The 56,858-nt window shown below is 39.1% G+C and carries 68 protein-coding genes (1 of these 68 running past the window's edge); 16 read left to right on the top strand and 52 right to left on the bottom strand.

Annotation, left to right across the window (positions count from 1 at the left end; translation table 11 throughout):
* Nucleotides 1-284: the end of a TonB-dependent receptor plug domain-containing protein gene (locus ISP07_RS17285; protein WP_138599852.1), read on the top strand. Its footprint begins 2,302 nt before the window's first position; only the last 284 of its 2,586 coding nucleotides appear in the window; the start codon falls outside the window, past its left edge; it ends in the stop codon at nt 282-284.
* A gap of 145 nt (nt 285-429) precedes the next feature.
* Nucleotides 430-1,914, top strand: a complete 1,485-nt coding sequence (locus ISP07_RS17280; RefSeq protein WP_209328364.1) for a tetratricopeptide repeat-containing sulfotransferase family protein — start codon at nt 430-432, stop codon at nt 1,912-1,914.
* Here the strand turns inward: ISP07_RS17280 and ISP07_RS17275 are convergent.
* From ISP07_RS17275 to ISP07_RS17155, 25 genes are all read right to left on the bottom strand, one after another.
* On the bottom strand, nt 1,847-2,749 hold the full coding sequence (locus ISP07_RS17275) for an alpha/beta fold hydrolase (protein ID WP_209328363.1): 903 nt from the start codon (nt 2,747-2,749) through the stop codon (nt 1,847-1,849). The genes ISP07_RS17280 and ISP07_RS17275 overlap by 68 nt on opposite strands.
* A gap of 502 nt (nt 2,750-3,251) precedes the next feature.
* Nucleotides 3,252-3,845, bottom strand: a complete 594-nt coding sequence (locus tag ISP07_RS17270; RefSeq protein WP_209328362.1) for a hypothetical protein — start codon at nt 3,843-3,845, stop codon at nt 3,252-3,254.
* A 113-nt stretch (nt 3,846-3,958) separates the two neighbouring features.
* A complete protein-coding gene (locus ISP07_RS17265; protein ID WP_209328361.1) occupies nt 3,959-4,285 on the bottom strand; it encodes a hypothetical protein in 327 nt (108 codons plus the stop codon).
* Between the two features lie 1,159 nt (nt 4,286-5,444).
* Nucleotides 5,445-5,894 (bottom strand): hypothetical protein, encoded by a 450-nt coding sequence (locus ISP07_RS17260; RefSeq protein WP_209328360.1) that lies wholly within the window; start codon nt 5,892-5,894, stop codon nt 5,445-5,447.
* A 120-nt stretch (nt 5,895-6,014) separates the two neighbouring features.
* Nucleotides 6,015-6,392, bottom strand: a complete 378-nt coding sequence (locus ISP07_RS17255; protein WP_187490867.1) for a DUF6896 domain-containing protein — start codon at nt 6,390-6,392, stop codon at nt 6,015-6,017.
* Nucleotides 6,393-6,490: 98 nt separating this feature from the next.
* Complete coding sequence (locus tag ISP07_RS17250; RefSeq protein WP_209328359.1) at nt 6,491-6,943, bottom strand: hypothetical protein; 453 nt, start codon at nt 6,941-6,943, stop codon at nt 6,491-6,493.
* Nucleotides 6,944-7,894: 951 nt separating this feature from the next.
* Nucleotides 7,895-8,086, bottom strand: coding sequence for a hypothetical protein (locus tag ISP07_RS17245; RefSeq protein ID WP_062565556.1), 192 nt, complete (start codon nt 8,084-8,086; stop codon nt 7,895-7,897).
* 158 nt (nt 8,087-8,244) lie between these two features.
* The gene (locus tag ISP07_RS17240; RefSeq protein ID WP_209328358.1) at nt 8,245-8,664 is read right to left on the bottom strand and encodes a GNAT family N-acetyltransferase; all 420 of its coding nucleotides are present in this window, start codon (nt 8,662-8,664) and stop codon (nt 8,245-8,247) included.
* A 38-nt stretch (nt 8,665-8,702) separates the two neighbouring features.
* Nucleotides 8,703-8,966: a hypothetical protein gene (locus ISP07_RS17235; RefSeq protein WP_187490864.1), complete on the bottom strand. Its 264-nt coding sequence runs from the start codon at nt 8,964-8,966 to the stop codon at nt 8,703-8,705.
* A gap of 84 nt (nt 8,967-9,050) precedes the next feature.
* Entirely contained in the window at nt 9,051-9,500 is a 450-nt protein-coding gene (locus ISP07_RS17230) for a hypothetical protein (RefSeq protein ID WP_209328357.1), read from the bottom strand.
* Between the two features lie 110 nt (nt 9,501-9,610).
* Entirely contained in the window at nt 9,611-10,087 is a 477-nt protein-coding gene (locus ISP07_RS17225; RefSeq protein ID WP_209328356.1) for a DUF4265 domain-containing protein, read from the bottom strand.
* A gap of 544 nt (nt 10,088-10,631) precedes the next feature.
* Complete coding sequence (locus ISP07_RS17220; protein WP_209328355.1) at nt 10,632-10,928, bottom strand: YrhB domain-containing protein; 297 nt, start codon at nt 10,926-10,928, stop codon at nt 10,632-10,634.
* A 102-nt stretch (nt 10,929-11,030) separates the two neighbouring features.
* Complete coding sequence (locus ISP07_RS17215; protein WP_209328354.1) at nt 11,031-11,321, bottom strand: helix-hairpin-helix domain-containing protein; 291 nt, start codon at nt 11,319-11,321, stop codon at nt 11,031-11,033.
* A gap of 109 nt (nt 11,322-11,430) precedes the next feature.
* Nucleotides 11,431-11,568, bottom strand: coding sequence for a hypothetical protein (locus ISP07_RS17210; protein ID WP_209328353.1), 138 nt, complete (start codon nt 11,566-11,568; stop codon nt 11,431-11,433).
* Nucleotides 11,569-11,979: 411 nt separating this feature from the next.
* Nucleotides 11,980-12,258 carry a hypothetical protein gene (locus ISP07_RS17205; protein ID WP_209328352.1) on the bottom strand — a complete coding sequence of 93 codons (279 nt, stop codon included), beginning with the start codon at nt 12,256-12,258 and terminating at the stop codon, nt 11,980-11,982.
* Nucleotides 12,259-12,371: 113 nt separating this feature from the next.
* On the bottom strand, nt 12,372-12,776 hold the full coding sequence (locus tag ISP07_RS17200; protein WP_209328351.1) for a DUF5412 family protein: 405 nt from the start codon (nt 12,774-12,776) through the stop codon (nt 12,372-12,374).
* A gap of 114 nt (nt 12,777-12,890) precedes the next feature.
* Nucleotides 12,891-13,238: a hypothetical protein gene (locus ISP07_RS17195; protein ID WP_187491288.1), complete on the bottom strand. Its 348-nt coding sequence runs from the start codon at nt 13,236-13,238 to the stop codon at nt 12,891-12,893.
* A gap of 284 nt (nt 13,239-13,522) precedes the next feature.
* On the bottom strand, nt 13,523-13,702 hold the full coding sequence (locus ISP07_RS17190) for a hypothetical protein (protein ID WP_209328350.1): 180 nt from the start codon (nt 13,700-13,702) through the stop codon (nt 13,523-13,525).
* A gap of 120 nt (nt 13,703-13,822) precedes the next feature.
* Nucleotides 13,823-14,224: a DUF4259 domain-containing protein gene (locus ISP07_RS17185; protein ID WP_187491190.1), complete on the bottom strand. Its 402-nt coding sequence runs from the start codon at nt 14,222-14,224 to the stop codon at nt 13,823-13,825.
* 124 nt (nt 14,225-14,348) lie between these two features.
* Entirely contained in the window at nt 14,349-14,675 is a 327-nt protein-coding gene (locus ISP07_RS17180; RefSeq protein WP_209328349.1) for a hypothetical protein, read from the bottom strand.
* 118 nt (nt 14,676-14,793) lie between these two features.
* Nucleotides 14,794-15,042: a hypothetical protein gene (locus tag ISP07_RS17175; RefSeq protein WP_209328348.1), complete on the bottom strand. Its 249-nt coding sequence runs from the start codon at nt 15,040-15,042 to the stop codon at nt 14,794-14,796.
* 336 nt (nt 15,043-15,378) lie between these two features.
* Nucleotides 15,379-15,825, bottom strand: coding sequence for a hypothetical protein (locus tag ISP07_RS17170; RefSeq protein ID WP_209328347.1), 447 nt, complete (start codon nt 15,823-15,825; stop codon nt 15,379-15,381).
* A gap of 117 nt (nt 15,826-15,942) precedes the next feature.
* Entirely contained in the window at nt 15,943-16,110 is a 168-nt protein-coding gene (locus ISP07_RS17165; protein WP_188729789.1) for a hypothetical protein, read from the bottom strand.
* A 64-nt stretch (nt 16,111-16,174) separates the two neighbouring features.
* Entirely contained in the window at nt 16,175-16,633 is a 459-nt protein-coding gene (locus tag ISP07_RS17160) for a hypothetical protein (protein WP_209328346.1), read from the bottom strand.
* Between the two features lie 276 nt (nt 16,634-16,909).
* Complete coding sequence (locus ISP07_RS17155; RefSeq protein ID WP_054552110.1) at nt 16,910-18,109, bottom strand: DUF642 domain-containing protein; 1,200 nt, start codon at nt 18,107-18,109, stop codon at nt 16,910-16,912.
* 333 nt (nt 18,110-18,442) lie between these two features.
* Here ISP07_RS17155 and rlmF point away from each other — a divergent pair, with 333 nt between their 5' ends.
* A complete protein-coding gene (gene rlmF / locus ISP07_RS17150) occupies nt 18,443-19,348 on the top strand; it encodes a 23S rRNA (adenine(1618)-N(6))-methyltransferase RlmF (protein ID WP_209328345.1) in 906 nt (301 codons plus the stop codon).
* A 10-nt stretch (nt 19,349-19,358) separates the two neighbouring features.
* The gene (ltaE, locus tag ISP07_RS17145; RefSeq protein ID WP_209328344.1) at nt 19,359-20,366 is read left to right on the top strand and encodes a low-specificity L-threonine aldolase; all 1,008 of its coding nucleotides are present in this window, start codon (nt 19,359-19,361) and stop codon (nt 20,364-20,366) included.
* On the opposite strand, the gene ISP07_RS17140 is transcribed toward ltaE, so the two are convergent.
* From ISP07_RS17140 to ISP07_RS17095, 10 genes are all read right to left on the bottom strand, one after another.
* The gene (locus ISP07_RS17140) at nt 20,349-20,933 is read right to left on the bottom strand and encodes a thymidine kinase (protein WP_209328343.1); all 585 of its coding nucleotides are present in this window, start codon (nt 20,931-20,933) and stop codon (nt 20,349-20,351) included. The two genes, ltaE and ISP07_RS17140, sit on opposite strands and share 18 nt — an antisense overlap.
* A gap of 65 nt (nt 20,934-20,998) precedes the next feature.
* Nucleotides 20,999-21,736 (bottom strand): hypothetical protein, encoded by a 738-nt coding sequence (locus ISP07_RS17135; RefSeq protein ID WP_054552106.1) that lies wholly within the window; start codon nt 21,734-21,736, stop codon nt 20,999-21,001.
* 159 nt (nt 21,737-21,895) lie between these two features.
* On the bottom strand, nt 21,896-22,363 hold the full coding sequence (locus ISP07_RS17130; protein WP_209328393.1) for a methylated-DNA--[protein]-cysteine S-methyltransferase: 468 nt from the start codon (nt 22,361-22,363) through the stop codon (nt 21,896-21,898).
* A 2-nt stretch (nt 22,364-22,365) separates the two neighbouring features.
* Complete coding sequence (locus ISP07_RS17125; RefSeq protein WP_209328342.1) at nt 22,366-23,715, bottom strand: DNA-3-methyladenine glycosylase 2 family protein; 1,350 nt, start codon at nt 23,713-23,715, stop codon at nt 22,366-22,368.
* An 87-nt stretch (nt 23,716-23,802) separates the two neighbouring features.
* Nucleotides 23,803-24,414, bottom strand: coding sequence for a superoxide dismutase (locus ISP07_RS17120; protein ID WP_209328341.1), 612 nt, complete (start codon nt 24,412-24,414; stop codon nt 23,803-23,805).
* Nucleotides 24,415-24,429: 15 nt separating this feature from the next.
* On the bottom strand, nt 24,430-24,936 hold the full coding sequence (locus ISP07_RS17115; protein ID WP_138599957.1) for a hypothetical protein: 507 nt from the start codon (nt 24,934-24,936) through the stop codon (nt 24,430-24,432).
* 122 nt (nt 24,937-25,058) lie between these two features.
* Nucleotides 25,059-25,544 carry a GNAT family N-acetyltransferase gene (locus ISP07_RS17110; RefSeq protein ID WP_054552102.1) on the bottom strand — a complete coding sequence of 162 codons (486 nt, stop codon included), beginning with the start codon at nt 25,542-25,544 and terminating at the stop codon, nt 25,059-25,061.
* Between the two features lie 125 nt (nt 25,545-25,669).
* A complete protein-coding gene (locus ISP07_RS17105; RefSeq protein WP_209328340.1) occupies nt 25,670-28,780 on the bottom strand; it encodes an efflux RND transporter permease subunit in 3,111 nt (1,036 codons plus the stop codon).
* Between the two features lie 9 nt (nt 28,781-28,789).
* On the bottom strand, nt 28,790-29,869 hold the full coding sequence (locus tag ISP07_RS17100) for an efflux RND transporter periplasmic adaptor subunit (RefSeq protein WP_228290665.1): 1,080 nt from the start codon (nt 29,867-29,869) through the stop codon (nt 28,790-28,792).
* 105 nt (nt 29,870-29,974) lie between these two features.
* The gene (locus ISP07_RS17095) at nt 29,975-30,352 is read right to left on the bottom strand and encodes a hypothetical protein (protein ID WP_054552100.1); all 378 of its coding nucleotides are present in this window, start codon (nt 30,350-30,352) and stop codon (nt 29,975-29,977) included.
* 170 nt (nt 30,353-30,522) lie between these two features.
* Here ISP07_RS17095 and ISP07_RS17090 point away from each other — a divergent pair, with 170 nt between their 5' ends.
* From ISP07_RS17090 to bfr (ISP07_RS17065), 6 genes are all read left to right on the top strand, one after another.
* Nucleotides 30,523-31,386, top strand: a complete 864-nt coding sequence (locus tag ISP07_RS17090; protein WP_209328338.1) for a cation diffusion facilitator family transporter — start codon at nt 30,523-30,525, stop codon at nt 31,384-31,386.
* 64 nt (nt 31,387-31,450) lie between these two features.
* The gene (locus ISP07_RS17085) at nt 31,451-32,521 is read left to right on the top strand and encodes a PepSY-associated TM helix domain-containing protein (protein ID WP_209328392.1); all 1,071 of its coding nucleotides are present in this window, start codon (nt 31,451-31,453) and stop codon (nt 32,519-32,521) included.
* Between the two features lie 28 nt (nt 32,522-32,549).
* The gene (locus ISP07_RS17080; RefSeq protein ID WP_209328337.1) at nt 32,550-32,885 is read left to right on the top strand and encodes a DUF3703 domain-containing protein; all 336 of its coding nucleotides are present in this window, start codon (nt 32,550-32,552) and stop codon (nt 32,883-32,885) included.
* Nucleotides 32,886-33,237: 352 nt separating this feature from the next.
* Nucleotides 33,238-35,373, top strand: a complete 2,136-nt coding sequence (locus ISP07_RS17075; protein ID WP_209328336.1) for a TonB-dependent receptor — start codon at nt 33,238-33,240, stop codon at nt 35,371-35,373.
* A gap of 210 nt (nt 35,374-35,583) precedes the next feature.
* Nucleotides 35,584-36,057 (top strand): bacterioferritin, encoded by a 474-nt coding sequence (gene bfr / locus ISP07_RS17070; protein WP_054552096.1) that lies wholly within the window; start codon nt 35,584-35,586, stop codon nt 36,055-36,057.
* Between the two features lie 11 nt (nt 36,058-36,068).
* The gene (bfr, locus tag ISP07_RS17065) at nt 36,069-36,533 is read left to right on the top strand and encodes a bacterioferritin (protein WP_054552095.1); all 465 of its coding nucleotides are present in this window, start codon (nt 36,069-36,071) and stop codon (nt 36,531-36,533) included.
* Between the two features lie 57 nt (nt 36,534-36,590).
* Here the strand turns inward: bfr (ISP07_RS17065) and ISP07_RS17060 are convergent, their stop codons facing one another.
* Together ISP07_RS17060 and ISP07_RS17055 are read right to left on the bottom strand one after the other, a co-directional pair.
* On the bottom strand, nt 36,591-37,064 hold the full coding sequence (locus ISP07_RS17060; RefSeq protein WP_209328335.1) for a mechanosensitive ion channel family protein: 474 nt from the start codon (nt 37,062-37,064) through the stop codon (nt 36,591-36,593).
* Between the two features lie 58 nt (nt 37,065-37,122).
* On the bottom strand, nt 37,123-37,578 hold the full coding sequence (locus ISP07_RS17055) for a hypothetical protein (RefSeq protein ID WP_209328334.1): 456 nt from the start codon (nt 37,576-37,578) through the stop codon (nt 37,123-37,125).
* 181 nt (nt 37,579-37,759) lie between these two features.
* On the opposite strand from ISP07_RS17055, the gene ISP07_RS17050 reads away from it, so the two are divergent.
* Entirely contained in the window at nt 37,760-38,191 is a 432-nt protein-coding gene (locus ISP07_RS17050) for a hypothetical protein (protein WP_138599963.1), read from the top strand.
* A gap of 202 nt (nt 38,192-38,393) precedes the next feature.
* On the opposite strand, the gene ISP07_RS17045 is transcribed toward ISP07_RS17050, so the two are convergent.
* The 3 genes from ISP07_RS17045 to ISP07_RS17035 all read right to left on the bottom strand — a co-directional run bounded on the left by ISP07_RS17045 (nt 38,394) and on the right by ISP07_RS17035 (nt 40,117).
* Complete coding sequence (locus ISP07_RS17045) at nt 38,394-38,864, bottom strand: DUF4262 domain-containing protein (RefSeq protein ID WP_209328333.1); 471 nt, start codon at nt 38,862-38,864, stop codon at nt 38,394-38,396.
* Between the two features lie 58 nt (nt 38,865-38,922).
* Nucleotides 38,923-39,288, bottom strand: a complete 366-nt coding sequence (locus tag ISP07_RS17040) for a hypothetical protein (protein WP_209328332.1) — start codon at nt 39,286-39,288, stop codon at nt 38,923-38,925.
* Between the two features lie 346 nt (nt 39,289-39,634).
* Nucleotides 39,635-40,117: a GAF domain-containing protein gene (locus tag ISP07_RS17035; protein WP_209328331.1), complete on the bottom strand. Its 483-nt coding sequence runs from the start codon at nt 40,115-40,117 to the stop codon at nt 39,635-39,637.
* Between the two features lie 80 nt (nt 40,118-40,197).
* Here ISP07_RS17035 and ISP07_RS17030 point away from each other — a divergent pair, with 80 nt between their 5' ends.
* From ISP07_RS17030 to ISP07_RS17020, 3 genes are read left to right on the top strand one after another with little or no spacing between them, the layout of a single operon-like run.
* Nucleotides 40,198-44,823 (top strand): ATP-binding protein, encoded by a 4,626-nt coding sequence (locus tag ISP07_RS17030; protein ID WP_209328330.1) that lies wholly within the window; start codon nt 40,198-40,200, stop codon nt 44,821-44,823.
* Between the two features lie 20 nt (nt 44,824-44,843).
* Nucleotides 44,844-46,049 (top strand): EAL domain-containing protein, encoded by a 1,206-nt coding sequence (locus tag ISP07_RS17025; RefSeq protein WP_209328329.1) that lies wholly within the window; start codon nt 44,844-44,846, stop codon nt 46,047-46,049.
* 26 nt (nt 46,050-46,075) lie between these two features.
* A complete protein-coding gene (locus tag ISP07_RS17020; RefSeq protein ID WP_209328328.1) occupies nt 46,076-47,299 on the top strand; it encodes a response regulator in 1,224 nt (407 codons plus the stop codon).
* A gap of 49 nt (nt 47,300-47,348) precedes the next feature.
* On the opposite strand, the gene ISP07_RS17015 is transcribed toward ISP07_RS17020, so the two are convergent.
* Both ISP07_RS17015 and hutH read right to left on the bottom strand, forming a co-directional pair.
* The gene (locus ISP07_RS17015; protein ID WP_209328327.1) at nt 47,349-49,349 is read right to left on the bottom strand and encodes a urocanate hydratase; all 2,001 of its coding nucleotides are present in this window, start codon (nt 49,347-49,349) and stop codon (nt 47,349-47,351) included.
* Nucleotides 49,350-49,359: 10 nt separating this feature from the next.
* On the bottom strand, nt 49,360-50,853 hold the full coding sequence (gene hutH, locus ISP07_RS17010) for a histidine ammonia-lyase (RefSeq protein WP_209328326.1): 1,494 nt from the start codon (nt 50,851-50,853) through the stop codon (nt 49,360-49,362).
* A gap of 120 nt (nt 50,854-50,973) precedes the next feature.
* Here hutH and ISP07_RS17005 point away from each other — a divergent pair, with 120 nt between their 5' ends.
* Nucleotides 50,974-51,870 carry a LysR family transcriptional regulator gene (locus ISP07_RS17005; RefSeq protein ID WP_209328325.1) on the top strand — a complete coding sequence of 299 codons (897 nt, stop codon included), beginning with the start codon at nt 50,974-50,976 and terminating at the stop codon, nt 51,868-51,870.
* On the opposite strand, the gene ISP07_RS17000 is transcribed toward ISP07_RS17005, so the two are convergent.
* The 7 genes from ISP07_RS17000 to ISP07_RS16970 all read right to left on the bottom strand — a co-directional run bounded on the left by ISP07_RS17000 (nt 51,848) and on the right by ISP07_RS16970 (nt 54,609).
* The gene (locus ISP07_RS17000) at nt 51,848-52,255 is read right to left on the bottom strand and encodes a DoxX-like family protein (protein WP_209328324.1); all 408 of its coding nucleotides are present in this window, start codon (nt 52,253-52,255) and stop codon (nt 51,848-51,850) included. The two genes, ISP07_RS17005 and ISP07_RS17000, sit on opposite strands and share 23 nt — an antisense overlap.
* Nucleotides 52,256-52,304: 49 nt before the next feature.
* Complete coding sequence (locus ISP07_RS16995; protein ID WP_138599969.1) at nt 52,305-52,721, bottom strand: DUF805 domain-containing protein; 417 nt, start codon at nt 52,719-52,721, stop codon at nt 52,305-52,307.
* A 186-nt stretch (nt 52,722-52,907) separates the two neighbouring features.
* Nucleotides 52,908-53,435 (bottom strand): DUF4240 domain-containing protein, encoded by a 528-nt coding sequence (locus ISP07_RS16990; protein ID WP_054552086.1) that lies wholly within the window; start codon nt 53,433-53,435, stop codon nt 52,908-52,910.
* The gene (locus tag ISP07_RS16985) at nt 53,432-53,626 is read right to left on the bottom strand and encodes a YwbE family protein (RefSeq protein ID WP_036971837.1); all 195 of its coding nucleotides are present in this window, start codon (nt 53,624-53,626) and stop codon (nt 53,432-53,434) included. The genes ISP07_RS16990 and ISP07_RS16985 overlap by 4 nt, the downstream gene beginning before the upstream one ends.
* A 59-nt stretch (nt 53,627-53,685) precedes the next feature.
* A complete protein-coding gene (locus tag ISP07_RS16980) occupies nt 53,686-54,135 on the bottom strand; it encodes a hypothetical protein (RefSeq protein ID WP_209328323.1) in 450 nt (149 codons plus the stop codon).
* Between the two features lie 2 nt (nt 54,136-54,137).
* Nucleotides 54,138-54,410, bottom strand: coding sequence for a hypothetical protein (locus ISP07_RS16975; protein WP_209328322.1), 273 nt, complete (start codon nt 54,408-54,410; stop codon nt 54,138-54,140).
* The gene (locus ISP07_RS16970) at nt 54,403-54,609 is read right to left on the bottom strand and encodes a hypothetical protein (protein ID WP_209328321.1); all 207 of its coding nucleotides are present in this window, start codon (nt 54,607-54,609) and stop codon (nt 54,403-54,405) included. Before ISP07_RS16970 ends, ISP07_RS16975 begins: the two co-directional genes overlap by 8 nt.
* Before the next feature lie 88 nt (nt 54,610-54,697).
* Here ISP07_RS16970 and ISP07_RS16965 point away from each other — a divergent pair, with 88 nt between their 5' ends.
* Complete coding sequence (locus ISP07_RS16965) at nt 54,698-55,504, top strand: ion transporter (protein WP_209328391.1); 807 nt, start codon at nt 54,698-54,700, stop codon at nt 55,502-55,504.
* A gap of 263 nt (nt 55,505-55,767) precedes the next feature.
* Here ISP07_RS16965 and ISP07_RS16960 read toward each other — a convergent pair whose 3' ends face one another.
* The 3 genes from ISP07_RS16960 to ISP07_RS20785 form a co-directional block, all read right to left on the bottom strand.
* Complete coding sequence (locus ISP07_RS16960) at nt 55,768-56,055, bottom strand: hypothetical protein (RefSeq protein WP_187491129.1); 288 nt, start codon at nt 56,053-56,055, stop codon at nt 55,768-55,770.
* Nucleotides 56,056-56,061: 6 nt separating this feature from the next.
* Nucleotides 56,062-56,442, bottom strand: coding sequence for a VOC family protein (locus tag ISP07_RS16955; protein ID WP_209328320.1), 381 nt, complete (start codon nt 56,440-56,442; stop codon nt 56,062-56,064).
* Between the two features lie 330 nt (nt 56,443-56,772).
* A complete protein-coding gene (locus ISP07_RS20785) occupies nt 56,773-56,853 on the bottom strand; it encodes an IS3 family transposase (protein ID WP_420706869.1) in 81 nt (26 codons plus the stop codon).
* Nucleotides 56,854-56,858: the final 5 nt, after the last annotated feature.

The raw sequence follows: 56,858 nt of genomic DNA, 5'->3' as shown, positions 1-56,858 counted from the left end.
TTAACTACTATGGCGAATACCAAGGTGTTCACGTAGATTACGATGCAACAGCGAAAACAGCTGATGCTGCAGTAACGATTGATGCAGAAGTGACTTACTTCCTAACTGAAGAGCTTAGCTTCTCTGTTGGTGCGACAAACTTATTCGACCAAGAAGCAGAGAAACTTGATTTCTTCGATAGTACTGGCATCCCTAACAATAACTGGGGTGGTAAATACTACGAAACGTCGCCATATGGTATCAACGGCGGCTTCTATTACGTGAAAGCTACCTATACTTTCTAAATAGAACAGCTTTCTAGGTTGAGCAATCAACCTAGAAAGTCGATACCCCGGATTTTTTCTGGATATTTATAGTTAACCAAGGCGAAAGACATTTCGCCTTTTTCGTTTTATAGTAAATAAAAATAACAAATAACCCGCCATTCCTATGCTGTTAGAAAAAGCGAATCAACTACTGAATGAAAACAAGCTTAAAGAGGCCGAATTTCATTTTAAAACCCTTCTCGATTCAGATCCTGAAAATGGCGAAGCGTTATTTGGATTGGGCCGCATTGCACTGCGTTTAGAACGTTATGATGCAGCGGTTTACCTTCTACAAAGAGCCTGTGAACGACTACCGCACATGCTTGAACCACTCCATGCCCTTGCCGATGCTTTTAATGGCGTGCATTCACCGCAAGATGCCTTAACTGTACTCGAATATGCTAAATCAATTGCCAGCCATAACCCTGAGCCACATTACTACCTTGCCCAGCATTATTTAACTTATGGTGAGTTAGACAAAGCGTACAGTATTTTAAAGCATGCACTCGGTATGGGAAATTACCCAGTGACGGCGTACATTTTATTTGAACTAGTACAGTTTGGGCGCTTTAACAACGAACAAAATTACATAAATGAGCTACACCAGTTTTTAACTTTGACCAATAACCTGCGCTTAAAAATGGTGTGTTATTATGCCCTTGGTAAAAGCTATGATCAGTTAAATGATACAGAACAAGCTTTTAACTACTTCAGCCTAGCTAATAAGCTACAAACAAAACTCACGCAGTTTAGAACCCGTGATTTAGTGCCATTTTATCAGCGCATCATAGAGCAAAATACAGCTGAGCTAATTGATGCCAGAGACAAAACATTCACAGGCACAATTACCCCCATTTTTATAATTGGCATGCCAAGAAGTGGCTCAACGCTGGTAGAGCAAATGCTGGCAAGCCACGTTGACTTTGCCAGCCTTGGCGAAGATGCCAGTATCAGTAATCAGGTTGTTGCATACCTTGAACAACAAACGCAACTCCCCTACCCAGATTGCTTAGCAGAGCTAAATCAAGGGCTGATTAACAATGCCCGCAATATTTATATTGAACGAATAAAACAAGCGCCAGTTGTGCGCCCTTTTATGATCAACAAGCTACCTGCTAACTATCAGTCACTTGGATTGATTTACTTACTCTTTCCTAACGCCAAGTTTATTAATATGCAGCGCGAATATGATGCAATTGCGTGGTCGGTGTTTAGCAACTATTTTGCTGAAAACGAACCTTATTTTTGTTCACTCCCAGAGTTTAAACAGTACTTTGATTTGTATCAGCAGTTAATGGAGCATTGGCAAAATGTGATGCCAGAGGCGGTTTTTGATTTAAGCTATGAAGCACTTATCAGTGACAGCGAACAAACACTAACAGCCCTGTGTAAGTTCTTAAACATCGAGTACAGCACACAGTTCTTAGATTTTTATAAATCAAAAAAACCGGTGGCAACGCTCAGCAAAACGGCTGTAAGACAGCCGTTAACTGATAAAGCATTAGAGAAATACAAACGCTACGAGAGCGCAATGCACACACTTATGCGTGAGTCTCAAACCAGTTCAACAAGTCAACAAACTGATCAAAACGCGCCTGTGGGTGAGTAAGCATATTAATGTGATCATAATCGACCTTATGGCCAAACTTACGGCCATAAATGATCATCGTTTGCTTACCGATGCCCGACTCTTCCATAAATTTTTCAATATCAATCGGCTGGCATAGAGCTTTATCTTTAACACCCGCCACATGCATAATGGGCGGCAGTGCCTTATCAGCTAATGCGTTTGCGTAATCAAAGCCATCGTCTGTATCGACCCAAGGTTTACGCTTAGCCCACTGCATACTTTGATAATGTGACTTACGGGTTTCATCATCACTGCCCCATTTCAGCTTTTTAGCCGGCACAAAGCCATGCTTACGGGCAACTAAGGGCGCCAACCCATACCAAATCAAATTACCTTGAATATACTTGCTTGGGTGATGGTTATACAAAGACCGTTTAGAACCAAAATAGCCGCAGGCTTTCACATCATCAATCAACTCAGGAAAACGGGCAAACACACTGTTCATTAGCACCCCGCCCCATGAGTGTGCCACCCAATAACGAGCAGGCTCACCTTCAAGCTGTTTAATTTTATCTAAAAATGCGGGGATATCTTCTAAAATAGCCTCGGTTTGACCATACTTTGCATACTTTGAAATCGCAGGTTTACTCTCACCACGACCACGTAAATCTGCCACATAGCAAACATAGCCATGCTCAGCTAAAAATGGCGCCAAGCCTTTATTGCTGTGGGTGTAAAAGATTTTGCCATTTTCAACGGCGCCATGCATAAAAAACACCGCAGGGCCTTTCGCATCAGTCTTACTGATACGGCGTAAATGTAAAGTTTGGCTTTCGGCGAGTTTAATAAACACCGATTCTTGTTTAATCGTCACGTTTGACCTTTTTATTTTTATAGACTCATCGTACCAGTGTTAAGTTACGCCAGTCTATTCAGCAAAGCAAGTTTTGGCGTGGCGATTGCCACTCAAAATGAGAATCTCAGGCACGATGAGATTTTGATTAAATAGTAACACCAATGCAGAGCCATTATTCATTGATGTTAGAAGTTCGACTTGAAGGAGCCTCTAACTAAATGTTTGATGATTCATATGTTACGTAATTAAAATATTCGAGAGAAATGGCCTTTGCTATGAGCGTTCTAAAGGCCATCATTGAGAGCGAGCATACGTTGAGGATAACGCATATTTGGACATAAATATGTTTGGCCGCCAGCTGCATTAGGCGAGTTTCGCATAAAAGTTTCTATGGGCAAACGCCCCAGCTAATCAGCCGGAGAGTTTTAAATATAATAAGCACAGCTAAACCACAAAAAGTTCATATGCTAGAGTGTCTGCGTAAAGCCGTTTGTTATATCACAACCCCATTTTCTGCACTCTATTTTCGCCAGAGCATCATAGGGGCTGAATTCGGTGATAGTTTCGTTAACACCACCCAATCGGTTCCTTTACCAAACGCATCTTTCACATACCAATCCATAAGAACAAAAATATCTTGAACGCCGTCTCTATTAAAATCTGCGCGGGCCAACTGAACGTAATAAACATCCATATCGTCTACATCAACATGAATCTGATTGTCATTCTTTTTTTCTATAAACTTAAGATTAGCATCATAGGCTGAAAGTGTACCGGTTCGACCTTCGAGCGTTTGGCCGCCTACATAGGGGAGCGTAGTTGCCGGAAATTGTTTAATTAGCTCATAGTCAAATGACTCAGGCCAATAGCTTACAGCGTTTTCGGAGCTAAGATAATATCTTTCTACTACTTCACAGTCGATTTTTATTGATTGCCAGTAAATATATTCTGGCGGGCTAACTCGGTCCTCACCAAACAAAGCTAATTCTAGGCAGTTTGTAACGGTTACATTTTCGCCATTCACTGCACTGAATGTCATGTCAAATTCAAAACTGTATAAGCTACCTCGGGTATGTTTTGATGCATCAAACACATCAGGGTTTATCCAGCGCATTTGCTTTACCTGCTCATTTACCGTAGGCGCATGCTGACAAGCTAACAAACAGAGCGCGCACAAAGCTAATATTGAGGATGTTGTAAAATGTTTAAAGTTCATCAATATAATCCTTATGGTTTTTTTGCGCTAGCTTGCGCTTTTAGAAAGAGGTTTTTTACGTAGAGATTTCGCTGAGTCTGAATGCCAATGCGATTGCTTTGCAATGCTGCATCAGCCCATTTCTCTTTCTTTATGTGAGCATTCATATTGATATATTGGCTTTTTAAGCGCGTGAAACCAAGATTAAAAGACATATTCAATAGCGCTTGCTGCACCTCAAGCGGCATCGCATCAAAATGTGTTGAAAAACCATTTTTGGTATTGTAATAGCCGACTAACTCTCGATAAAAGGCTGCGATAAGTTTCTCTTTTTGGATGACTATATCGTGATCCTTCATCACTTATGTGGTGTAAGGCTTACAGTAACTCGCTAAGTACCTTCCATAATGTTGCTTTTTTATTGTGTCATATTCTGCATCTTTCTCCGCTAAGGAGGCTAATACAAGCACATTATTTGCTCATTTCTTGTATAAAGGAATAGATGCCATGGCCGATTTATTAGGAATTAGATGTCCTATACCTACAGTTACTAAGCCCCTAGTATCAAGATATAAGTGAGGAACACGACCTTCATAATTCTCGGTGTTTTTAATAACTTCCGTTTTTACTTTTGCGTTTAATGGCATAAGCTATTTCCCTTTTAATATTTTAACTTTCTTTGAATTTATAAAGATTTATCGAACAGTTTTCTGATCTCACATTTTAGTATTTATTCAACACGTAATTTGTGTTGCATTAAAGCTTGTTGGACTAAACCACTACCTGCTCGGTGCGTCAGAGTTGGTGTTGTTTATGCTATGGCTTACTTATATAAAATAGGCTTTTTGGAGGCTCTCACTTTGCTAACGAATTCAATCAGCTTAGCTAGTGTTATGTACGCTTTCCTTGCTATGTAAGTTTTCCTTGCATTACTCAGCTCTTATTTTGTTCATTACACCTAAATTTGGCTTAATAAGCAATTTTATTTATTACGTGTAAAAAGATCGCTAGCCTGAGCAATTAAGCAGGTTAACTAATTGATTTTAAAAATTCACCTAACTTCTCAATCGACCTGTTTTGGGTAACTTCCGTAGTTCGTTCAAATTAAACTCTAAGAAATTTTGAGTTAGACTCAGCGAGCGATTCGTGCCAATTTTAGAAATTCAGCTTTAAATATAGAGGATGGAAGCTGACACTCGGTAATGCCCGTAATTAATGGCAATGTCATAACTCATTAAAGGTTAATTGCATAATTGCTGATGCCTTAACGACTAATTCGAAGGCTACGTTGTTTTGAAACTGAAATTTCAATTCAATAGCAGCAATTTCATTTGTTAACTCAGGAAAACAATATGCCTAAGCTTCTTGAAGTTTCCCTGCTTCTTCAACTAATTTAGAAATTTCCATGAAGGTTTCCTGTAAGTTATAACGCCTCGCTTAACCAGCGCAAAGTAGCAGGCTAAAATTACGATGATTGAGCGCCAGCCAAGCGTTAGGCTCTCATTATTAATGCGTTTGTTATGTATCATTTTGCCGATTGAAAAATAATGAGCCTAACATCACAAAGGCAACTAAAAATAGCGCATAAGCAGTTTCTTTGTCAGAAGAGGTTACATCTTCCAATGAGTAGATCTTATTTCCATCAAGGATAAACTCATAAGCCATCGCAAAATCATTATTATTTGGCAGAATAGAAACTATGACCGAAGGACCAATTAAAGTTTGTTTTTGGTCGTCGCAATCGGTTCTCAGTGAAAACTTTTCTAAGACTTTATAAGAAGAACTAATGCCATCACTTTGCAATACAACCGTCGGCGATCCGTCTTTACTGCCTGAGTTACAACTTACTGATTCAATCGTGCCGTTCTTTTGAATTAAGTCAGTCCGGGATACTTCATCTTTTTCAAGTTTCAGGATACCTAACCCTGTAAATACCATTGCAAGTAAAACCCAAGCACCGTATTTCAATATTTCACCTTAGATACTAACGTTCGATTAACGGGTTAAAAATAGTGAGCTACAATTTACGATGAATGAGCGCCAGCCAAGCGTTTTGCGTCCAATTGCCATAATGGGCTTGTTATATTCTCAATTGCTTAAGACCATTTTGATTGCTTTCTCTAAACGCTCTTCATCGTCTGCAAGATGCTGATAATCTGCATAAGGCAATTGACCATCATTAAATTGTTTTTCAAAGAAGATCTTTAATCGCCATTCATCTGGCTCATCTTTTCCGAAATCAAAATCAATTCCGCCGACTTCGGGGGTTTTGAATACATCAACACCTATCCCGTGTGTACGATAAAACCAATTCGTTCCGGGAATTTGATTTTTTCCTCGGTATTCTCGACCCAAGATATCTTTCGCATCATCCAGTTTATATGAACGAACCAGTACTTCTTTTGCCCATGCCATAACACTATGCCACAAAGGAATTAGATTTTTGATTAGCTCTTCGTCTTTCACCAAACTTCCCTAAGAATATAACACTTGCCATTAGCGGCAGAAATTGGCTGACTATAAGCAAAAGCCTGCTGTTTTGCGTCCATTGTTTTATGGCTTTGTTAGGTAGCGAAAACCTCTGCTTTACCAATCACTTTTACAGTAGGGCTTTCTCGACAAACAACCTCTAAACATTCGTCAGAAGTAACTATTAAGTGAGACCATTCACCATCATTTCCTATAAAGAAGGTGAGCGGACTTTCTTTGTGCCAGCCGTGACCTCTTATTTTAAAAGTATTGAACTTTGGTCGTTGTTCGCTCCAAACTTCAGTCAACCCATGCTCATCAAGACAACGAAAGCCATTTACAGATTCAAATAATAGCTCGTATATAGTTTGTGATTCTTCGTGAAATACACGAGCAACAAGTTCATGGTTTTCGTGTTTTGCGTCGCCTTTAATCAGGTACTTTACACCATTCGATTTCTCTAAAGTCCACTCTTTGGTACCCCATGACAAATCAACTAACCACAAACTGCCATTTTCAAAAGGTGTTGGCCAACTCTGAAATTCCATCTAGCTACCTAACAATTTAATAGTACGTGCGTCGAGCACCTTTCTGCCAATGTCACGCTCAGGTATTAATAAATCTATTAGTAACAAATAACGTAACGCATTGCCAACTCGTATTTTTAACTAGTCTTAAAGGTATTCAGAAAAAGAAAATGTGCTCGTCGCTCATTTTTTGAATATATGTGCGTACTACACAATTTGGAAACAAATTAACTATTATTTCAAGCCAACCTCAATGTTTAGCTATCTCTGAAAATAGACCTTTAGGGTATTTGTGTTAACTAATTACTGGAAAAAACATTTTAGAGAGTCGGATGTATTAGGTGAATTTCGCATAAACATTTCTATTGGCTAGCGCACCACTGAAGAGCTAGAAATAGCAACAAAGTAACGCAACCCATTTTTTAGCGCCCCAGCGAGAGTCTTTTGTGGTTTGTCATAATCCGAACTAAAACCCACGTTGCCACCGCTTTGGATAGATACCTTTAAATACGATATTACTAAGTTCTTGCCTATCGATATGCCCTTTCTTGCACTTAATTCCATAGTAAATAAAGGCAGTTAAAGCACAAAATGCGTATAGTGATAAGCAAATAATTAAGAAGCATACTGTGAACATTACAGTTACTGTACCAACATCGTAGCTACGTATTGGTATATCTGACTCAATACCAAAGCTCGAGGCAATTATAAAGAATAACGGGTACGCAGCTGAAAGCCCAAGCAAGCAACCAATGCCACCAACTTTTGCAGACTGCGAGTAAAAATATGGTTTTAGTCTTCTCTGACTATTAATCGCCTGAATTAGCACAATGCTTTCCTATGGTGTATAACGCCGCAATATGGGACGTATTAAGCTTGGCTAAATTTTGAGAGGAACGAGTGCCAGCCAAGCTTTAGACGTCCATTCATTGATGCGTTTGTTATATTTACTATGCTACTGAAAGCATAAAATCATACCCACAATTCACCACCATTTTTCAGAGCCTTAAGTTTTTTTAAAACCTCTTCAGCGTGCTCCCAGTCTCTGCAAGGAATAGAAATTTTGCCTTTACTTTTTTTTCTATTCCAGATCAAAGGAGTTCCAGCCCTGGATTCAATAATTTCGCATTCACCAACATTTTTAGGAATTTGATATTTAGGCACAGATCGAATCCTTAAGTAAATATAATGCTTAGCTAACGGACACAAATGTAGCGCGAAAATGCCAAAGGCGCGCCCCGTTTTTGTCCCAGTGCACGAAGTGAACGTGTTATTGTCTCTGGGAACTTGCAGCGGAATACAGCGGTTTGTTAGGATTGTAACTAAATAAACCTACACATGCCTAAACCTAGATCTTTGCCACTTCTCAATGCGAAACCATGCTTGAGATAAAAATCTTCTTTCCCTTTTGCCGCCAATAATCCAACAGTTGAGCCAGAATGGCAATTTGACGACAGAAAACCGTTTATAGACTGCATGATTTTTGAGCCTAAACCAAGCTTTTGAAATTCAGGATGTATAATGACATCTTGAACATAAAAGTACATGAAACCATCACCGATAACACGACCGCATGCAACGAGACGATCACTCTGAAATATTGAAACCCAAAACAATGAAGAATTGATGCTGCTTTCTATAATCGACAGCTCAGGATTAGTCCATCCGACAGCAGCTCGAAGTGAGGATAATTCCTCAGCCATGGGTGGTCTTTCTTCTAAAAAAATTTCCGATGGTGACATTCCGTTGTCCTTAATCCGCCCATTCATTGGTGTGTTTGTTATGCATAGCCAAACTCCAAAAGAGCCATGAATGCAAAAAATGATACAGCACTTCCAACCAAGTAAACCCTCGCTTGCTTGTAACTATTAGGATTGTCACTTTTATTGAGCATCTTCGCCAAACCTGAGCCAAATGCTTGTAGGCTGCCTGTGGATATTTTTTGCTCTAAAACGATCATTCCTAGATTGGCAGCAAAGAACATAAACAGTATTAATAATGTTACCGTTGCAACAATTCCTGCCGTACTTTCAATATTTACCAAGTTGAATCCTTTATATGTATAACGCCTGCTTAACAAGCAATGTGTTGGCATGGCTTTTTGTGTTGTTTTCCAAAACTATGACAACTAATCATTTTCAGAGATAAGGCGTTTGTTATATTGCATTGCAAACGTTTCATAATCTCTTGACTTCAAGTGGGTAATATTAACTAGTACCAAGCGTTGAGAGCCATATGTAACTGCGAAACTTACAGCAACATCTGAGTTGGTATCTAAAACGACATCTGAACGTTTGAAACTAGTCTGTTCAAAATTACTGATTTTAGGAAGTACCAATGCTACTTCTTTTTCTTTAATGGTGAATGTCATTGATGCTTCTATGACAGGCTCATTATTAGCGTTTTTAGAAGGATAAACTAATACGTTCCAGCTCGGGTCATTGCCAGCGGTTAGCCTGTAAATACCGAATTCACTCGCTTGCTCAGGCGTAATTATTTTCTCGGAAATAAATACCACACCAGTAGCAACTGAGCACCACGGTAGAATCAAAAAAAATAGAGCCAAAAGTCTAATCATACTTCCCTGCAATATATATAGCGCCCTGTTAATGGGCAAAATTATGTTGGCTAAATTGTGAAGCGGAGTGAAACCAAGCCAACGTAATTTTGTCCACTTTAAACAGTTTGTTAGGCATCGTCATCCGGCTCAGCATCGAAGGATCCTGGAATTTGCTCGTCACATGTTTCATAAGCAAAAATTTCTTCCGCATCCCAGATATCAAACTTTTTGATTACATCTAAATAGCAAGCAGATTTACGAACATTGACAGTTAAGTATGTTTCATCCCATCTTTCCAATGAACAATCCAAATCGCGAATTTTTTCAATATAAAAATCTTGTTTATCTCTATCAATTGATTTGTCAAAAATTATTCTGAGAGTGCGGTTACCGCTTCTTGCTATGACATTTTCAATTTCCAATATGCCGTTATCGTCCTCAAAAGCTTTTACTTCATCCTTGAAGTTTAACGAGTACGAAAAGAATGGAACGTTTTCAAGCCGATAAATATTATTCCCTAGCGGCTCTGCCCACATAGACTCGCCACCAATCATCCAGTGATTGGGTAAAGATACGTGAACTTTAACTAATCCTTCGTTTCTCATTTAGATGCCTAACGCCGCAAATAAACGGCAAAAATTAGTTGGCTAAAAATTTGTAAGGTACGAACAAAGCCAACTAGTTTTTTGTCCGCACTTTTTAATTTGCTTTGTTATATGCCGATTACCAATTCGCCTACTTAGTTTTTTTATAACCTAGCCACATAGTAATTGCTAGTGTTAAACATCCCAACAAAATGAAAATAGCTGTTACATTTGGGGACTCTTGCACTATGCCAAGTTTTCCATTTAACCATGCAGGGAAGAATATACTAAACGGAATGTAGGTAACGATAAACAACAGAAACCAAATATATTGGCTAAACACGTTTAACAAACTACGACGATTAACCAGTTTAAGTTTATCTGCTAAATGTTTATGGAACTTTACGATACCCAAGCAGAGCCAAACATAGACCACAAATGAAACTACAAAAATAGCAATATTCACATAACTCTCTTAGGCATATAACGCCCCGCTAAACGGCGAGCGTTAGCGAGTCCGGTGGAGGCCATGCTTTTTGTGGCCGGAACGAATTTGAGCGGCTTGTTATGTGCTTGCTGGTAATTTAGCATCACATTCGCTTATATAATGTTCCACTTCATGAGCTGTGCCAGTATGAAAAAGCTCGCCTGTATTGCGATTTACAATTATTGGAGCATTGCCACCTAGCATTTCACGGAAATCACCCGTTTCAACATAGGATTTAGCTTGGTAGAAAAACACCCAACCCCACTGCTTTTCAATAGTTTCTTCTTCAAGAATGACACACTCTACTGGATCGAATTTATCGGCACTTTTTTCAAGTTCAACTTCTACCAATTTTTGTGCTTCTTGCTTATTCATGCTCCGAACTCTTTTGACACATAACGCCTCAATTTGCGGCGAGCGTTAGCGAGTCCGGGCGCGACAGCGCCGTACAACATTGACTTGTTAGGCATACAGACTTCACTTTCGGTCGAGAGCATTTTTACGCTCCGATGTATACGCCCACCAAGGCTTAGCCTCCTCGCCGCTCATGAAACGAGTAATTGATATAAACACATCAATTACACAAGGGTCATGCTTGTGCCCTGTCGTACTGCAGAGTTTTTCGTACATTTGGTATGGGTCACGACCCACAAGATCTTCTGGATTCACAATGCCAAGTAATTGCAAGTCAGAAGCACCGGCCTTGCCAATATTAGGGAGGTCAGTCAACTTTGTGGTTTTGCTGCGATCAACTTTTGCTGGATTCATAGCTTGCCTAACGCCCGCATAAGTGGCGCAATAAAGCTTGGCTATAATAGCGAAGAATGAGCGCAGCCAAGCTTTTTGCGTCCACCCTTAATGCGATTGTTATACGTTTTTAATTGTGTGTTTGCAATGGGTAAAACTCAGGTTGCTCAACGTGTTGTTGAGCAGGAAAATCTGATTCTGGCGCAACAACATAAACGGTTCCGCTTAGATCAATTTGTAATTTAAACAAGTTGTAACTTGGTATCATTGAACGCTTTGCAAAACTGTGACTTACATATTCTGGCAAAAATTCCCAACTAAAATTATTGGATTTAACAGTTGCTTTTGCACCATTAGGTAAATCTCAATAATCTATAGTGATAGAGCTTGCTGGCTTTATATTATATGACGCTGAATAATCACCTTTATTTAATGTGAGTGTTATTTCTACGCCAGTGTTGTTATAAATCTCGAATTTTGAGGCAACAGAACAGGCTACAAGAAATAAAGTGATAAAGAAGAGTAAAGTAATTTGAAAAGGCTTTAAATTCATAACCATCCCTGAGAAACGTATAACGCCCTGTTAATGGGCGGATTACGCTTGGCTAAAATTAGCGAAGAATGAGCGCCAGCCAAGCAGTAAGGCGTCCATTTTAAACAGCTTGTTAGGTTACGAACCTCAATCTACGTTGTGATACTGTGCAGCTTGTACATAACAGTTAACACATACAACTGACATTTGATTAAATTCTCTGAATTTTTCTGTCATGCCGTCCTTTTCCTCAAAAACTGCCTCACATTGATAACACCAAGCTTGAAGATCATTTGGAACGCTTGAATTTTCAATGAAACCGAGAGGCTCTCCCTCAGGTTTGACAAGATGACCACATAGTACGGCAGCCACTCGCTTTCCATGCTTACCGCAATCAATATACATCGGTTCTATATCTGTACTCATTAGTAACCTAACGCCTCGCATAACGGGCTAATAATGCTTGGCTAAAATTGGTGAGGCACGAACCAAGCCAAGCTTTATTAGTCCATGCGTTGATGCGTTTGTTAGCTGTATGGTTACTCATATTTAACTACAACTTTATTAAACCATCCATAACTAGTTTCTGATAAATATTCTTGCCCATTAAGCCTGTGAGATATCTTTATTGTAGAGTTATCCAACCACTCTACACCTGGCGCCACTTCGTTTGGGTGCCCTGGTATGATGAATATATTGGCTGATTCATTTGGTAGCTTAACATCTGCGCCTAAAATAGAAATCTGAGTAGAAAACCCTGTAGTTGCACCACAATCACGCTGGAACACTACTATCCGATTTTTGTTATCAGGTGAATAAGCTTCTGCATGGAGATAATTGCCACACATATCGGGGAAAGTAAAATATACCCATAAGATAAAAAATGTAGAAATTACCCCAGCTAAAATACCTAGCCGAACTATAAGTTTTATTATGAAGTCCATTGAATACAGCTAACGCTTTGCTAAGGGGCAATTGACTGTTGGCTAAACTTGTGCGAAGCGCCAAGCCAACGGTTAATTGTCCCAGTGAGTTTACGAACGAACTTGAGCAACTTGTTATAAGCCATTGGTTGCCACTCTTTGCCCGCAATGAATACATACAATAGAACCAGAAAACCAGCGCCAAACTACTTTATCCCAACTACCACTTGAAGCTGGGTGAGGCTTCTTAAAACCTTGAACAGTTAAACACTTATTGCAATGAGGACAACGGTTAAAAAGTGCCAAAACAATGTGAACTAATACTGCACAAAAGAAAGCACCAAACAAATAGACTAAATGAGTTGCACTAGCATCAGGTTCGGAAAAAATTTTCCCATAAGCCAAAGATACAAAGAAAACTAGCAAAAGTGTCCACGCTGCAAACACGCTTAACACATCAAATTTTCCGATTATCGATTTCATCACCGAACTTCCCTTGGCTTATAACGCCTTACTAATGGGCGCATAAATGCTCAGCTAAAATTAGCGACGAAGGAGCGCCAGCTAAGCTTTAGACGTCCCACACATAATTGCCATGTTAGAAACCGCATTCTTCAAACCTGTTTATGAACTGCTCTAAGTCATTTTCGTACATATTAACAGAGTAATTTTCATCTACAATTAGTGCGTTAAACAACTCAATATTTCTACTTAATTCAATAACAAGCGAAGTTTGCTTTTGGACAGTAATTGAATGCCTAAAAATTTTATGTTTTTGATGAATATTCCCTGTTTTTAAGCAACTTTTTAAATTGAGTTAAACGCTCTTTCGAAAAACATATACTTTCACCTAAACGCGGGCCAGTATGAAGCATTAGTTCATATTCACCATTTTTCCTTTCATTTAAATAGAAATGTGTGTCTTCTTCTCGAACTCTAAACTTCATAGGCTTCTATTCCCTTACTCACCTGCACATATTGCAAAGAGCGACTTTGTGTAAAAAAGAGCGCCACCGACAGACACAAACAAAACGAGCGTAGCAGTATTTGTCAGGTGCAGCAATTTATTAGCCATTTAAGTTTGACAATATACTTTCTATATTCCCCTTCCATGTAGGGTAATCTTCTTCATTTTCTAGCCACAACTCATTTAGTTCTGACTCTTCTGATAAAACTCTCCGCAGGCTTTCAGAAATATCTGACTTTAAATCTTCAATTCCTTCTTTTCCTTGCTTCGATAGCCATTCGTCATAGCCATCGGTATTATGATTATATTTTGTACCGTTTAATATGTAGTCCATTATAGAAGCAGCAACAATAACTTCGTGGCATTCATCGTATTCCAGATACTCCGCATCTTTATGGTTTTGTGCTTTTTTGATAAAGCTGAGAGCGTCTGTTTCCATAGCTTCATAAAGTAAGTCACAAGAAGTATCATCATCAAACACTCCCATTCCCCATGCACCCATATCATTTCTCCTTTGTTTATTTGATTTCGGCCAAAGCCTTTATAACCGGCAGCCTGCCGCGAAGCTGCGTTTAGTCTGTCTAGCGACGCAGTGGCGGTGGCTGTTAAACTTGTTAGGTGACTGGCTACGCATTTTTTATTACACCAAATTCATACTCATATGCCGCCCCACCCTCATTAAACACCCAACCTTCTTCGATAGCCCCTTTAATAATATTACGAATGATATTTGGGGTTATTTGAGTTTGATGACTAGATAGCCAATTATCTGGCCGATCAATATTCAGAGTAACATATAAAACTTTGGGCATTTCACAGTCCAATTCTTGAATACCTATGGTCATTGGGCATTGAAATGCCCCCTGAGTGTAAGTTGGCTTTGAACGAATTAACCAACCGTATGTATGCCCTTCATACTCAATTTTTCTAATTCCTTTTTTAGGTAGTGCCATTCAACTTTTTAACCTAACGCCGTAATAAACGGCACAAAATAGCAGGCTAAAATTGGCGACGAAGGAGCACAAGCCTGCTGTTTTGCGTCCTTTGGTTTAGATACTTGTTAGGTACAACTTACCCATCAAGGTTATTTAGATCTTTACTATCATATTTATGCAACTGGTTGAGTTTAACTTTTTTTAATAAACGCAACAGGCCTAAAATAGAAAACAATAAAGCTAAACCATAAAATATGAATGTAATAACACCAACAGATTGAAAGTCACTACATACTGCGCCATAACATCCAGTTCTTGGAACACTCACGACAAATAAAATACCAAACGGAAGAGCTAGAATTATATATACGATTGATAATTTCATCTCTAACCACTCGTTGTACCTAACGTTCAGCACAACGGCAATAGCGCGGGGCTGTATATTTGTTAAAGCAAAAAATAACTTTTTAATAGTGCGCGCGTCACGAATCTTTCTGTCAATGACACGCTCATGTATTAATAAATCTATTAGTAACAAATAACTTAAGGCATCGGCAACTCGTATTTTTAATTAGTCCTAAAGGGATTCAGAAAAAGAAAATGCGCTCGTTGCTCATTTTCTTGAATATGGGAGCGAAATATCTATACTGTGTATTTTTACAGCAACCGATATTGTTACCTCACAAAACGTCTCATCTGTATTTTAATTAATCTTGTCATGTCATGACTTACACAATTCATGATGCCTGAGGCGGTTACCAAACAACGACGTGAGTCTATCTGTACCACCTGTTTTTTCATAAAACTCTTGTACTGTGATTTCTTTTTGCTCGTAGTTCAATAACTGCCAAAAACCGTAAAAGCCTCTAAACCAAAAATAATAGAACACAGCCCCTACGCCTAATAAAAGATATACCGCTTTACCTGCTTTTTGTTTGTATTTTATGGCGCAATAAAAAAACCAGATACAACTTAGTACAGCAACAATGGAAAACCCTAAAAAAGGTGTTAATACAGAGTCGGCATTATCCCAAAGTGAGCTAAGACAGGTTGAATGCCAATTTAACTGCATAGAAAAAATTAACGTAATTTTAAAAAGGAAGTACAATAAAACGGTTGTAAATACAGCATATAAGATACCACTTTCCTTGCTTTGTTCTTTTTTCAATTCTTCCCCTTTAAGTTATAAAAAGCCCTGCATGATTATTTTACTGTTGAGTGGTTAGGTTGCTGTTTAAACCAAGTATGATAATTTCAGGTGTACTATTTGTTTTACTAATCTCGATTAGTCTTTACACTCAAAACCTTTAGAGTCGACTTTAGCGACGTTGTCTTTATTGCCACACTCTTTAATTGCCATCTCTGTGTGATTGTGCTCATTGTATTGTTTAGCAATTGCACCAAGGCTTAGCACAATTACTACAGCTATCACTATTTTTTTAATTTTAGACATAAACATTCCTTTGAAAATAAACTATTTAAATACAACCAGTTGCGCGCACTATTTTTGATAAAACTTAATCAATAAGCGCCATCGAATTTAAATTGAAGTTATAAATAGAGAATGACTCACCTTCTTCTTTTAACGTGACGGTTATTTGTGCGTCTCCATTAGTATATGAAGCTGGAATTAAATAAGTAACATAAGTACCAGAACCACCTCCGGTAACAGCTTTAGAGCTAACATTTATAAATTCAAATTCACCTAGTTCTTTTAATTCGCCCAACTTTGAGAATGCACGCATGATTTTAGAAATATCTTCATCTGTGGCATTTTCAATTGATGATGGGGTCATATAGTTTTTGAAAGTTTGAGGGTCCCATTTAGAGATATCTGTAATTGCTGAATTTAGGTAAGGAATAGCAGTTTCTTTGTAAGCAGAGGATTTATTCGCAGTCCAAATTGCTAAGAGTACAAATAAGCTAATTAACACTAAAAATGTTATACCAATTCCTTTAAGTATCTTTTTAACCATGATTTTTATTATTTTTCCTTGATTGAATCACTTACGAATTTATCAGCTTTAAATGTCTTATGGTAGTACCCAATGTGACCCAATTTGAGTAGAAATTTTTAAACACTAATTTTAGTTGCTTGTATCATGGCCAATATACCCGTTCTTTCGCTCTTAACCTCAAGTAGCCCATACTTTAAGCAAAGCAACCTATCAGTTATCAAATAATTTTGCTTACCATGTTTAATAGACTAAATAAAAATAGCCAGAACCACTGGCTATTTTTATAAACACCGCCTATTCGCAGTAGTTATCTACGAAAGTTAAATCATTAATGTGCTCTGGTGCATCCATAACGTAACTAGAGTCAGCCGTTTGAGGATTAACACTGTAAATCTTCGCATTTTCGCCTGCTTTTCTTCCTGAAACATACAATGTTCCATCATCAGCAATCGCTAATCCTGAAGCCCAATTAATGCCGTGTTCACCAATTAAGGTTAACTCCATCGAACCATCATCAATGGTATAGAGTGATTGACCTGTTAATACGTAAAGTACATTATTATCAGCAGAATATGCTACATCACCATGTGAGAAAGAATCTCCCGAATAGCGCATCTTGCCTAGTACTGTTTTTTCTCCAGTTTGCAAGTTGTAGTCATACATATAGGTTTTACTTGTCGCACGTAAAGATTGTCCGTCTGCCGTGACTGCTGAACGATAAATTGGCCAAGATGTAGCATCAGCCTCAGCAACTTGAGCGCCCGTTTCTAAATCTAACGACCAAAGTTTTGACGCTTTCGTGCCCGAATCAAGTTGTTCCATAAAATAAAGTTTGCCATCATAACTTGCAATGTTTGAAGCCGTATTTTGCGCTCCTGCGACCACACTGTAAGTATTTGTCTCTAGGTCAAATTTATAAACATAACCCGTTTCAGAAGAACCAAAATTGTTAATACCAAATATACCAGAATGACAAGCCTGCTTTTGAGTGACAACAACGTTATCAATAAAACCGCCTAGACTATCACTCGCACCTGCGCCGCTAAAACGAATTTCTGAAGAGTTTGAATCTGCTTCTACAGATAATGTAAATGATTGCCAGCCTCTTTGCGTCGCATTTACGTTTAGTACTGTTGTTCCATTCCACTTCACATCAACTTTATTTGTATCATTGTTACCGTTAATACGAGGCGAGTAGTAAAATGAAACTTCATAAGTTTTTCCAGCCTCAGTTGCGACTGTTTGAAAGATGCTGTAATTAGAAGTAGAGTCTAGCTCGACATATTGATTACCTTGCTGAGCAGTAATAAGACCTAGACGCGATGTTTGAATTTCAAATCTTGCACCTTCACTTTGCCATCCGTTAACTTCATCTAACAATGTCCATGTTGAATTTACGACATCCAGTTCAAATGAGCCGTTTGCAATTAAATTGTCTGCAATTGCAATTTGCGAAGCAAAAAGTGAAGACATTGCTAATATAGATAACTTCATATAATAATTCCCCAAGATTAGTTGTATTCACTGCATTGTGAAAAAACAAACCACCTCAATCATTAAACTACTTATGAGTAGAAAAAGTTAATTGATAAAAAACTAACTTCTCTCTGCAATTGAGCGCTTTGAAATGGACTGTACATAAGAGAAAGCACAAATGATGCCAAAATTAAAAAATTGATTATCAGCGTGCTCTGAATCGCACGAAAGTTAAATTATCTATAATTAGTGAATAACTGATAAAGTGATTATTAGATTAGCACTCCCACATTTTAAAAATTTATTTGGTACAATCAGCCTTTGATATGGCTAACAGATAGGTTTTCCTTAATGCATCCGCGAAATCGCCACTTAAATGGCTACGACTTTACTTTGCTATGCAAAGATACTCCTGCCCTAACACCTTATATAACGCAAACGCCAGCGGGCACTGATAGCATTGATTTCACCAATGCGTTAGCGGTTAAAACCCTCAACCAAGCGTTATTAAAAAGCCATTATAAAATCGATTTTTGGGATTTACCCAACAACTACCTTTGCCCGCCAGTTCCTGGCAGAGTGGATTACATTCATCACTTGGCCGATTTATTAGCAAGCGATAACCAAGGTCATATTCCTACGGGTAAGCAAGTAAAAGTGCTTGATGTAGGCACGGGTGCAAATGTGATTTACCCGCTTACGGGTAACCACGAATATGGCTGGCACTTCACAGGCTCAGATATTGATGTATTGTCTGTTAAAATTGCTAAGCAAATTGTGCAATTTAACCGCCTCAAAATAAATGTTAAGCAGCAAAGTAACGCCAATAAAATGTTTACGGGCGTAATATCGAATAAAGATGTCTTTCACCTAACTTTATGCAACCCACCGTTTCATGCCAGCGAGCAACAGGCAAATGCAGGTACTGAACGTAAATGGAAAAACTTAAACAAAGAGCCACAAAAAGCGCTTAATTTTGGTGGCCGTCAAAACGAGCTTTGGTGTGAAGGCGGTGAACGCGAATTTATCAGTAAAATGTGTATTGAGAGCCAAGAGTTTGCAGAGCAATGTATTTGGTTTACATCACTTGTTTCAAAGTCTGACACTTTACCGCATATAAAAAAGTTACTCAGCACACTTGATGTGAAAGAAGTAAAAGTTATAAAAATGGCACAAGGCCAAAAAATAAGTCGCTTTATTGCTTGGAGCTATTTTGACCAAGCCGACCGCGAAGCCATTCTTAACGAACTAGTATAAGGATAATAAAATGATCGACTTTCGTTCAGACACAGTTACAAAACCAACAGCAGCCATGCGCGCGGTCATGAATGACGCCCCAGTAGGCGACGACGTTTATGGTGACGACCCAAGCGTTAATCAGCTTGAACAATTTGCTGTTGAGCGCCATGGCTTTGAAAGCGCCCTTTATTGTTGCTCAGGTACGCAAGCCAATTTACTATCATTAATGGCGCATTGTGAACGTGGCGACGAATACATTTGTGGTCAACAAGCGCATAACTACAAATTTGAGGGTGGCGGTGCCGCTGTATTAGGTTCTATTCAGCCGCAACCAATTGAAAATAATGCCGATGGCAGCATAGATTTAAACAAAGTTGTGGCTGCAATTAAAGCTGATGACTTTCACTTTGCTAGAACCAAACTACTTAGCTTAGAAAACACCATTGGTGGCAAAGTTCTCCCGCTAAGTTATCTTAAACAAGCCAGAGAGTGTGTTGATAAACATAACCTTGCTCTGCACTTAGACGGTGCCCGCGTGTATAACGCGGCGGTTAAGTTAGGTGTTGATATTACTGAGATCACCCAGTATTTTGATTCTGTATCTATTTGCTTATCAAAAGGACTCGGTGCGCCGGTTGGCTCCCTATTACTAGGTAGCAAAGTACTGATCGATAAAGCGCGCCGCTGGCGTAAAGTACTTGGTGGTGGTATGCGACAAGCGGGTATGCTGGCAGCCGCTGGTCAGTATGCACTTGAGCATCACGTAGCAAGACTTGCTGAAGATCACGATAACGCGGCGTATTTAGCAGATCAATTAAACACGTTAGCTGGTTTTGATACGTCAACTTTTCAAATCGATACCAACATTGTTTACGCAAACGTTGCCGAACATATCGACTTAAAAGCAGTGGCACATGCGCTAAAAGAACAAAATATGTTATTTTCGCCAGGAAAACCACTGCGATTAGTGACCCATTTAGGCGTCACTAAGCAAGATATTGATAGCTTTATCTCAGCATTAGCGGCCGAGATTTAACGCTTCTTTATAATGTTTGCGGCACACTGATACATACCGGTCGTTGCCGCCAATTTCTACCTGATTACCGTCTGCAATCGCATTGCCATGCTCATCGGTACGCAGTACATGATTAGCTTTACGACCACAATGACACACTGTTTTCAACTCAATTAGTTTGTCAGCCCATGCAAGTAAGTATTGTGAACCACTAAATAACTCACCTCTAAAATCGTTACGTAAGCCATAACACAGCACTGGAATACCAAGCTCATCAACCACATCCGTTAATTGCATTACTTGGTCTTTTGATAAAAACTGACACTCATCAACTAAAATACAATGGCGCTTTTGCTCTGCATTTAAAGATTTGATCAATTCAAATACATCTTTCTCTGCATCAAAAATATGCGCATCAGCCTGTAAGCCAATACGTGAAGACACCTTGCCAACACCTGCTCTATTATCAATAGCCGCTGTTAAAATAACCGGTTCCATACCACGTTCGCGGTAGTTAAATGCAGATTGTAAAAGTGTGGTAGATTTGCCTGCATTCATTGCAGAATAATAAAAGTACAGCTGTGCCATGATGTTGCCCAAATTTTAAAGTCGCAATATGCTACCCTAATCGAACGACAACATCATCCTTTACCTTATTCTTTTGTCCCATAATGAGTGTTTTGTTCTGAGCTCATATTTTGCAACATTCTTGCATAAACCCCTGCCAATTTTTTACTAGCGAGCTGCTCCCAAACTAGGTTTGCATCTAGTTTATGCTTATAGAAAAACTCATTTGAAAAAGCCAAATATGCTATTGAGGTATTGATCGGTGGGAACAGTGGAGCAAGTTTAAATTGGTAGTACTGACTAAGGTCGACTTTATTCTTAGAAATCTCACAAATCACAAGTGCTGCATCAGCATTTCCCTGAGCAACTCGTTCAATCGCAGTTTGTAGCGTAAATGTGTGCTCAATAAAAAACGCATCTTCACTTGCAGCATCACCAACAAAATGGCCATTAGCAACAGCTAACGAGAATGCTTTTGATTGAAATACCTCACGTGAATTCCACTTTGAATGAAAACGTCGTTTACCGATTAAACATTGGCTCAAAGATGCGAATGAATATTTATCGAGAGGTTTGCCCTGTTTATTAACAGGGAAAACAGCATAGTCACTTTTAAGCGCGTTAAAACCAGAAATAAATGCATCAACAGTGCCGTGCTTTATTGATGATATACATTCTTGCCAAGGCATTTGTTGGTATTGAAATTGAACTTCATCTATTGCGAGATCTAATTCCTTTAGAGTATTAATTTGTGCTTGGCTATTAATAATGGGGATTTCGTTTTTAGCATCGATAAACATCGGCGCTTTATTATGATCCGCCACACAAATTTTAATTAGTAAGGGAGACGCCTCTTTCGCATAACAAGTAAAAGTAAAAAACAACCCTGTACACAAAAATACTCTAGTAAAAAACAACATCACTGTCATAATAAGTTACTAATTTAGTTAAGCTTTAAATAGTGTAGAAGGCAATTTAACTTTTTACAAAATTCCTTCGTGTTTCAGTAACCACTCTTTTCTTTCAAGGCCACCCGCATAGCCTGTGAGTTTACCGTTTGCGCCAATAATCCGATGGCACGGTACAATAATGCTAATCGGGTTTTTACCATTTGCAGCGCCCACTGCACGCACCGCTTTTGGGTTATTAATGGCAAGTGCTATCTCTTGGTAACTTTTAGTTTGTCCAAATTCAACATCCATCAGTGCATGCCATACTTTCCTTTGAAAGTGGGTACCTTGGGTATCGAGTGGAACAGTAAAACGCCTACGCTCACCATTAAAGTACTCATTAAGCTCACTTATACACATTAAAATGGGTGTAAGGGTATGCTCATCAACAGTCTCTGTTTGCATCGTAATCACTGGGTAGAAGCCAACGTAACTGACGCCTTTTGACGTACTTTGAATGGTAATATCGCCAATCGGGCTTGGCATAATAACTTGTTGCATACTCATAATTGTTGCCATAGTTGAAAAGTTAAATAAGAGCGAAATGGCGCACAGTGCTCGCTATTAAATTCGCTGATTCCAGCGAGGGCTTTTTTAACCCCTAAGTCTCCCGCCAATAATATATCAGGGTGGCTTTGACCGCGTAGTTTGGCGTAATTAACTGTCCACGGGCCAATGCCTTTGAGCTCTAACCAATTATCAAGCTCTTGATTATCTGGGTTTTGCTGACAATAAGCACTTAAACGCCGTAGCGCATCTTTGCGTGATTGTGGCATTTTAAAAAAATCGAGTTCAGAATTGGCCACCCATTCAGGGCTTGGAAAATAGTGGTTAGTACTTTGCTGATTAAACTCACTCACAAGCTGAGTTACGAGATTGTGAGCCGCAGTAACACTCACTTGCTGACCAAGTACCGCACGAATACCTGCTTCATATTCAGACCAAATTCCCGGCAAACGAAGCCCAACACAAAGTGGCATCGCGCCTTTCAGCTCTTCATCTAAATGTAGCTCAATGGCTTGCGTGTCTGCGTCTAAATCAAGCACACGACGAATATTATGGATCACTTGCTGTAAATAACGGGTGTTATCTATATCAATCGCCACTTTAAAATGGTTTTTATGCTCAACAAAATGCGCAGTGAATTGCCCTTGGCAATATTTGTCTTTAAAGGTGCGACCATAACTCGTTGCACTCAGCCATTCTAGGCCACTAATTAAACGGCGCTGCAAAAAATCATGGAGTGCTTGCCAGTTATAAGGCGGCCTAAATGCCAGTGTTAAGGTTAGCGTGGCGCTTGGTTTTTTATCTGACTTGCGTAACTTTGAAGGAGCGATATTTAGCTGCTTCAAAAAAGCATCATTAAAACGACGAATACTATTAAAGCCAGAAGCAAATGCGATATCTGCCACCGACAAATCTGTTTGTTGTAATAGCTGCTTGGCAAAATTGCATTGGTTAAATAATCGATATTGGGTGATCGACAGTCCAAAATGTTGGTTAAACAAACGGCGTAAATAGCGGCTCGACACCCCGAGCCTGTCGGCTAAAACCTCACAGTCGTAGGCCTCTCCTTTATCAATCAGTTGTTTGGCGCGTAATGCGGTGGTTTTAGTACCTAACCAAGCAGGGCTATTCGGTGCGCTATCTGGGCGACAGCGAATACAGGGTCGAAAACCATCCTGCGCAGCCAAGTGCGCGTATTGGTAATATTCAACGTTCTTTTCTTGTGCTGTTGGTGCGGGGCAAATGGGTCTGCAATAAATGCCAGTACTTTTTACCGCCACAAAAAACACACCATCAAAGCGTGGGTCGCGGCTTTGCCTTGCAGTTTGCCATTGTTGGCTAGTCATAATTTTTCTCGTTACACGCTAATACCGTTAGCTTAACTGAATATTATTTTTTGACTAGCCAGTTTCGGACCTTAACTATTTAAACAGCTATTTAATTGCGGCTAAATATCGGCGCTCAACTTCTGGCCAATTGATCACTTCGTAAAATGCCGCAATATATTCAGGACGACGATTTTGATACTTCAAGTAATATGCATGCTCCCACACATCTAGCCCTAAAATAGGTGTGTGATTTTGCATTAATGGACTATCTTGATTGAGGCTACTTTCAACAATCAATTGGTTATTTTCATCAATACATAACCACGCCCAGCCACTGCCAAAGCGACTTACCGCTGCATTCGTAAATTGTTCTTTAAATGCGTCAAAGCTGCCAAAAGTATCAATAATTGCTGTATTTAATTCACCACTTGGCTGACCACCGCCGTTTGGTGTCATTATTTGCCAAAATAATGAGTGATTATGATGGCCACCCACATGCTCTTGTACTGCTTTTTGTAAAGACTCAGGCATTGATGAAATAGTGCGTAGTAATGTTTCAGCATCTTGCTCAGAGTAATGGCTGCCTTCTAGCGCAGCATTTGCTTTATTGATATAGGTTTGATGATGCAAGGTGTGATGAATTTCCATGGTTTTCGCATCAATGTGCGGTTCAAGTGCATCATAGTCATACGCTAAATCGGGTAATGTAAAAGGCATACTGATTCCTTATCGTTAATGTAATAACTGCGTTTTATGGGGATGGTCAGCTAATAGCTGGTTGATTCGGTTAATGAGTGTCGGAAATGCCGATGCCATGCTGGCAAACTTAACCAGCTCATAATAGGTTTTGTGATGATGGTGCAGCACCAAGATGCGAACCTGCTGCTCTGGGTGATTTAACAGCGCGCTTAATCGTTGATGAGCATGACAAAGCCAGGTGCAGGCTTTATCTGGTTTTTGCATTACCTTAAAGGTGTCGGCAAGATTCAAAGTGGCAACAACAAATGCTGCAATACAATGCTCTAACGAGCGAGTTACCGAATGGTTGATTGGAAAATTAGAAAACTGTGCGAGTAGTGTTTCAGCGCAGCTGCTGGCAACCGTGTAATGATCACGCGCAGTAATAAGCTCGCCAGATTCAAATGCTAAGTTGCCTTGATAAATTGCACTTTGCCAAGGGGCAAGCGCGTCATCAATGGCGTTCGAGGTTAACGGTGTGTGGCGTGTTGTTTGAGTCATAAAAATCACCTGCACTTATACCAATCATTCTATGTGTATTTAAACTACACATAGAAAAAATCAAATGCAAATGATTTTTATTTATATTGTTATTTGTTAATTTTAAGCTATAACAACATTACTTATTGATGCGCAAAGTCGATAAGCTCTTGGCCTGTTAGGCGGTAAATAATCCATTCGTTTTGCGGTTTAGCACCAATGCTGTCGTAAAAATCAATGGCTGGTTTATTCCAATCAAGTACCACCCACTCAAAACGACCACAGTCTTTTTCGAGTGCTTGCTTAGCTAGATATTGCATAATTTGCTTACCAGCACCTTTACCACGGCTATCTGCACTGACGTAAAGATCTTCTAAATACAAACCATTTTTACCAAGCCAGGTTGAGTAATTATAAAAATACACAGCAAAACCAATTGGCGTGTCGCCCTCTAAACAAATAACACTGTGAGCTGTAGCACCTTCACTGAATAACGTTTTTAAAATAGCTTGCTCGTCTGTTTTAACTGCGTCAGGTTCTTTTTCGTAAATAGCAAGTTCGGTAATAAAATGTAGGATTGTTGCAGCATCACTTGCGACTGCCGGACGAATTGTAATTGCGTTACTCACTCTGTATTCCTTTTTTACATCATTATTGTAACGCCCAGTTTATAAGGGCTTTAGCATGGTGTAAACGCCCTTTACAGAAATACACGGCATTAAAAAGGGGCTACTAAAAGTTAACCCCATATGCTTTATTTACTCATCGACTTATAAAGAACCGGAAGTACAAATAAAGTTAAAAAGGTAGCACTGACCAAGCCGCCAACAATAACCGTGGCAAGGGGCTTTTGTATTTCGGCGCCTATTCCTGTGCTAAGGATCATTGGAATTAGCCCAAGCATTGAAGTAAGCGCAGTCATAAGTACGGGTCTAAGCCGTGAAACAGCGCCTTCAAATACTGCTTTATCTTTGCTATCTCCTGCACTAATCCTTTGATTAATGCTTTCGACCATCACCACACCATTCAATACCGCAACACCAAATAGTGTAATAAACCCTACTGAGCTGGGTACAGATAAGTATTGCCCAGAGACATACAATGCAATCACTCCCCCAATCACAGCTAAAGGAACATTGACAAGAATAAGTACCACTTGCGATAGGTTACTAAAGGCAAAATACAGCAATAACGCAATGAGTAATAAGGCTACTGGCACTACTATCATCAGCCGCTGCTGTGCCCGTTGCTGGTTTTCGAACTGCCCACCAATGGCTACACTGTAACCACTTGGTAGCTGTATTTTATCGGCTATGGCAGCGCGTATATCGGCAACTACAGAGCCCATATCTCGCCCCTGCACATTCGCTTGAATAACCACCCGCCTTTGAACATCATCGCGACGAACTTGTGGAGCGCCAGACTCTATTTGTACATCGGCTACATCCCCCACCCTAACAATGGCACCCGCTGGGGTTCGCAGTCGAAGATCAGCAATCACATTTGGGTTTTGCCGAAAGCTTTTTGCTATACGCACATAAATATCATAGCGCTCATTGGCATTAATGATTTGCCCTGCAGATTGCCCGCCAATACCGTGCTGAACTACATCCATCAAATCAGACACCGATAAACCAAAGCGCGACAATGCCAAACGGTTAGGTTTAACTATCAGCTGTGCTTCGCCGCCTATTTGCTCCATAGCAACATCTTTAGCACCAGGTATTTGCTGAACTAACTGCTCAATTTGTTGGCCTTTTTCAGTTAAAACGCCTAGGTCACTACCAAATAATTTTATGGCCAATTGCGCTTTAACACCGGATAAAAGCTCATCGACTCGGGTTGCTATGGGCTGCGAAAAGTTAAACAAAAGCCCTGGGAACTGCTCAAGCTTGGCTTCCATTAGTTGCTGTAATTCGACCCGCGTTTTCGCGTTTACCCATTGCTCATGAGGTTTTAAGCCTAAATAGATTTCAATGTTATTAACCGGTTCAGGATCTCCCCCCACTTCTGCCCGACCGATTCGGCTCAGCGCATATTCCACCTCACTAAATTCAAGCAACATGGCTTCAAGCTTTGGTGCAACTAAGATTGCCGTTTCGAGACTTGCAGATGGAGCAAGTGTCACACGAAGGTTAATAGTGCCTTCTTCAAGCTCTGGCACAAATTCAGTACCCAACCTTGGAAGCATAACGGCCGCTACAATCAGTAATAACCCTGCTATCGCTAAAACGCTGCGTTTAGCCTGCAATGCTTTTTGTAAAGCCCGTTGATAAAGCATATCGATAGGTTTTAACAGAATACTTTGCTTTACTGTCACGCCCTTAGCAAATAAGTACACACACAGAGCTGGCACCACAACCAAGGCAACGATCACAGCACTAATAATCGCAAGCATAATACTTACAGCCATTGGCTGAAATAACTTAGCCTCAACGCCTTCAAAGCTAAACAGCGGTAAAAATACCGTTAGTATGATCAAAGAGGCAAAAAAGATAGGCCGTGCGACTTCTTTTGCAGCAATAGCCACCAGCTGCGAAGAGGGCTTATGTTGATTATGTTTAAGCCCTAAGTGCCTAAATACATTCTCAACCATCACAACAGAGCCATCTACTAGCATACCGATTGCAACAGCAATCCCACCCAACGACATTAAGTTTGCCGACAAGCCAAGCCATGCCATTACACTCAGTGCTAAGCCAATCGAAATAGGGATCGACAACAACACCAAAAATGTTGCCCTTAAATCCAACAAAAATAGCGCTAATACAATGATAATAAATACAAAAGCTAAAAGCAGTGCATCAACAACCGTTTGTACCGCTTGGCTTATAAGCTCTGCTTGGTCGTAAATGGCTTTAAATTCAACCCCTTTTGGCAGCGCTTGATTTATCATCTCGATACGCGCGTTAATGCCATCAATCGTTTGCTTGGTATTAGCGCCCATTCGCTTGAGCACGATACCAGTCACCACTTCACCACGATTGACTATTTCGCCTTGTTCATTGCGTTTAGATAAGGTGACAGCGCCTTGGCGGATTTCACTGCCAAGCTCAACATTCGCAACATCAGCCACTTTAACAACCGTCCCATCAATGGTTTTGATAGGTGTTTGTGCAATCTCAGCAAGCCCTTTTTCGCCTGGGGTAAACCAACCTGTACCACGAATAACAAGCTGCTCTTGACCACGGTTCATATACCAGCCACCCACATTACTGTTGTTAGCATCTAGTGCGTTACTAACATCTTGCTGTGTTAAGTCATAAGCAAGGAGCTTATTGGGGTTTATGTTCACTTGATACTGCTTTACCTCACCGCCAAATGACAGAATATCGGTCACACCATCAATAGGTAATATAAGTAATTTAACCACCCAATCATTCAAACTACGCAATGCCATGCTATCTATGTTGGCATCTGGCTTTGCTTCAAGTAAATACTGATAGACTTGTCCAAGTCCTGATGTATTAGGGCCCATGGTTGGCATACCCACCCCAGCTGGGATCAACTCTTTAGCAGACTGCAAACGTTCAAAAACCAGTTGCCTAGCAAAGTAAATATCGACGCCCTCTTTAAACACCACAGTGACGCCCGATAACCCTGTTTTAGAAATAGAGCGTACCTGCTCTACATCGGGCAGCGCATACATAACCGCTTCTATCGGGTATGTGATCAGTTGCTCTACTTCTTCAGCCGCAAGCCCTGGCGCTTCGGTATTCACTGCAACTTGCACATTCGTCACATCAGGAAAGGCGTCTAAATTAAGTTTTGGGATCATAAATGCACTCACTGCAATCGCTGCAAGCAAGGCCAATACAACCAGTAAACGGTTCTTTATCACCGCCTCTATTAATAAATTAAACATGTATCACCCCTAGTGGTTATGCGGATCAAATCCGCCTTTAGCTAGCTGGGATGCAATAAAAAAAGCACCTTGGGTGACAACTTCAAGCCCGGCTTTGATACCTAACACTTCGCGATAATCACCAAAACGTCTGCCAAGGGTTACTTCTTGGGCAGCAAAGCCACCATCGTCATCAACGACAAACAATTGCCAGTCACCATCTGCACTGCGTGTTAATGCGTTTTCAGGTACGGCAAGTACCTCTTGGTCTGTTTCAAAATGAAAATACACATCCGCAAACATGCCTGGGTGCAAACTATGCTGGGTGTTTTTTACCTCGAGCCTAACGGTTCGTGAACGTGTTTGTTCATCAATGGTATGTGCTTCTTGAATAACCCTTGCTTGATAGCGATTGCCGTTAACTTCTAACAGCGCCGTAGAGCCATTACTGATAGTACGGTCTTGATTAGCTGAAAGCTGAGCAGCAACCCAAAGCGCAGATTCATCGGCTATTAGCATCAGCTCAATCCCCGAATCTACTCGCTGACCTTGGGCAAAGTTATCGGTTAAAACAGCCCCAGATGTTTGTGCAAACAAGGTGTATTCACCGAGTTTTTCTGGGCTTATGGTGAGTGTTTGTACAATAGCTTGTTTTGATAAACCAAAGGCAACTAATCGGCTATAAGCCACTTCATACTCGGCTTTGGCAGTTAAGATTTGTTTTTCGCTGACTGTGCCTGCGGTCATTTTAGTAACGCGTTGCCACTCGGCTTCTGTTAATCTAAATTCTGTTTGCTGGCTAGCCACTTCGCCACTAAATAAAGTGACTAAAGAGTCTCCTTTATTTACATGTTGCCCTAATAAGGCATGGCGTTTTACAACGATAGAATCAACACGCGGTGACACCACATAACTGGCGTAGCCATTGGCTTTAATTTCGCCCGGTGCATACAAGGTTTGCTTGTGTTTTTTCAAAACAAGGCGTTCTACTTTGATATTAGCTAGTTGCTGTTGCTGCTCAGTTAAACTGACTTCATTAGCATGCTCAGCTTGCTCATTTTCTTGGTGGTTATGCGCTTGCTCTGTCGCATAAATATTTGTCACAGTCATATAGCATACGCACAGCAATGCGTAACGCATAAAATTTCTTAAATACATAGAGTGTCTCTTACTTAAAATGGGCTAAGCCCAAAAAATCTAAAAAAGGGTTTTTGATTAAGTAAGAGCTAAAATAGGTGGGCGATGTAGCGGTGCTAAGTCAGCCGATTTGAAGTTGAAATCAAGTGATTCAATTTTAGCGAAATAAACATCAGTAGGTTCAGACAATTGCAGCGAATCAACAAACGCAGGGCTGTGACAAACATGACAATGGCCTTTCTCGGCTGAGTCAGACAACTGTTTGCTAAGCTCGGCATGCTCTGATTGATGTAACTGGTGATCGCCATTGGCTGCGCAATGGGCTTCAAGGTCAATTTCTTCTGATAACAGTACCGAGGTGTGATTAAACGCAGCATTATGATCGGCCACATCAAAGCTATCCAGCAGTGGCTGGAGCAATAATACGCTAATCAAAATAATAAATGCAGCTTTCACATTGAGCCTAAAAATTAGAACTAAAAATTGGTACAACGGCGCTAAATTAACAAATCCACCGGCATTTGAACAGTAAATTATAATCTGTACACGAACAATGTATTACAAACATTTCAATACCACGGCACGCATGGTATAAAAATAAAGCAAATCAATAACTCGGTATTTTTATGGGACACGGACACCACCACCATCATCACGATACAAATAACCAAAGCACCCGCCAACTCATGCTGGCAGTTGCAATCAATGTGTTATTAACTGTCGCTCAGGTGATTGGCGGCCTTGTTTCTGGCAGTTTATCGTTAATTGCTGATGCACTGCATAATTTAAGTGATGCCTCGTCGTTATTCATTGCCCTAATTGCCCGAAAAATTGGTGCCAAACCTGCCAATGATCGTTATCAATACGGTTATAAACGCGCTGAAATTTTAGCAACCTTATTTAATAGTTTAAGTTTAATTGTGATTGGTGGTTACCTAATTATTGAAGCTATCTCCAACTATTTAAACCCTGAGCCCATTGATGGTTGGATCATCATTTGGGTTGCGGGTTTTGCGCTAGTTGTTGATCTTGTCACCGCTCTTTTAACTTACAAAGCAGGCGCTAAAGACAGTATGAATATTCGTGCTGCGTTTATACATAATGTGTCTGATGCATTAGCGTCTGTTGTGGTGATAATAGCGGGTACCTTAATTATTCTTTATCAATGGTATATTGTTGATTTAATTGCCACTATGCTGATTTCTGTGTATGTCATTTACCATGGTATTTTGCTGCTAATAGCGAGCAGTAAAATTTTGATGCAGGCAGCCCCTGATAATTTTGCTTTAACAGCAGCTATTACTGAGCTCAAAACCCAATTTGCCATCACTAATATTGATTATCTCAAAACGTGGCAAATAGACGATCATCACCTTCATTGCGAGCTAAAGTTTAGTGCCAAGCACAACATCAATAACGATGAAATACGTCACTTTTTGCATGATAACTTTGCAATTGAAAGCTGCACCATTGAACAAGTTTTAGTGTAAATGTTACGCGTTATCATTTACTATTCAGTTTTGTTTTAACAGCAAACTGAAGGAACAAACCTTGTTGAAGTTGTGGTTACGTCGTACGCATTTATTGCTTGCCTTAGTAAGCGGTTTATTTTTGATTTGTTTAAGTTTGACCGGTGCGTTGCTTATTTACGCAAAAGACATTCAATACCTTACTCAAAGCGATAAATGGACTGTAACACCAGCGGCTTCAGCACTTGATTTTGATAGCCTCATAAAACATGTTTCAGCTTCAACTAAACAACCGGTTACCCTGTTAATGCCTGAGCAGCGCAGTGATCTTGCCTGGCAATTACAGTTAGCTAATAACCGCTATGTCAGTGTTAACCCATACAATGGTCAAGTTCTACATGAGTACGATTACTACAGCACGATTTATGGTTTTACCATGGCTTTGCACCGCTGGTTGCTTTATGAAGATGCCGATAAGAACCGCCCGCTAAGAAATTGGGTTTCGGTATGTGCTCTAATACTCATTTTTGAGATTCTGCTCGGTTTTTATATTTGGGTTAAGCCAAAAAATCGTATAAAACGTTTGGCTATTAAGCGTAAAGCAAAATTTAGAGTGCTGATGTATCAGCTACATACCGTTCTGGGTGTGTATTTTTTAATTCCACTCATTTTAATTGCCTACACAGGTATGGCGTTTAACTGGAAACCACAAACCAAAGCCGTATTAGAATTTGTGATGCAAGGTACAGTTGAAGATAGACCTAAACCACCAGCCGTCATTCCCCCTTTAGCGGACACGCCTTTACAAGTGCAAAAAGCGTTTGATAACGCACAAACTGTATTTCCTGAAGGTAAGTTATTTAGAATTTATTTACCGAAAAAACCAACTGATAACATAGGTTTTAGAATAGAGAACCCGGGTGAAAGCCATGCCTATAGTTGGGTATGGGCGAACCCATATTCAGCAGATATCGTTGCAAGCTATGATGCCAGCCAAAGCTCATGGACCACGCAAACATGGAACTTTAAATATAAGTTTCATATTGGTGATTTTGCAGGCTCTGTCGTGCAATTACTGTGGTTACTATTTGCTTTATCACCGTTGTTTTTCACGATTTCAGGTGTTTACTTTTGGTACAAACGTCATTACAAATAAACAACCATTACTAAACATACCATTCGCCATGAATAATGAGCTCAAAAATGCCTTTAACACCGAAATGATATTGGCTAGAACTAGTTATGAGAAAGCAGATTACACAACCGCTTTTTATCACTTAGAGCGGGCTCATATTCTCGGTCAAAGCTATATTATTCCGCACACTTACTCACATTGGTGGATGTGTAAAATTGGTTTTAAAACCCATAATACCAAGGAAATAATTGGCCAATTTGTTCGTATGGCTGCTTCAATTGTATTTTCGCGTATTTGGGTACCACTCGGTAACACCGGCGGCACTAATGTTAGCCCTTTCAAACCAATGCCTATACCTGACGACTTAAAACGCTTTTTAAACTAGTGCCAGCTAATACCAACCCGCAATAATACTTAATCATTTTGAGGGATTAAACCTGTCGCTAACGGCGTTAAAAATTTCTCATTTAGAACAACTAAATAACGAAATTTTTGCCTTGTTATCAACGAGGTTTTATTGCCTCAAAATAGACTACTTAATTAAGCGGATTGGTATAAAAACACAGCTACAGTCCTGCTAAACCTAATAGCTATTTGCTAAATAACTAATTTAAAAGTAGGTACAAAACAATAAAGCCAATTATTGCAAACAATTATCATTAGCCTTGCCTTTACACTTCTTTACATTTAGACTGCCGCACAATCACATAATAAATACCGATTTAACAAGGACAAGCATGTTAAAAACCTCACTTACTCTTGTCGCTCTTGCAATTAGCGGCCAATCATTTGCTGATAATGCCATCAATAAAAAACTTACCGCAGAAGAAATGGAACACGTTGTTGTATCGGGCAGCCGTGTATTTGAAAGCATTGATGAAGTACCCGCTTCTGTCACGATTATTAGCCAAAAGCAAATTGAAGAGCATTTAAAAGTTAATCCAGAACTACAAAGCTTACTTGCGCAAATGGTACCTGGTCTTGCACCTGATACAGGTAGTTCGAGTAATACAGGTCAGAGTTTACGTGGCCGTGCACCACTTGTGATGATTGATGGTGTGCCACAATCTACACCACTCAGAAACGGTTCGTTAGGGGTCAAAACACTCGACCCAAGTGCCATTGCACGTATTGAAGTGATCAAAGGGGCTACCTCTGTTTATGGTAATGGTGCATCGGGCGGTATTATTAACTACATCACAAAACAAGCAACAAGTGATGGTCAGCCTGAAGGTGAAATTAGCCTATCTTCACGCTTTAGTGCAGTAAAACTTGAAGAAAGCGCTGGTGCCCGTGTCTCTGCAGCGATTAACGGCCGAGCAGATAAAGTTAGCTACTTATTTACCGCAAGTTACGAAGAAAATGGTGTTCAACGTGACGCAGAAGGCGATATTCTTGGCTTACAGTATGGTTTATCTGATGCAGTAACCGAAAACTACTTCACCAAACTAGGTTATGATTTTGACGATGAGAAGCAACTGCAATTTAGCTATAACTACTTTAGCTCTCAACAAAAAACCGATTTAGGTGACGTAGTTGGTAACCTAAACGATGGCGAAAAAACCTATGCCATTCATGTACCTAAAGAGCTGCAAAAGAAAGGTAAACCACAAGGCCCAGATGGTAACGAAAACATTACCTTAAAATACACAGACTATGCCCTGTTTACTAATACCCAAATGACGCTCGATCTTTACATGCAAGACATCGAGAACGTGTTTTTCTTTTCTACAAACTTAGCGAACCCAGACGAAGGCTACGAAGGCGGCCAATCAATTATTCGCTCTGAAAAGAAAGGGGCGCGCGCTACCTTTAATACCCTTGTTGATTTTGACAATGTTGAAGCTACCTTCATTTATGGCCTAGATGCACTGAATGATGTGACGTCTCAGCCACTTGTAGATGGCCGTGTTTGGGTACCAGAAATGGATATGGAAAGCCTTGCTGGCTTTTTACAAACAAAATGGGTTATCAATAATGATTTAGTTATTAAAGCGGGTGTGCGCCAAGAGAGCATTGATTTAACCGTTGATGACTATGAAACCTTAAAGCTTTGCCGCTCAGAAACACAGTGCTCAGTGCCGCTTAGTGTAAAGGGTGACACCATAGATTATGATGCAACCACTTATAATGTAGGTGTGAAATACAATTTACTTGAGGCCTTCAGCCCGTTTGCCAATTATTCACAAGGCTCTGATATCTCAGATATTGGCCGCCTATTACGTGCAGCAACGGTAAATGATATTGGCTTAATTCAAACAGAAGCATCAATCATCGATAACTATGAAATTGGTTTTACCTCACAGTTTGATGACTTACGTTTTGAATTTGCAGCCTATCGCAGTACATCAGAGTTTGGCACCACAAACAGCTTTAATGAAGTAACCGGTGTGTATGAGCCGGTACGTGCACCGCAAGAGATTTGGGGTTACGAAACATTAGTTGATTATAAAATTAACCCAACTCTAAAACTGGTTGCAACTTACAGCTATGTTGAAGGTAAAAACACCGAAGACGACATTTACTTAGGTTCGCGCCAAATAAGCCCACCAAAAGGCACTGCTAACTTAAACTGGCAGCCTAATGATGAATTATCACTGACGGTGAGTTATTTATATGTGGGTTCACGCAAACGCTTTGAACCAAATGCAGACGGCGACTATGTTGGCGACCAAGGGCCAATTAGCAGCTACAACCTATTTAACCTAAGCGGCCGTTATAACTTTAGCGATAACTGGCAAGCGTTTATGGGTGTAGAAAATCTATTTAACAATGATTACTACCCTGCCCGTGCCCAGTCATACACCTACGGTGGCTATAACATTAAAGGTTTAGGTACCACTGTGACACTTGGTGCAACCTATAGTTTCTAAATTAAACTTTGTTTAGAACAACAAGCCCTTCTTAGTAAGGGCTTTTTTCATTTAAGAATAGAAACGATAAATTGTTCATTTATCAACCATTAACGCAAACTTAAACGAGAATCACACTCAATAGTAAACAACTGATTTACAAAGGAAAAAGTTTGCAATCTTGTTTTTATATACTACAATTACCGCAACTTGGAATTCGAGGACAGCATTATGAAAGGTAACCAAAAAGTCATCGATAGTTTTAACAAACTACTCGCAAACGAATTAGCCGCTATAGATCAATACTTTATTCATTCTCGTATGTATGATGATTGGGGCCTAAATAAGCTGTATGAGCGTCTTAACCACGAGATGGAAGAAGAAAAAGATCACGCTGATTGGTTGATCAAACGTATTCTATTTTTAGAAGGCGTACCAAACATGACTAAACGTCGTGATCTATTAATTGGCTCAGACGTGAAAAGCATGATGCAAAACGATTTAACACTTGAACTAGAAGTGGTTGACTGTGTCAAAGAAGCAATTGCAATTTGTGAGCAAGAAAAAGACTATCAATCACGCGAAGTGCTTGAAAAGCTATTATTTGATACAGAAGAAGATCATGTTTACTGGTTAGAACAACAGCTTGGTCTAATCGACAAAATTGGTAGCCAAAACTACCATCAATCTCAAATGGGCGAATAGAGGCTAATTGTATGAAAGGCGATAAAAGCGTCATTGCTGCACTTAATAAAGTATTAGCGAATGAATTAGTAGGTATTAACCAATACTTTTTACACGCTCGTATGTTTAAAGATTTTGGCTTTTCTAAATTAGACAAAGCTGATTACAAAGTATCTATTCAAAAAATGAAAAATGCTGACCGTTTGATTGAGCGTATTTTGTTTTTAGAAGGTTTACCAAACCTACAAGATTTAGGTCGCCTACGTATTGGTGAAAACTCTGAAGAAATGATCGAAGCTAACATGAGCTTTGAACTTGATTCTCTACCTGATCTTAAAGCGGCAATTAAACTTGCTGAAGAGAAAAAAGATTACATCAGCCGTGAAGCGCTAGATAACATCTTAAATGAGCAAGAAGAACAGATTGATTGGCTTGAAACACAGCAGCAGTTAATCAAAACCGCAGGGCTTGAGAATTACCTGCAATCTCAAATGTAATTTGCTAAAACTTAAAAAAGCAGCCTAGGCTGCTTTTTTTATGGCTAAGGTTTGTGATTAATCGTCTTCGCGATTAATGATTGACACTTTATTACTTAAAATTAAAGAATTAGGAATTAAATGCACCGCTCCCTCGCCTTTAATTGTGATATAGCGCAAATTAAGGTCAATCACAGTGCCCTTTGAATTACTCACTTCAATGTAATTACCAAGCTTAATGGGTTTATAAAGCACAATCATGACACCTGCTACTAGGTTTGAAATAGCATCCTTCAACGCAAAACCTAGAGCAAAGCCTGTTAGGCCTAAGCCGGCAACTAACGCGGCTACGTCAAAACCCAGTTTCGATAACGCCAGCACAATACCAATAAATAATAAAATAGCGCGCTGCGAGTTAGAAATCAGCCGGAAAGATTCAAGAGCGGTTGAATCAAAGCGACGTTGAAACTGTTTAATAGCACGGTCAATAATAAGGCTTGCTATATAAAAAGCAGCAAGTACTAAAAATGCTTGAATAAATTGGCTAGTCATAAGATTTTCAAGTAAAAATAAAGCCCATCATAGGCTTAAAATTGCGCGAGGCATACAATTATTGCTTTTCAAACACACAAGACACGTCAGGTTTACTCAGCGTGTAAGTAATATTGCCATTATCTTTAAAACGCAGATCTTCTGTTGTTGAACCATTATCGTCTTCATTATCACAGCGAAAATAGCGCTTGGTTCTAACAATGCCATTTACAAAGTATTTTAACTTCGAACTGACAACACAATAGTTAGGGATCTTCTTCACTTGGGTTCCGTTATGTAAGTCACTAAAGTCGATTAACGTTCCTAACCTAAAGCCTTGCGTAGGTTCTTTTATCAATGCAAAGGATGCGTTTTGGCAAACCGCATCGCTACCCTCTTTTACTTTATAATTGCCTTGTTTATCTTTTATCAAAGCCAAAAACTGCGTTTTATTGCTTGGCTTTACATCAAGCAAAGCACTTGCATAAGACGATGTTGAAAACAAAAAAAACACTAAACAAAAGTAATATCTCATTGAAAATCCATAAACTTATAGACACTTAACTAGCATAGCATGCTGATTATGGTTGGTGAATTAATTACCTACTAGTTAATACGACTAAAACATGAAATTAGTTCTGTGATTTAACTTCTCATAGGAAACGAAGCTGTTTATATGCTATAAATTTTAAAGTGACATCTTTGGAGGGAATCTTATGAAATTAATCAAACTAATTACCTTAACGACATTTCTTGCTTTAACAAGCATGCAAAGCCTGGCGAGTGATGACGAATGGAAATCGATTGCCGAGAAAAAGGTAAGCTACAAAAGCGAAACCGATACTGTTAACCCAATCACTAGCAGTCGTTACAGCCATATTAAAATTAAATGTACTCATGGCACTGTGAATCTTAAGAAAATTAAAGTTATTATGAATACCGGTGAAGAAAAGGTGTTTGATAACCTTGGTGTTTTAACCAAAGGAATGTCATCACGTAGCTTAAGTTTACCTGACAAAAACGACGCCAAACTCGATAAAATCAAACTTGAATATGAATCGGTAGGCAGCACAGCCCTGAGTATGGCAGGTGTAACCGAAAAAGCTGAAGTCGAAATTCTCGCGAAAAAAGCTAAGAAAGATGATTAAAGTTGCGAGTCGATGATCATTGAGACCATGCACCTTAAGTAGCAGCAGCTTTATACTGCTACTTTTTAAATACAAACGCGCGAAACACATTTCACGCCTTCGAGTGCCCATGTAGGTCGTCATTTATGGCGACAAAAACCGTGGAAATTTTCACGTAGGAACGGCTTCAGCCGTGAACCTTAAACATTCGGTGTTCCCCCCCCTACAAACAAACTTTTTCGATTATTCCTGTCTTATTTAATATAGGTTGTGCCCATTGATAATAATCAGAAGTGCCTTCATCCCATGGCCATAAACCTTTTGTTGTTGGCCAAACCATTTGAAGCATCTTAAAATTACTTCCATTATGTAACCATAGGCCATAACCTAAGTATTCATTGTAATGTGAATTGTCTACATCTACGAAAGTCACATCGAAACCTTCAAGAAAATCACTATAAAATTTACCTACTTCAAAAACCTCACCTTTAAGTAACCGATCTTTGTAGTTATTAATCATTGAGTGAGCTAAGGAATTATCTAGGCCTAAGATGATTAAATCTGGTTTCTTCTGTTTTTTATTAATACCAATTGAGTAAGTAAATTCAGGCGTATCTTCCCCTTCCATAACTTTCAAAACATGGCATCCAAAGTGTTCAATGTTGTCTAAAGCTGTCTGATCTTGTTCGTTCATGAGAACCTTTAATTTAAGTTATTTTTTACAGTCGAAAATAGACTAGGAAATTTAAACATTATTTGTAAAAAGCAGGCAATTTTTTTGCTCTAAAGTTTTTGGCATAAATCCACCATTTAACTCCTACATCATCAACTAATTGATAAAAGTTAAAACTTGTTTCAAGGTAATTCTCATTTAGGTAGCTTGATAGAAGCTCATTTGAGATAACGATTTTAATAGGCCCAACTAAACTAAATGCTAAACTTAATGAATCAACATCAAAAAACTCAACTTCTATTTCCCCGTTGTCTCTAGTACCAATATCTCCATTAAACTTTATTTTTAAGGAACCAGAAGCTTGTTCTGTTGGTACATTAATTTTTTCAACTGTTGCCTGCCCATGCAACCTTGCGAGGTAAGCATTTAATTCATCTAAATCCATTTGTGTATTAACCTTAAAATTTATATCTAACGTGCTAAAGCAGAACTTACGAACCTACAAACGCGCGAAACACGTTTCACGCCTACGAGTGCCCATGTAGGTCGTCATTTATGGCGACAAAAACCGTAGATATTTTCACATAGAATCGGCTTCAGCCGTGAACCTTTAATGTTCGGCGTAAAAACGCCTCTTAAACGATGCGCTATTTAATAATTTTTGGCAATAAAAAATACTATGTTGCAGTTACAACATGGCCTTTTGTAGTAACACAATATAGATATATAAACTTCTAATGGTAAAATGCCTGATAAGTACAACAAATAAGATGGAGAATCTAAAAGTGTTATTAACTTTCAATAATTTTAATAACATCTGATGCTAATTTAACTAAGATATTTTCATCACCCTGTGAAAAATCCCTTGGCTCTATATCAATAATACATAAAGTGCCAAGCACGACTCCAGTTTTCGAAATCAAAGGTGCACCAGCATAAAAACGAATATAGGGTTCACCTATGACTAGTGGATTATCAAAAAACCTCTCATCAAGAAATGTGTCACTTACAATAAGGGGATCGGTGCCCAATATTGCATGAGCACAAAATGAGATATCTCTGACTGTTTCTTGTACTTCAAGCCCTACTTTAGATTTAAACCATTGACGATGTGAATCTACAATACTCACTAGCGCAATAGGCACATAATAAAGTTTAGCTATAAAGTCTGTAATGCGATCTATATCAATATTTGCTTCAGAATCAAGTAAATTTAGTGAGTTTAAATATTCAAGCCTTAATTTTTCGTTTTCAGCTTGTTGAGGACTCTTCATTTAATCGCCATTAGACAGGATATATTTATAAACTATAGTTTTAATTAATCATTTTTAACAGGCAATAGTAAGAATTATTTATGAAGTTCTTCCTGTATTTTTTCACATCAATTATTGGCATCTCACTATTTTACATTGAAATTAATAATTACAACCGACATAAAGTTTTGAACAAAAGCCTTAATCAGTACATTGCTAACGTTCAAGGCTTAGGCAAAATAAATGACCTTGTCTTTTCGTTACAACGCGAGCGTGGAATGTCGACTGGCCTAAAAGGAGAAAAAGATTATTCAGAGCGCCTAAATAGTTATATCGAAGCGACTAACATTGCTATCAACGATGTAAAAGCCGCTGATCAAGCAAGTTACTTTAAGGAGTTTGCTACACAGATAGAATCTGAAATAAGATCAATCAGGAACGAGAATCAGCTCGCAAGTAAAAGTAAGGAAAGCATTTTTAAAAGTTATTCTGTATTAATTAACTTGCTATTAAAAAAGGTTAGAACTGTAGAGGCGGAGCAACACTTCATTAGCCGCCAATCCAAAGAGCCCCCTTCAGAAACCATGGATTTATACTCAACACTTAGAGCTATAGAATTGGGCGGGCAACTCAGAGCGAAGATAGCTAGGTATTTAACATCTGAAGACGAACAAGTTAGATTTGATGTATTACGCGAAGCATTGAGCCTTCACTCTCATCATAACTCATTAACTAAGAACTTGTTTAAAGGTCAATCTGGCGGTATCTATGACTCCAAAAACAAGCATTTCATTAATGATCTAATTAACTCTCTATCAAGTGCTTCACCTGTTGACAATGTGACAAAATTTCAATGGTGGGATATCAGCACGCAGTACCTAGATAACCTTATCGAGTACAGTAAAGACACAATAGCTAAAATACAAATCAGTGCAAAAAAGCTAAAATTTCAAAGTGAAATAAGTTCATCTCATGCACTAATAAAAGCATTAATTGGTGGAGTTTTATGCTTAATTTCAGTCTATATGGTTATAAGGCAGCTATCATTAATTAAAGACAAACGCATAAACCATCAAATAGCAACGACTGTTCAACTTATTGTTACATTTTTGGGCATAACGTCTGTATTAGTTGTAGAGCACTTTGCAAGTCAAAAACTATTAAAATACCAGTCACATCTTGAAATGTTACGAAACTTAAACTTTCAAGCGGTAGATAATATATATACTTTTGATCTACTTTGGCAAACGCCGAAAGTAGAACAAATGCTAAAAATGCTAACATCTAAGCAGAGACATACTCATTTAAACTTTTATGAAATGGATATTGCGAACCCTCTTGATTTACAGTTTCTAAGTAAGGCAAATATAGAGCAAATCATTCACTCTGAGCGTAACGCAATCAATGAAGGCCGAATTATCTCAAAAGCAATAGAAACACCATCTTCTGGTGTTATTTACCTTATTGCTGGTTTAAAACTGTCATCAAATGGGTTAGGTAACTCACTTATAGTTTATGAGATCAGTCTTAATCATTTAATCGCAAAATCAAGAGAGCAGCTCCTTACTTTAGAAAACAAGCCTAGTTCGGGCTTCTTTATAAAAAGCGACTTACCTGCATTCAAACTGCTTATGAATAGACAAGTAAACCAAGATATCAACGCAGAATTGCTAAGTGCTTTTATATGGGATCATGAATTAAATTTAGGAAGCTATGTGTACGAAAGCTCAAAGAATAAAAATGAGTTTTTAGCCACCATAAAAAGTAAGTTCTTTTGGCAAGTTGGAGCTGTATTTTTCTTGTTTTTAATTGCGTTATACGTAAGTAATAAAGCGCAACAAAAAAGCAGAAAACAAGCTTTACTCGCTAAAGATAACATCAATACAAGACAGCTCTTTATGAGTGCTTCGGAGCAGCTTGCTGCTATTGGTAGTTTTGAACTAGATATAGATACAAAGCTTGTTAATACTTCCGATGGGTTTAGAAAGTTATTTGATCTTTCTTTAGATACTGAATTTACAAAAATAAAAACTATTTTAAAACTTTTCAATAAAGAGCAACGCAGAAAGATTGTCAACCGACTAAAAATGCAAAATTTGACTGAAACCTCAGAGTTACAATTAATACTTGAAGGTCGCAGAGTGAGGCATTTCAGCCTTGTCTCTAAAATCCGCTATAAACAAAGCTCAAAAGCTTATGCTTTAGTAGGTGTAGTTAAAGAGACAACTGCTCAAGTGAATGAATCAGAAAAGCAAAAACAAATCCAGTTGGCATTAGACTCTGCACGAAAAGAAGCATTGAATAAAATGACTGAGGTAGAAGAAGAAAGAAAAGAAGCGCAGAAATTACTAACAATTAAACGCTCTACAGAAAAGTTATTACAAGAGGCTATAAACGCTTTTCCAGCCTCGATAATTATGCTTGATTGTAATCAAAAAATAACAATGAAAAACCTTTACCCTGATCCACTCACTCCTAGTCAAGCAAATACAACTTCATTCATGGGTGTAGAAGTTAAAAAGCAAGAAAATGTACTAGAATTTATAACAAGCTTACCGCTTACCGAAAAAGATGAATTGCTAAATATGTTACATCACAGTGCTTCATCAGATGAGTATTGTTGCTCATTAAAATGCAAATATATTGTTGACTCTACGGACTATTGGTTCGAGATATTACTTAAGAATATCAATACTGATTTAGGTAAATACACGCTTATTTATCAAACAAATATTACTAATAACATTAATTCAGCTGAAGAATTAAAAACAGCAAAAATAAATGCCGAATTAGCAAATGAGGCTAAATCTAGGTTTTTAGCCACTATGAGCCATGAGATCAGAACTCCAATGAACGGTGTAATTGGCATGCTTGATATGTTGAGCGAATCTCAGTTAGATCCTGAGCAACATCATTTAGCACATGTAGCAAAAAGCTCGGCATTAATTTTACTGCGTATAATCAATGATATTTTAGACTTCTCTAAAATAGAAGCAGGTAAAATGCAATTAGAGAGCGTCCCATTTCACTGGCTTGATTTAATCCATGAGTTAGCAGAACTCCTTGCATATCAAGCCAATAATAGAAAATTAAAACTTGCCTTTTATTTCAGTTCAGAGTTAGCAATTAATCAGTTTGGTGATCCTACTAGATTAAGGCAGATACTACTTAACCTACTTGGAAACGCACTTAAATTTACCAAAACAACGGCAACTTTATCTGGCGTAGTAGAAGTCGATTTTTCCAAGAGTGTTCAACAAGACAGTTATTTAATAAACGTAAAAGATAACGGAAAGGGTATGTCTAATGAGCAAGTTAAAAAACTATTTACCCCTTTTGAGCAAGCAGATAATAGTATTCAACGCCAATATGGTGGTACAGGTTTAGGGTTATCTATTACAAATAAGCTAGTAACTATGATGCAAGGCGAAATTCAGTGTCAAAGCCTCGAAGGTGTTGGTAGCCAGTTTATTGTTAAGTTACCTCTAAACGTAAATCAAAAGTGTGCTGAGTTTACATTTAGTCTCGCAGAAACTAAGATTGCTATTATTGGTGACGAAGATAAGTATGAAGTTGACTTAAGTTCTCACCTATCAAGATTACAAGCTGATTGTGAAATCATTCCAAGAGAGCTATTTAATGCGCAATTGATCGATAGCCAAAGCTACGATTACCTCATTATTACTGCTGAGTCTTTCCAACAATTCACTACAGAGGGGAAGGAACTGTTTGTAGATGGCAGTCAATGCCATTACATTCTACTTGATAATAACCAAGATCAATTGCCTAAACCAAGTAGTATGAATATATCTAGCATCCCCTTATACCCTTATTACGCCTCTAAGGTAAGCGCGCTAATTGCAAAGTTAGAAAATAAAATAGCTGATGAAAGTAAAGAAGCTCCTAGTTTAAACTCTAAAAGCGCATTGCCAAGCATTAAAGAAGCCGAACGTTTACAGCAACTTATACTTGTAGTTGAGGATAATATTTATAACCAGGATTTATTTAAGCGGCAATTAGCAACTTTAGGGTTTCATTGCCTGATTGCAGATAATGGTAAGGTAGCACTGCAACTACTAGAGCAGTTTGACTTTTCTTTGATCATTTCTGATTGTCATATGCCCGTGATGGATGGTTACGAATTTACAAAACAAAGACGAATTATTGAAAAACAAAATAACTTATCTCCAATACCGATTATCGCAGCGACTGCAAATGCTTTAGAAGGTGAAGAACAGGCTTGCTTAGCATGCGGCATGAGTGACTACTTAGCAAAGCCAATAATATTGCAACAGTTAAATAAGAAAATAAAACGGTGGTTAAACCCTAAGCCGATGCAGTCTGTTAAGAATGAAAAAAAAGATGCCACTTCAGATAGAGATCACCTTGATGAGGGGCCATTTATTCGTCTAGATATATTAGAAAACTATGTAGGAACAGATGTAAGCCTTCAGAAGTTATTTCTCGAAAAGTTTGTGACCGACACAGAGCAGCTCATTAACCAATTGAGCGTTCAAGAAATTCAGAATATCAAAGATATCGCACATCAGCTTAAAACCTCTGCAAAAACAGTCGGGAGTATTATTTTGGCAGATAAACTACAACAGTTAGAGGAAGCAAGTCAGCAAACATCATTACAAAACATCGAAGTTCTAATTGCACAATGTAAATTGCTTTTCAAAAGTGCACAAGATGAAATTGCATCTATACTAGATAATACTGATTAAAGTACCCAAGGGTAGAACGTATGTTGGAGAATACTCCTTTGATTCTAGCCATAGACGATAGCCAGCTCGTTTTAACACAGTTAGAGTTCTTAATTGCAAATCAAACACCCTGTAATTTCATCGGGTTTGATTGTGGCTTTAAGGCTTTATCAAGCCAAAAACTCCACAAAGCTTCTCTTATTTTGTTAGATATGAATATGCCCTCAATTGATGGTGTTGAAATGCTGAGAAAGCTGAGCGAACTAGATGTTAGGCAGCCGTTAGCTTTATTGAGTGGCGAAAATAGTCTTTTTCTTAAAAATGCCGCCTCGCTCGCATCGCTTCATGGGTTAAATATAATCTCATGCATTGAAAAGCCTTTATCTGTTAGTAAGCTAGCTGATTTATATAAAAAACTTTACCAATTTAATGAAACTCCCCCGTCACAAAAGAAAGGTGTTACTTATTCCAATGAAGAAGTAGTCAGCGCGCTTTATAAAAACGAATATCTCGCTTACTTACAGCCTAAGGTATGTAGTAAAACTGAGAAGATTATTGGTGTTGAGACGCTTGCAAGGTGGAATCACCCAGAAAACGGGATTGTTTCACCCTTTTACTTTATTGAAACACTAGAAAATGAAAATCACACAGCTGAGCTTACAGAACAGCTCTTAAAACAAACTGTCAATTTGTGGTCAATCAACAGGACGCTATTATCAGGGTTACCATTTAGTTTTAATATTAGTGCCAATGAACTAAGTGATATTAACCTCCCTGAAAAACTTGAGCACATTTGTTCCGATGCCTCTATACCGACTTCACAGATCACCCTAGAGCTTACTGAAAGCAATATTATTAACAATATACGTTCTTCATTAGACGTTCTGTTAAGGTTTAAATTAAAAGGCTTTAAATTATCAATTGATGATTTTGGCACAGGCTATTCTTCAATGAAGCAACTCAATGAACTCCCCTTTGATGAACTAAAGATAGATCGTTGTTTTGTTAATGGCTGTGCCGATGATACAAGTAAAAAAGCAATCGTAGTCAGTACCTGTGAAATGGCACATAAACTAGGCCTCGATATTGTTGCCGAAGGCGTTGAAAAATTAGAAGATCTTCTTTTATTAAAAAGCCTAGGTGTAAAGGCAATTCAAGGGTTTTATTACTTTAAGCCATGTTCACAAACTGAGTTTTTACAACTTTTTCAGCATCAAAAAGTAGTATCCTGCTCAAGTTCTCTTTAATACGACTAATCAATGAGCCATAATTAATGCAAAAAAAAGTCGACCATGCGCAACGACGCCCATTAGTCATCATTTTATGTGACAAAGCTTCAGAGTTAACTGGAGCGGTTGAAGTGCTTTCTTCACAAGTTGATGAATTTAGAACTTTAGTAGAGCATAAAGATGCCGAAGAAGTGATCGCAACAACAGAGCCAAAGCTTATTATTCTTGCACGAGAGACCGTTTCAAAAAGCATTGAAAGTTATAAGCTACTTGCTGAAGCAGGCCTTTTAAATTACCCCCATGAGAATATCCTTCTGTGCGAAAATAAAGAGTCAGGAATTGCCTTCAAATGCTGTATTAAAGGTATTTTTTCGGATTATTTCGTTTATAAACCCATGTATGAAAACTATCGCTTAAAAATGATTTTGCACAAAGCATTAAAGCGAACGCAGAGCAAAACAGAGGTAAAAAAGCTCAGAGATGAACATTTTGGTAAAATTGACGATGAATTAAAATGCCTAATTGATGAAGCCGCAAACTATCACAGCAAAGCCTCTGTAACTTTAAATGACGCTCGTGAAAAACTGAATAACCAAAAAGGCATAAATGCATTACAAGAACAATTGCTGCAAGATTTACAAAAAGAGCATCTCGCACCTTTGATTGACTCTCTAGAATCTCAACTTGAAACAGTGGCCGATGAACTTAAAAAACGATTAAAAGAAAAGCGCTTTTCACTTGCTGAACTTTCTGCACTGTTAAACGAAAAAGATAACTCTGAAACTACAGAAGTAGTACAAGAATCAAAAAATAAGGCTCCTAAAGATAGCCTTAATCACTCTAGCAGTTCAACTGAGCAACAACAGATACAGCCAAGTAATACGCAAACCAAAAACGTAGTGAAAATCATGGTTGTAGAAGATAACGAATTTTACCGAGAAATGGTGTCTAGAATATTAATGAGTGAAGGATATCAAGTTGTACCTGTAGAAAGCGGACTAGACGCTATCAAAATTCTAAAAAAAGAACGTTTTTCTATGGTTTTATTGGATTTATTTATGCCCAATTTAGATGGTTACAACACAACCAAAAATATACGCAATATCCCAAATTGTAAGAACTTACCCGTTGTTGCAATTAGCGCCAATAAAAACAAAGACATCATCCGTAAATGGGCCTCTCTTGGCTTAACTGCCTATATTACAAAGCCATCTACAAAATCTTCTTTATTAAAAGCAGTCGATAAAGCCTTACAGAAAACAATATAACCAGCTCGGTGTTGAAAACATTGAGCTGGTTAATTGATTTAAACAGAAGCTAGAAATCTAAGTTTGATAAAACGTCATCATCAACGTTATTAGATAAGGTCACTTTAAGTTTAGGGGTACGCGCCATTTCACGTTTAATCGCAAAATTGGCTTCTTCGTTGCGCGCCCAACTACGACGAGCAATACCGTTGTTTACATCAAATAAGAGCATAGACTTCAAACGACGCTCGGCAGCTTCACTACCGTCTAGTAGCATACCAAAACCGCCGTTGATCACTTCGCCCCAGCCTACACCGCCACCATTGTGAATAGATACCCAAGTAGCACCACGGAAACCATCACCAATTACATTGTGAATCGCCATATCTGCTGTGAAGCGGCTACCATCATAAATGTTTGATGTTTCACGGAAAGGTGAATCAGTACCACTTACATCATGGTGGTCACGCCCAAGAACAACCGGACCAATTTCGCCACGATTAATAGCATCATTAAACGCTTTAGCAATTTCAGCGCGGCCTTGTGCGTCGGCATATAAAATACGAGCTTGCGAACCAACAACCAGTTTGTTTTGCTTCGCATCTTTGATCCATGTGATGTTGTCTTGCATTTGCTGTTGGATCTCTTCAGGCGAGTCCGCCATGATTTTATTTAAAACCTCTGCAGCAATCGCATCTGTTTTATCAAGATCTTCTGGTTTACCTGACGTACATACCCAGCGGAATGGGCCAAAACCGTAGTCAAAACACATTGGACCAAGAATATCTTGTACGTAAGATGGGTATTTAAAATCAATCCCATTTTCAGCCATTACATCGCCACCAGCGCGTGATGCTTCTAGCAAGAACGCATTACCGTAATCAAAGAAGTAAGTACCTTTTGCCTTGTGTTTGTTAACAGCATCGGCATGGCGCTTAAGCGTCGCTTGTACTTTTTCTTTAAATACTTCTGGCTCTTCGCGAATTAAACGATTTGACTCTTCATAGCTGATATCAACCGGGTAGTAACCGCCTGACCAAGGGTTGTGAAGTGAAGTTTGGTCTGAACCTAAGTGAATGAAAATATCTTCTGCTAAGAAGCTTTCCCATACATCAACCACGTTACCGATAAAGGCAATTGAAACCACTTCTTCATTTTGCTGTGCCGTACGTACACGCTCAACAAGCTCCGGCATGTTATCAATTAGCTCATCAACCCAACCTTGTTGATGACGCTTAATAGCCGCCTTAGGGTTAACCTCAGCACACACGGTGATACAGTTAGCAATGTTGCCCGCTTTAGGCTGCGCACCACTCATACCGCCTAAACCAGCAGTTAAGAAGATTTTACCTTTTGGTGATTCGCCTTTTTCGAGCACTTTACGGAACGCATTCATTACCGTAATGGTTGTACCGTGAACAATACCTTGTGGGCCAATGTACATAAATGAACCCGCAGTCATTTGACCGTATTGAGTTACACCCAGTGCATTGAATTTTTCCCAGTCATCCGGCTTTGAGTAGTTCGGGATCATCATTCCGTTAGTCACAACCACACGCGGTGCTTCAACTGATGATGGAAATAATCCCATAGGGTGACCCGAATACATGTGTAGCGTTTGGTCTTCTTCCATTTCGCTTAAGTACTTCATGGTTAATAAGTACTGCGCCCAGTTTTGGAATACCGCACCATTACCACCGTAAGTGATAAGCTCTTCAGGGTGCTGTGCTACTGCTGGATCAAGGTTATTGTCGATCATTAACATGATCGCGGCAGCTTGTTCGCATTTAGCCGGGTAATCGCTGATTGAGCGCGCTTTAAGCTCATAGTTAGGCTTAAAGCGATACATATAAATACGGCCAAATTGCTTAAGCTCAGCAGCAAATTCAGCGGCTAATTCTTTGTGCCATTCTTTAGGGAAATAACGCAATGCGTTACGAATCGCTAATTGCTTTTCGTCAGCCGATAAAATGTCTTTACGTTTTGGAGCACGGTTTGCATCACTTGGATACGGTTTTGGCTCTGGCAATATGCTTGGGATACCTTGCTTAATTTGTTCTTGAAAAGTCATTATTTACTCCCTAGTTAACTTTAAACGCTTGCGATTTAACAAGTTCTACCATGGCATCAATGTCTGGCTTAAGTAAACGGTCTTCTTCTAGTTTGGTAACTTTGCTACGAATTAGCGCAAAGTTTTCTTCAATGATGTCTGAGCACTTGTTAGGACGTCTAAATTCGATTGCTTGCGCTGCATACATCAGCTCAATTGCAAAGATTTTATCAAGGTTACCTAAAATCTGGTTTAACTTACGACCAGAGATACTACCCATAGATACGTGATCTTCTTGACCCATTGATGTTGGTACGCTGTCTGCTGATGGCGGGAAACACAATGATTTATTTTCTGTTACCAGTGCCGCAGTCACATACTGCGGGATCATCATGCCAGAGTTTAAGCCACCCGATGTCGTTAACAAACGCGGTAAGCCGTGTAAGCCCTCAAGCAATAAGTAACAACGACGATCAGCAATGTTACCAAGCTCTGCCGCTGCGATTGATGCGTAATCTAAAACCATAGCAAGTGGTTGGCCGTGGAAACCACCACCCGAAATAGCTTCTTCTTCGCTGATCACAATTGGGTTATCTGTAACAGAGTTCATTTCTGTTTCAGCAAGCTCTTTTAAGTGGTAATACGCGTTACGTGATGCACCATGGACTTGTGGAATACAACGTAATGAGTAAGGGTCTTGAACACGGTCACAATCAGTGTGTGAAGCCATGTTTTCAGAGCCTGCAAAAAAGCTACGCATGCGCGCTGCAACTTCAACGTTACCTTTAAAAGCACGAATTGCGTGTAACTCTTCACGGAACGGTGATTCGCTACCTTGCATACCTTCAATGCTCATAGCACCTGCGATATCTGCAAGGTCTAATAAGTAACGCATTTTAGTAAGCGCAGTAATGGCATGCGATAAAATAAACTGAGTACCGTTAATTAATGCTAGGCCTTCTTTAGCATGTAAATCTAAAGGCGCTAAACCGTGCTCTTTTAATACGTCTGCTGCTGGCTTGATTGTGTCGTTTACCCAAAACTCACCTTCACCTAAAAGAGGTAAGAATAAGTGTGATAACGGTGCTAAGTCGCCTGATGCGCCTACTGAGCCTTGCTCTGGAACAACTGGGATAATATCAAGTTCAATAAACTTAAGCATACGCTCAACAACGGTTAAACGAATACCTGAAAAACCTTGGCTTAATGCATGTACTTTGGTGATTAGCATCAGCTTTGAAATAGGTTTAGCGATTGGCTCACCCACACCAACAGCGTGTGTGATCAATAAGTTCTTTTGTAAAAGGTTAGTTTCTTCTGGAGAAATTTGTGTATCACATAATGGGCCAAAGCCCGTATTGATACCATAAATGGCTTTATCTGAGGCAGCCATTTTGTCTACGTTTTGGCGGCTTTTATTAATTTTATTAATTGCTTCTTGGCAAAGCTCTGCCTGTAACGTACCGGCTGCAATAGCATTAACGCTGTCTAACGTTAACTGGTCAACACCATACTTAAATGTCATTTATAACTCCTAAAGAACAGGATTAAGTTTTATTTAGATGGAGTCTAGCTTGCTCTAGTTGTTTTACAAATGCATAATTATCGTTATTCATTCCAGATTTATCGAACTAAAAGAAGAGCTATGCAAGTTCATGACGTAGACCTGCGCTTATTGCGCGTTTTTGTAGCAATTGTTGAGTGTGGCGGGCTTTCAGCCGCAGAGTCACGTTTGAATATTGGCCGCTCCACCATTAGTGCGCATTTATCAGATTTAGAAGTAAGGCTTGGCATTAAATTATGTAAACGTGGCCGCAGTGGTTTTGAAATAACAGACGCTGGCGCCATCACTTATCAGGCATCGATTGAGCTACTTCAGCAATGCGAAGCCTTTGCTAATACCGTAGCAAGCTCTAAAAACGAGTTATCGGGGCGTTTAAGTATTGCCATGATAGATACCATGGTCAGCGACCCACGTTGTGCTATTCCCCGCGTAATCGCAAAGTTAAAGGGCAAAGGTAAAAACATTCAGTTCGATATTAATGTGTGCGAGGCACGAGAGGTAGAAACCGCAGTAGCCAATGGCCGTTCATTAGTGGGAATTGGTGTTAGCCGCCATCATATTCGCGGGTTAGATTACACCGCACTACACAATGAAACTAACTTTTTGTATTGCGCAGTCGGTCACCCATTATTTAAGTGTGAAGAAAAACAAATAAATGAGCTCATTAAAGAAGCCGAAGTGATTACCAGTAACTACATGCGTGATAAAGAAAGCCGAAACGACGGTTTAAACTATCAAAATAGTGCTGTTGCTTATCATGATGAAGGTATTGCACATTTAATTTTATCGGGTGAGTTTATTGGATATTTACCCGATCACTACGCACAGTTCTGGGTCGATAAAGGTATTTTTAGAGCTATTCAACCGAGTAAATATCACTACGATATTCCTGTGGTATTGATCACCTCAAAAACAAATGCCAGCTCGCCTTTAGCAAATGCCATGATTGACGAAATTAAGCGTTGTTACTCGGTCTAGTGTTTTTGTTTAAAGCTTTTTGCTCTTTAATGAGCACAAGACTAAAGGCGATCATGGCAAGATTTGTGGTCACAGGATTAAACGCTTCGATTAAAAGTGCGGGTTGTAAAACGGCAACAAACAGCATTAGTCCAACTAAAGCGACTATGTTGAGAATATTGATTAAGATTGAACGGTAGAAGATAAAAAACAGTACGGCAAATATAATTTCACCTATGCCAGCTGCTCGGGTGATGAGCGTTGAGATTTCAGCATTGAAGCCAAAACTGGCCGTCATTTTTAATTCAAGAGGAGCAATATGAATTAGTTTTGGCATCAGCCCATGATAAAGCCAACTAAAGCTGATAATAAATCGAGCTATTTGAATCGTTGTTAAATGCTTCATTAGACACGTTTGTTTTGTGTGCTCTGATATCCAGAGCACACAGTAAAGCTTATAAGCTAGTTGGTTTACCGAAACGGTTCTCAGCTTCATCACCTGCTAAAAAGCCATTTTCGATTAACGCCCAAATACCACCAATCAGTGGAACTAAGCCAATCAGCACCCACCAACCTGATTTATTACGGTCGTGCCAGCGTTTAACTTGAACCGCAAGCGAAACCCACATAAGCGGGATATAAAAGATGAGTGTGATTACAGAGATTGCTGTTTCATTACCACCTGTTAATAATGCAACTACGAACATAAAAACAAATGAAGCTACAATAATACCTAAGAAAGAATACCAATAAGTCTTACGAGGAATACGTCCTTTAAAAGAAAATAAGATTTCTTTCATGCTTAAGGTAGTTGTTTCTGTTGACGCTGTAGCAAGGTTTGCTTCTGGTGCTTGATATACGTTTTCTGACACCGTCATTTCCTTTGATATGTGTTAAGCAAACTAACTAAACTTAGCCTGCTGATTTATATTGTTAAATTAGCTGAATATAGCGTGAATAAGATACCACAAAATGATTAAATATAGGTACTAAAAATTTCTGAAAGCTATAGAAAAGTAAGTATTAGCGCATAAAAAAGCACCCTTAGGTGCTTTTAATTAGTTCGGTTGTTGCCAATATTTGGCGTATAAATTTGGATAGGTTTGCTTTAAAAACTTGGCCTTATCTTTAAAGCGTTTACCTTTTGGCTGCTCAAGGCCAGATGGTACAAAGGGTAATTCGTCATCATTACGCTCTTCGTAAAGCATACCGGCAATTAAATCGTACTCATCTAAATACGGGTAAGGCTGTTCGTTTAAATGATAAACAGGCGTACACTCAGCAATTGAGTCTGGGTTTTCAAGCGCTTTCAAAAAAGCCTGTTCACCACGTGAAATAAGCCAACATAAAAACTCAGAAAAACCATAATCGTCGTTACATCCGGCCATCACATATGCAGCGCCAAATAAATCCCAGGTATAAGCTTTACGCATACGTAGGTTAAACTGCTTATCGAACTCCATCAGCTGTTGGTCAGATAAATCAGTAAGCTTTGCTTTTAATGCATTACAAACAGACTCAGGCTCGGCAGTTTTATCTTCGGCAGTCACGAGTTGCCAAAATTCACTTTCGCTTAAAACACTCATGATAAAATCTCTTTCACGCGCCCTACTTGACCATCATCAAGCTGTACTTTAATACCATGCGGGTGATTTGGTGATTTAGTTAAAATACGTGATACCACACCTTGAGTTAACTGACCTGTTCGTTGATCTTGTTTTAATACAATGTTGACTTCGCAGCCAATTGAAATTTGTGAACGCGTAGGCACTGCCATTGCTATATCTCTTTCAATAATTTTTGCCGATTATAGCCATTTGCCGCTGGCTTACCAAATTAAACCTGTTCGATTGGGCTGTTTTTAAGCAGCGCCTTTGGCAATACCTCAATCAAACGTTCAGTGATGGCTTCGGCTTTACCCTTTATTTGAAAGTCATAACCTTGCCCGTTGCCATCTAATATGACAGCTAAATAGTTATCAGCAACTTTCAATTGCGAAATACGACTTAATTCAAGTATCTCTTCTTTTTCGCATTGGTAGTACACCTGCTTAACCGTTAGGCTTGTGTCTGTTGCAGTGATTGTATTACTAAGCGCTGCTTTGGCTGCAAATTTTTCTGTTGAGTAATAAGCCTGCACCACACATGCAATTGCCAAGGTAAAGCAGGTATAAGGTGAAATAGGTAATGAATCAGATTGCAAGCCGTACACGCCTACACCACTAAACAACACAGCAAGAGCTCGATTTAATCTAACCATCTGTTTAGGGTCTAAATTTAAGTACATTATTATTCCTTTAAAAATGAAATTGCTTTTACATTGATAGCTAAATCTTTTGCACTCAATTCTTTGATAATTAGACTGCTAATTAACTGGGTTTGCTCAACGGTTATCGGCAGCTCTTTACAATAACAACTGACTTTTAGTGATTGCGGTAGCTTTTTTAGATCAGCAGTATGCGTTAACCATGAAAATTCGTGTACGTGCTCTTTTGCTTGTTCGCAGGCTTGCGTTAAAGCCTCTCGAATAGCCTTATCTAGGCGCTTTTCAGTTTTAGTCATGTTCTGCTTGTTGTTTTTTAAATTCTTCGTAGCTATCTTGCTGGCGCTTTACACACTCATGGTACTCTTTATCTGCCATATGATTGCATTCACTTAAGCGCGCTGATTGAATTTCATGATAACGGGCATCTGAGCTACACGCTGATAAAACCACAGCAAGCATTGCAATCACGGCTAATTTTAAAGCGTTAAAAAACATTAAATTTCCTTCATGTAGTTATACATTGGTGCTGCAATTTCCTGTATATTGCGTGGGTTTAAATATTACAACCAAAGGGTTCTATATGATGTTGTCGCAGTTACAACAGCTGTTTCAGCGTATCGATAAAAGTAAAATTTTTCAATCATTTGTTATTGCTGTCATTGTTATTTCAGCACTAACTGTGGGGGCACACACCTATTCGTTACATCCAACAGTTGAGCTTGCCTTACATTGGATGGACTTAGGTATCACGGTATTCTTTTTAGTTGAACTGGTGATCCGCTTTATCGCAAGCCGAGGCTTTAAAGACTTTTTCAGCAAAGGTTGGAACATTTTCGATTTTATAATCGTGGTGGGTAGCCTTTACCCTGCAGCAGGCTCAACAATTTTTATCGCTCGATTACTGCGTATTTTCCGCGTGTTGCGACTTGTATCTATGATCCCAGAGCTTAGACTGCTGGTTAACTCGCTTTTAAAAGCCATTCCACAAATGGGCTATATTGCCCTGCTCATGTTCGTGATCTTCTATATTTATGCCGCCATGGGTAGCATGCTGTTTGCTGATATAAATCCAGTACTGTGGGGTGATGTGTCTATTTCGATGCTCACCCTGTTCAGAATCGCCACGTTCGAGGATTGGACCGATGTTATGTATGAAACGATGGCTGTGTATGAACTCAGCTGGATTTTTTATCTAACCTTCATCTTCTTAACGGCCTTTGTATTTTTAAACATGATGGTTGGTGCGATTTTAGAGGTCATGTCTGAAGAGCATCGTAACGCCCGTGAAGAGCAAACATCTGATGCCGACATGCCAGCAACCAAAGGGCAAATTGCTCAGCTACAAGCTGAAATAGCTGAACTAAAACAACTACTGAAAGAAAAGCAGTAAGGTTTTTAGCTATTAGGCGCTAGGACCTAGACCCTAGCGCCTCCAATTTAAAACTTATAAATATCAAGCAGCTCTTTGCAATCTAACTGAACCTGAAAATTTACGATCCAACTCGATAATTTCTTCTTTTATAGCTTTCACTTTCTCTTGAGCAGCTGGATGCTCTAGTAAACCTAATTCAATAATGCTTGTGCATTTATTTATAAATGTTATCTAGCCCACCATTTAACCTCAAAGCACTTGTTTAAATTCATGGGTTACTCTCAAAATAAGCTTGATATCTGGCCTTCTGCTATTTTTGTATGACATATAAACAATTCAATAGGCATACCAATATACATACCTTGATGAGCAGATGAATCCAACACTTCTATAAATATATCAGCAGTTTCTCCATCAAAGAACTCTTTACCCTCTTCAAAAATAAGTCTACAGCTGGTATCAACACGGTTCAAATACGAAATTCGAGTGTAACAACCACTTCCAGTATATCTAAATGCATGAGGGGGGCGATCTAAGAATAAGAATGTAACTTTTGCTGTAATATTCATTACATATCATCCTCTCTTTTCTACCTTCCATGGTGGGTCTAAACGGTTTTCTCCCGCCCAATACAATTTAATTTTATTCCCTGATGGGTCTTTTAGAATTGCTTCCGTCCATAAATAACGCTGGGCAGTAGGTGGCTGTTCAAAGCGAATGCCTTTTTCAACAAGGCTTGCATAGAGCTCATCAAGCTGCTCATGTTCAAAATAAATTACCGCACTATTATTATAATTACCGGTTTCTAATGACAGTGAAAATGTGGCATCACCATCTGGGCATTGAAAGCGTGCGTAATGCGGGGTATCTACAATCTGAATCATTCCTAGTGTTAAGTAAAAAGCCACCGCTTCATTCATATCCTTTACAGGTAACGTCACCTGATTGAGATTCATTTGCTACCCCCATGTAATGCTTTATTCGTTGCTTCAGCATATCGCGTTCATTAAATTAAGCAAAAAATAAGTGACGAGTTAGCGAGTTGCGAGAGTAAAGTTAGCGAGTTACGAGAGCAAAGTTTTTAGGAGGCGTTTCAACGCCGAACAAGTAGCAGCGATTTTACATCGCGTCCTAGAGCCTGACTCCTAGCGCCTAATGTTTTCTTTCGTAGGCGTGAAACTTGTTTCGCGCGTTGTAGGTCGTGCTTTAGCGAGATTGAGGGGAAAGTTACAAGTTACAAGTTACAAGAGTAATGTGATCTGACCCCGATAAAGTAGACACGGGGTTTAATTAAATTGTTCGTACTGCATGGGACTTTTATACCCTAGGGTGCCATGCCTTCTTACTGAGTTGTAGTATTTTTCAATATAAA

Source organism: Pseudoalteromonas sp. PA2MD11, from assembly GCF_017808125.1.
In the GTDB taxonomy this organism is placed as follows: Bacteria; Pseudomonadota; Gammaproteobacteria; order Enterobacterales; family Alteromonadaceae; genus Pseudoalteromonas; species Pseudoalteromonas simplex.
The sequence above is the reverse complement of the archived record's forward strand: the minus strand, read 5'-3'. Positions and strand labels throughout refer to the sequence as shown.

Excerpts from the sequence above, each read along its gene's own strand:
- ISP07_RS17215 (WP_209328354.1), bottom strand. The coding sequence starts at position 11,321 with ATGAATCCAGCAAAAGTTGATCGCAGCAAAACCACAAAGTTGACTGAC.
- bfr (WP_054552095.1), top strand. The coding sequence starts at position 36,069 with ATGAAAGGCGATAAAAGCGTCATTGCTGCACTTAATAAAGTATTAGCG.
- ISP07_RS17210 (WP_209328353.1), bottom strand. The coding sequence starts at position 11,568 with ATGATACCAAGTTACAACTTGTTTAAATTACAAATTGATCTAAGCGGA.
- ISP07_RS17200 (WP_209328351.1), bottom strand. The coding sequence starts at position 12,776 with ATGGACTTCATAATAAAACTTATAGTTCGGCTAGGTATTTTAGCTGGG.
- rlmF (WP_209328345.1), top strand. The coding sequence starts at position 18,443 with ATGCATCCGCGAAATCGCCACTTAAATGGCTACGACTTTACTTTGCTA.
- ISP07_RS16970 (WP_209328321.1), bottom strand. The coding sequence starts at position 54,609 with ATGTTTTTTAACGCTTTAAAATTAGCCGTGATTGCAATGCTTGCTGTG.
- ISP07_RS17060 (WP_209328335.1), bottom strand. The coding sequence starts at position 37,064 with ATGACTAGCCAATTTATTCAAGCATTTTTAGTACTTGCTGCTTTTTAT.
- ISP07_RS17125 (WP_209328342.1), bottom strand. The coding sequence starts at position 23,715 with ATGACTAGCCAACAATGGCAAACTGCAAGGCAAAGCCGCGACCCACGC.
- ISP07_RS17035 (WP_209328331.1), bottom strand. The coding sequence starts at position 40,117 with ATGAAGAGTCCTCAACAAGCTGAAAACGAAAAATTAAGGCTTGAATAT.
- ISP07_RS16955 (WP_209328320.1), bottom strand. The coding sequence starts at position 56,442 with ATGAATCTCAATCAGGTGACGTTACCTGTAAAGGATATGAATGAAGCG.
- ISP07_RS16960 (WP_187491129.1), bottom strand. The coding sequence starts at position 56,055 with ATGAATATTACAGCAAAAGTTACATTCTTATTCTTAGATCGCCCCCCT.
- ISP07_RS17100 (WP_228290665.1), bottom strand. The coding sequence starts at position 29,869 with ATGACTGTGACAAATATTTATGCGACAGAGCAAGCGCATAACCACCAA.
- ISP07_RS17040 (WP_209328332.1), bottom strand. The coding sequence starts at position 39,288 with ATGGATTTAGATGAATTAAATGCTTACCTCGCAAGGTTGCATGGGCAG.
- ISP07_RS17190 (WP_209328350.1), bottom strand. The coding sequence starts at position 13,702 with ATGAAGTTTAGAGTTCGAGAAGAAGACACACATTTCTATTTAAATGAA.
- ISP07_RS17045 (WP_209328333.1), bottom strand. The coding sequence starts at position 38,864 with ATGAACGAACAAGATCAGACAGCTTTAGACAACATTGAACACTTTGGA.
- ISP07_RS17225 (WP_209328356.1), bottom strand. The coding sequence starts at position 10,087 with ATGAGAAACGAAGGATTAGTTAAAGTTCACGTATCTTTACCCAATCAC.
- ISP07_RS17240 (WP_209328358.1), bottom strand. The coding sequence starts at position 8,664 with ATGTCACCATCGGAAATTTTTTTAGAAGAAAGACCACCCATGGCTGAG.
- ISP07_RS17220 (WP_209328355.1), bottom strand. The coding sequence starts at position 10,928 with ATGAATAAGCAAGAAGCACAAAAATTGGTAGAAGTTGAACTTGAAAAA.
- ISP07_RS17180 (WP_209328349.1), bottom strand. The coding sequence starts at position 14,675 with ATGGCACTACCTAAAAAAGGAATTAGAAAAATTGAGTATGAAGGGCAT.
- ISP07_RS17165 (WP_188729789.1), bottom strand. The coding sequence starts at position 16,110 with ATGTCTAAAATTAAAAAAATAGTGATAGCTGTAGTAATTGTGCTAAGC.
- ISP07_RS17265 (WP_209328361.1), bottom strand. The coding sequence starts at position 4,285 with ATGAAGGATCACGATATAGTCATCCAAAAAGAGAAACTTATCGCAGCC.
- ISP07_RS16990 (WP_054552086.1), bottom strand. The coding sequence starts at position 53,435 with ATGAGTGTTTTAAGCGAAAGTGAATTTTGGCAACTCGTGACTGCCGAA.
- ISP07_RS16965 (WP_209328391.1), top strand. The coding sequence starts at position 54,698 with ATGTTGTCGCAGTTACAACAGCTGTTTCAGCGTATCGATAAAAGTAAA.
- ISP07_RS17015 (WP_209328327.1), bottom strand. The coding sequence starts at position 49,349 with ATGACTTTTCAAGAACAAATTAAGCAAGGTATCCCAAGCATATTGCCA.
- ISP07_RS17005 (WP_209328325.1), top strand. The coding sequence starts at position 50,974 with ATGCAAGTTCATGACGTAGACCTGCGCTTATTGCGCGTTTTTGTAGCA.
- ISP07_RS17120 (WP_209328341.1), bottom strand. The coding sequence starts at position 24,414 with ATGCCTTTTACATTACCCGATTTAGCGTATGACTATGATGCACTTGAA.
- ISP07_RS17280 (WP_209328364.1), top strand. The coding sequence starts at position 430 with ATGCTGTTAGAAAAAGCGAATCAACTACTGAATGAAAACAAGCTTAAA.
- ISP07_RS17075 (WP_209328336.1), top strand. The coding sequence starts at position 33,238 with ATGTTAAAAACCTCACTTACTCTTGTCGCTCTTGCAATTAGCGGCCAA.
- ISP07_RS17270 (WP_209328362.1), bottom strand. The coding sequence starts at position 3,845 with ATGCGCTGGATAAACCCTGATGTGTTTGATGCATCAAAACATACCCGA.
- ISP07_RS17160 (WP_209328346.1), bottom strand. The coding sequence starts at position 16,633 with ATGGTTAAAAAGATACTTAAAGGAATTGGTATAACATTTTTAGTGTTA.
- ISP07_RS17050 (WP_138599963.1), top strand. The coding sequence starts at position 37,760 with ATGAAATTAATCAAACTAATTACCTTAACGACATTTCTTGCTTTAACA.
- ISP07_RS17175 (WP_209328348.1), bottom strand. The coding sequence starts at position 15,042 with ATGAAATTATCAATCGTATATATAATTCTAGCTCTTCCGTTTGGTATT.
- ISP07_RS17025 (WP_209328329.1), top strand. The coding sequence starts at position 44,844 with ATGTTGGAGAATACTCCTTTGATTCTAGCCATAGACGATAGCCAGCTC.
- ISP07_RS16980 (WP_209328323.1), bottom strand. The coding sequence starts at position 54,135 with ATGTACTTAAATTTAGACCCTAAACAGATGGTTAGATTAAATCGAGCT.
- ISP07_RS16985 (WP_036971837.1), bottom strand. The coding sequence starts at position 53,626 with ATGGCAGTGCCTACGCGTTCACAAATTTCAATTGGCTGCGAAGTCAAC.
- ISP07_RS17185 (WP_187491190.1), bottom strand. The coding sequence starts at position 14,224 with ATGGGTGCATGGGGAATGGGAGTGTTTGATGATGATACTTCTTGTGAC.
- ISP07_RS17115 (WP_138599957.1), bottom strand. The coding sequence starts at position 24,936 with ATGACTCAAACAACACGCCACACACCGTTAACCTCGAACGCCATTGAT.
- ISP07_RS17030 (WP_209328330.1), top strand. The coding sequence starts at position 40,198 with ATGAAGTTCTTCCTGTATTTTTTCACATCAATTATTGGCATCTCACTA.
- ISP07_RS17250 (WP_209328359.1), bottom strand. The coding sequence starts at position 6,943 with ATGGAATTTCAGAGTTGGCCAACACCTTTTGAAAATGGCAGTTTGTGG.
- hutH (WP_209328326.1), bottom strand. The coding sequence starts at position 50,853 with ATGACATTTAAGTATGGTGTTGACCAGTTAACGTTAGACAGCGTTAAT.
- ISP07_RS17195 (WP_187491288.1), bottom strand. The coding sequence starts at position 13,238 with ATGAAATCGATAATCGGAAAATTTGATGTGTTAAGCGTGTTTGCAGCG.
- ISP07_RS17140 (WP_209328343.1), bottom strand. The coding sequence starts at position 20,933 with ATGGCACAGCTGTACTTTTATTATTCTGCAATGAATGCAGGCAAATCT.
- ISP07_RS17055 (WP_209328334.1), bottom strand. The coding sequence starts at position 37,578 with ATGAGATATTACTTTTGTTTAGTGTTTTTTTTGTTTTCAACATCGTCT.
- ISP07_RS17230 (WP_209328357.1), bottom strand. The coding sequence starts at position 9,500 with ATGATTAGACTTTTGGCTCTATTTTTTTTGATTCTACCGTGGTGCTCA.
- ltaE (WP_209328344.1), top strand. The coding sequence starts at position 19,359 with ATGATCGACTTTCGTTCAGACACAGTTACAAAACCAACAGCAGCCATG.
- ISP07_RS17020 (WP_209328328.1), top strand. The coding sequence starts at position 46,076 with ATGCAAAAAAAAGTCGACCATGCGCAACGACGCCCATTAGTCATCATT.
- ISP07_RS17105 (WP_209328340.1), bottom strand. The coding sequence starts at position 28,780 with ATGTTTAATTTATTAATAGAGGCGGTGATAAAGAACCGTTTACTGGTT.
- ISP07_RS17090 (WP_209328338.1), top strand. The coding sequence starts at position 30,523 with ATGGGACACGGACACCACCACCATCATCACGATACAAATAACCAAAGC.
- ISP07_RS17155 (WP_054552110.1), bottom strand. The coding sequence starts at position 18,109 with ATGAAGTTATCTATATTAGCAATGTCTTCACTTTTTGCTTCGCAAATT.
- bfr (WP_054552096.1), top strand. The coding sequence starts at position 35,584 with ATGAAAGGTAACCAAAAAGTCATCGATAGTTTTAACAAACTACTCGCA.
- ISP07_RS16975 (WP_209328322.1), bottom strand. The coding sequence starts at position 54,410 with ATGACTAAAACTGAAAAGCGCCTAGATAAGGCTATTCGAGAGGCTTTA.
- ISP07_RS17205 (WP_209328352.1), bottom strand. The coding sequence starts at position 12,258 with ATGAGTACAGATATAGAACCGATGTATATTGATTGCGGTAAGCATGGA.
- ISP07_RS17000 (WP_209328324.1), bottom strand. The coding sequence starts at position 52,255 with ATGAAGCATTTAACAACGATTCAAATAGCTCGATTTATTATCAGCTTT.
- ISP07_RS17080 (WP_209328337.1), top strand. The coding sequence starts at position 32,550 with ATGAATAATGAGCTCAAAAATGCCTTTAACACCGAAATGATATTGGCT.
- ISP07_RS17130 (WP_209328393.1), bottom strand. The coding sequence starts at position 22,363 with ATGCAACAAGTTATTATGCCAAGCCCGATTGGCGATATTACCATTCAA.